Here is a 56041-nt window from a genome sequence, read left to right on the forward strand (position 1 = left end):
CAGCTTGGATAAGCAGAGATAACGCCCGCGCCCTTTGGCCAGGGCGAAGCTGAAGTTCAGCCCGCTGTTGCGCATCAGGTCCGGCAGGTCCTTGTGCACGATCTGTTCCTGCAAAGCGACGGTCGCGGTGGCGATCACCAGGCGCTTGCCTGCCGCCTTCGCTGTAGGAATCGCTGCGAGGCTGTAGGCAACCGTTTTGCCAGTACCGGTACCCGCCTCAACCGCGACCACCGCCGGCTCGCTCTCGCGACGTCCTTCAGCGTCGGTCTTGATGGTGCCGAGCACCTTGGCCACTTCGGCGATCATCAGTCGCTGGCCATAGCGGGCCTTGAGCCCCTTGGCTTCGAGAAAGCGAGTGTAGGCGCCCTGGATCTGGGACTTGAGTTCGGTGCTGAGCATGGGCGCGGAGCTGTATATATTTTCAGTATTTCGATAGGGCGGCTATGATAACGCGCGTTCGCTCAACCGCCACCGGAGATTTGCCCATGACGCCCTTCGCCTTGCTCTACGCACTACACGTACTTGCCGCGACGGTTTGGGTGGGCGGCATGTTCTTCGCCTGGATGGTGTTGCGTCCGGCAGCCGTGGCGATGTTGCAGGCTCCGGAGCGACTGAAGCTGTGGGCTGATGTATTCCGGCGTTTTTTCGTCTGGGTCTGGGTAACGGTGCTGGTTCTGCCGGTAAGCGGAATTGGCATGTGGCACATGCGTTTCGGTGCGCTGGAAAGTGCGCCGCGCTATGTACACATCATGACAGGGCTGTATCTGGTGATGCTGGCGCTATTCCTGCGAATCCAGTTGCTGCAGTTACCGACGCTCAAACGCGCCGTCGCTGGCGAACAATGGCCCGAAGGAGGCGCAGTGCTCGGCCAGATTCGCCGACTGGTCGGCATCAACCTGGTGCTGGGCCTGCTGGTGATAGCACTGGCCAGCGCAAGACCACTGTTTTAGCGGACTCTAAACAAAACAGCCGGGCGCGAGGCCCGGCTGGATCACCACCTCAGCCGAATCAAGGACGCGCTTCGACTTCGGCCTCTACGCGACGGTTGATGGCACGACCTTCCTCGGTCGCGTTATCGGCCACCGGACGCGATTCGCCGTAGCCAACCGAATTCACGCGACTACCCTCGACACCGTACTGATTGACCAGCACTTCACGCACAGCTTTCGCGCGGCGCTCGGACAGACGCTGGTTATAGGCATCGGTACCCACCGAGTCGGTGTGACCTTCAAGCACGGTGGTGGTCTGGCGATATTCCTTCATGAAATCGGCCAGGTTCTGGATGTCGCCGTAGCTGTCCTGCTTGACTACATCGCGATCGAAGTCGAACTTGACGTCCAACTCGACGCGAACCGGCTCGGATGCAGGCTCTGGTTCCGGCTGAGACTGAGGCATCGGCTCAACCGTTTCGACAACGGCAACGGTTTCCTCCTCCATGCCGTTGGCCCAACAATAGGCCGCTGCGACGCCACCACCGATCAGCGCACCCCAACCGGCATAGGAGCTGCTCTCGATAGCCCCAAGCGCGGCACCGGTCACGCCACCTACGGCCGCACATGTCGGCCAGTCCTGTTTCTGCACGCCTGCACAACCGGCCAGGAACGTGGTCATGACAATAACGGGTACTGCTGTCCGTAATGTACTCATCGATCAAAACCTCCAGTGTGGACATTCAGCCAGAACCGCCGCGTACGGGAGTCCGGGTGGCTCCGGTTACTTTCAGACTAGGCCGACAAACGGCACCGCGCTAGTCTTCACCTTTGAAACGAGGATTCTCGATTGACTGAAAACCCTGTATCGCATACGCCACAGCAAGCGCTTGCGGCGATGCTCGATCACTATGCCCCGGCGCGCCTGTTACACGTGGGGCGCAGCGATCAACCCGCTCTGGCTGCCTACGCCGAATGTCATCCGGAGTGTCAACTCGAGCGCGCCGATGTTGCTCCGCTGCCCGAAGAGCTGGCAAAGCAGCGCTATGACCTGGCGTTGTTCGCCGATTGCCTGGAACATCTGCCAAAACGCAGCGGCCTGGAGCTGCTCGGCAGTGTCCGCAACCTGAACGCCAGCCGCATGGCCGTACTCGTCGATCTCGAAGCCTGCGAATGGCAGACCACCGATTTCTATGCCTTGGCGCTGCAGGTCAGCGACCGCTTCCAGCGCGACGGACAGACCTTGACGCTCTTCACCTACGACCTGCTCCAATACAAGCAGGTTCCAGACTGGCTGAACGCCAGGTTCTGGGCGAACCCAGAAATGTTCGGCAAATACTGGTGGTGACATGAGCGATCAGCAACAACTCGACTCTAACTGCCCGTGCGGCAGCGGCAATGCGTTTAATCAATGCTGCGGCCACTATCATGCAGGCACCCCCGCGCCGAGCGCCGAGCTACTGATGCGCTCCCGTTACAGCGCCTATGTGCTGGGGCTGGTTGATTATCTGCAGGCAACCACGCTGCCGGCACAGCAGGCGGCGCTGGATCTGGAGGGGATACGACGCTGGAGCCTGGACAGCACGTGGCTGGGGCTGGAGGTGGAAGACAGCGTGGTACTTGGCGGCAAGCCCGAGCATGCGCTGGTGACATTCACCGCGCGCTGGCACGATCAAGACGGCGAACATGCCCATCAGGAGCGCTCGGCTTTCGTTCAATGCAACGGCAAATGGTACTTCATTGATCCAACGGTACCGTTGAAGGCGGGACGCAACGACCCCTGCCCCTGTGGCAGCGGTGCGAAGTTCAAGAAGTGCTGTGCCGCCTATGTCTGATCCCTGCCAAGTCGCCGCGACTAGCGCCGCGGCGACCGAGGAGCATCACTTCTCGACGAAGGCGCGCTCGATCAGGTAATGGCCTGGATCGCCCATGCGCGGCGAGACGCTCAAGCCGAAGCTGTTCAGCACCTGGCTGGTTTCGTCCAGCATGCTGGGGCTGCCGCAGATCATTGCCCGATCATCCTGCGGATTGATCGGTGGAAGTCCGATATCGCTGAACAGCTTGCCGCTTCGCATCAGTTCGGTCAGGCGACCCTGGTTCTCGAATGCCTCGCGGGTGACCGTGGGGTAATAGATCAGCTTTTCCTTTACCGCTTCACCGAAGAATTCGTTCTGCGGCAAGTGCTCGGTGATGAACTCGCGATAGGCGACTTCGTTGACGTAGCGAACCCCATGCACCAGCACGACCTTTTCGAATCGCTCATAGGTTTCCGGATCCTGGATGACACTCATGAACGGCGCCAGCCCAGTGCCTGTGCTTAGCAGATAGAGGTGCTTACCCGGCAGCAGATCGTCGAGCACCAGAGTTCCGGTCGGTTTGCGGCTGACCATGATCTGGTCGCCTTCCTGCAGATGCTGCAGCCGTGACGTCAGCGGACCGTTCTGCACCTTGATGCTGAAGAACTCCAGGTACTCTTCGTAGTTCGGACTGGCGATACTGTAGGCGCGCATCAGCGGACGACCCTCGACTTCCAGGCCGATCATGACGAACTGGCCGTTCTCGAAGCGCAGCCCTGCATTACGGGTAGTCTTGAAGCTGAACAGCGTGTCGTTCCAGTGATGCACACTGAGAACGCGCTCAACGTTCAGGTTACTCATGTTGCGAATTCCTCGTGGTGTCGCGACGGGCGTCGTTACGTGGCGTCAGTCTAGCGATAGCTTTAATATTCCTTAAATGGATAATAAAGATATCGGTTATCGGTTATATAGATATGCATTTCACGCTCCGTCAAATCGAAGTTTTCGCCGCCGTCGCCAGACAGGAAAGCGTGTCTCGCGCTGCCGAAAGCCTTTCCTTGTCGCAGTCGGCAACCAGCACATCGCTGGCCGAGCTGGAACGGCAGTCGGGCTGTCAACTGTTCGACCGGGCCGGCAAGCGGCTCTGCCTGAATGCACTCGGACAACAGCTGCTGCCGCAGGCCGTCGCCCTGCTCGATCAGGCACGCGCCATCGAGGATCTGCTGAATGGCAAGAGCGGCTTTGGCTCACTGGCGGTGGGTGCGACGCTGACCATCGGCAACTACCTTGCGACCCTGCTGATCGGCAGCTTCATGCAGCGCCATCCGGAGTGCCGGGTGAAACTGCACGTGCAGAACACGGCGAACATCGTGCACCAGATTGCGCAACACGAACTTGATCTGGGTTTGATCGAGGGCGAGTGTCAGCATCCGGATCTGGAGGTCCAGCCATGGATCGAGGACGAGCTGGTAGTGTTCTGTGCGCCCCAGCATCCGTTGGCCGGCCGAGAGCTGGTGGATCTGGAGGAGTTGACGTCCGAAGCCTGGATACTCCGGGAAAAAGGCTCGGGCACCCGCTTGACGTTCGAGCAGGCCGTGCGTCATCGACCGGGCAAACTGAATGTGCGACTGGAGCTGGAGCATACTGAAGCGATCAAACGCGCCGTGGAATCGGGGCTTGGTATCGGCTGCATCTCTCGGCTGGCTCTGCGCGACGCGTTCCGCCGCGGTAGCCTGGTCCCGCTGGCGACGCCAGAGCTGGACCTGCGACGCCAGTTCTACTTCATCTGGCACTCGCAGAAATACCAGACCGCAGCCATGCTCGAATTCGTCGAGCAGTGCCGCGCGATGACGTCAGGTGTCCGCCGCAGCGATGAGATCAACCTGCCGCCGATCGCCTGAACACTGCAGCAAACGCGGCCGGCATCAGCTGGTGGGGATGGAGCCCATTTGCTGTAGCAGCAAGGCGGCCTGGGTTCGTGTACGCACGCCAAGCTTGCGGAAAATCGCGGTCACATGGGCCTTGATGGTCGCTTCGGACACATTGAGTTCATAAGCGATCTGCTTGTTCAGCAGGCCATCACAAACCATCGTCAACACACGGAACTGCTGCGGTGTCAGGCTGGCAAGCCCCGCGCTAGCTGCCTTGGCCTCATCGCTGACGTTCGCCACGTCCTGAATGTTGCTCGGCCACCAGACGTCGCCATCCAGCACCGCGCGCACCGCCTCCTGGATGGTTTCCAGAGAGCTGGACTTGGGAATGAAGCCGCTGGCACCAAACTCGCGGGAGCGCGCAACAACCGCCGCGTCTTCCTGCGCCGAGATCATCACCACCGGCAGATGCGGATATTGCCCGCGGAGCAGCACCAGACCGGAAAAGCCATAAGCGCCCGGCATGTTCAGATCCAGCAGGACCAAGTCCCAATCGGCGCCCTGGTTCAGAAAGGTTTCCAGTTCGGCGATGCTGGCCGCCTCCACCAGACGTACGTTTTCCCCCAGCCCCATGGTGAGCGCCTGCTGAAGCGCACTGCGGAACAGCGGATGATCATCGGCAATGATTATTTCGTAAGCAGCCATTGGCAGACCTGTAGTTTTTATTGGCGCTTTTCATCGGCTTGAGCAGCCGATGCCGACATGATGACGGCAGAACCCCTAGAAATTGCTTCGGGGATGGTCCGATGTGGATATTTCAGCCGGCTGAAACCGAATATCGGCCGCCTGCTACAACAAATCAAGCGGCGCAAGCATGCCCACCGATGAATAAGTGGTCAAGCGCGGCGCTTTATAGCAAAGTTTGCGACTTTTCCCGAACGAGCTGAAACATGCGCAGCCAAGCCCTCCGCGCCGACTTCCTGATGCTGATCACCGCCATGATCTGGGGCACTGCCTTTGTGGCCCAGCGCATCGGCATGGACAACATCGGTCCGTTTCTTTTCACCGGCCTGCGTTTTGCGCTCGGTGCCCTCGCGCTGCTGCCACTGGTGATCTATCAGGGCCGCACCAAGGCTCGCCACGAACCGTTCCTGCAGCGCGGCCTGCTTCTGGGTGGCTTGAGCATGGGCCTTGCGCTGACGCTGGGCATCAACCTGCAGCAGGTCGGCCTGCTGTTCACCAGCGTGACCAATTCCGGCTTCATTACCGGCCTTTATGTGATCGTGGTACCTCTGCTGGGCCTCGCCATCGGCCACAAGACCGGCTTCGGCACCTGGCTCGGCGCATTCCTCGCCGTCGCGGGCATGGCAATGTTGAGCATCGGCGAAGATTTCACCGTAGCCTCGGGCGACTGGATTCAGCTAGCCGGCGCGTTCGTCTGGGGCGTGCACGTGCTGCTGGTGAGTTTCTTCGTCAGCCGCCACGACGCTATTCGGCTGGCCTTTCTGCAGTTCGCCACCTGCGCCGTGGTGAGCCTGTTGCTGGCCCTGGTCTTCGAGGAGATCAATCCGTCCAGCATCTGGCTCGCAGGCCCAGCGCTCATCTACGGCGGTCTGTTTGCGGTTGCGGTCGGCTATACGCTGCAAGTCGTGGCGCAGAAGCACGCCATTGCATCCCACGCGGCAATCATTCTGTCGCTGGAGGCCGTATTCGCCGCCATCGCCGGCGCGCTGTTCCTCGAGGAAAGCCTGACGCTGCGCGGTTACATGGGCTGCGTACTGATGTTCATCGGCATGCTGGCGGCGCAACTTTGGCCACGCAAGCCGGAAGTATCTACGACCAGCGCTGCCGTCAAGGTCTGAGGTGCAAGCGCATCAGGGCGCGGGCTTCAATGCCAGATGTGCCGGATTTTGCAGATCCGGTTGGCGATGGTACTTGGCCCCCAGATAGTGCTCGGTAAACACATCGAGCCAGGCATCCAGGGTATTTGCCGCGGCCGAATCGCCTGCCAGATCCAGGCAGAGAGCGGCGACCTCGGCGGTGCACAGGTGGTCACTGCGGGTCGAACGGCGCAGCCGGTAGCGTGATAACGCCTCAGGTTGCAGGCTTAGCACCGGCAACCCATCCAGATAAGGACTCTTGCGAAACATCTTGCGCGCCTCGGTCCAGGTCGCATCGAGCAGGATGAAGAGCGGACGCTTGTCGGACTGTCGCTCGACCTGACCGACAACCCGATGCGCCTCGGCATATTCTCCGGGAAAGATCACCAGCGGCTGCCATTGCGGATCGGCCAGGAGAGCCAGCAGTCGCGGATCGACACCCGTACGCTGCCAGGTGAAGGCGAACGTGTCGGGAACGACATCGGCGATCAGCCAACCCGTGTTGCTCGGTTTCAACGGCTCGATATCGTGCATCAACAGGCAGACGCCGCAATCGCTATGGATTTTCGGCAGCCACGCACAGAGACAGTGACTGAACGGCACACGGCAACGCGCGCAACGCGGAGCACGCGAGCCACGCGCAACGAAAGGCTTGAGGCTTTTAGCCAGGCGCTCGTCGCGCAGACGGGCTACGGCATGGGGCATGGGTTGGGCTCGACGGCTGACGATCAGGCGCGGCAGTCTACAGCGGCCACGCCCCTGCCGGGCAATACCGGTAACTGAACCGCACCACAGCCAGCCGGTCGAAATAGCGCAGTCATAAGGAGACCGCCATGTACCGTCTGACTACCCTGCTCGCTCTGAGCCTCGCCTTACCCGTTGCCCACGCCGCCTCGCTGCAAGAACAGCAGCTGAGCCAGTTGCTCGACCAGGTTGCCCGTGAAAGCAGCGTCGGCACACCCCGCGCGATCAACGAAGACATCCTCGACCAGGGTTACACCGTGGAAAACAACCAGCTGGTCAACCACCTCAGCGTTCAGCCGCGGCATGCAGCGCAGATGAGGGATAACCCGGCCGACGTGCGCAGCCAGCTTGCGATCAGCGTCTGCGGCAATGAGGGGCTACGCAAGCTGATGAGCCAAGGTGCCGTGCTGCGCTACGACTTCAGCGAATATCAGAGCAACAAGCCCATTGCCAGCGAGCGCTACAAGGCGTCCGACTGCGGTCTGTAGCACCGCAACGGCCAGCGGGAGCGGCCTACTGGCCGCACTCCCGCCGCGCCTTTTCTGTCAGGCGTCGCCCCGCAATATCTGCGGATCGCCCTTGCCGGCCACCGCCGCAGCTTCATCCCGCGTGAGTAGCGCTGTGCGTGGAACATTGCGCAACCGCGCGCAGGCGGCCAGCACATTGGCCCAACTGGCACGGTTGGCGAACTGCATACCGAACTCGTCCAATGTACCGCCACGGTTGCGATAGCCAAGTGCCGAGCATTTGCGTGCATCGGGCAGGATCGGCCAGAGATGACCGCGAGCCACTTCCGGGCGCATATGGGTCAGCAGCACACGCATCTCCATTTCGTCGGGGAACAGACGCTCCGCCACTCCGTCGCTGGCGCGCGCCTCGACTTCCCAATGATCGCGAGGCCCCCGGAACCGACCCGGCTCCTGCAGATAAACCAGGCGATAGGCACATTCGGCCTCCTTCAGACGCTTGGCGGCACGGAGCATTTCACCCAGCTGATAACTGCCGTTGGCGATCAACAGCAACGGCTCACTGCCCGGCTGCTCCTCGACCACGATGGCCCCGTCACGTGCCAGCTGTTCGGACTGCGCACGATCGAAGTAGCACGGCCGATCACGCTTGGGCATGACCAGGCAAGCCAATTCGCCACGCGCCTGATAGATCGCCGGCAGCAAGGCCAGGGCGCTGTTGTGGTCGGCAGGAAACAGCACCCGCACCATGTCGTTCATCTCACCGAGCAGCGCCTCGCAGAATGTGGTGTCCTGGTGGGACTGCTGGTTCTTGCCGTTCTCCCAGGTATGCGATGTCGCGATCAGCGGCCAGCCGAGCCAGCCCGCCGGCCGGCCGATTTCTTTCTGCTGACGGGAGAAGATGATGCTCTGTCGCACCACACCAAGCATCTTCACGCAGAAGGCTTCGTAGCTGGCCACCAGATTCAATCCGCCCTGATTGGCCAGGCACGCTGAAACCACAGCCTCCTCGTTGAGCGCGGTGATGATCGCCCCGTCTATCGCTTCGAGTTCGCTTTCCGGCTCGATCACCCGGTGCTTGAGCGCTTTCAGCACCCCACCCAGGCGGTTGCTCGCCAGCTCGTCCGGGTTACCGACGCGCGGCCGCAAGGAGGGGTTGGCCGCAGTCAGCTCGACGAAGAAACGATCCACTGCAGCCATCGGTGAACAGGCGTCGTCGCGGTAATTCAGCTTTGGCATGACCGGTGCCGGTGGCCGACGCAACGCCAGCGGGTTGTCGCGCTCCAGCACACGCCCCTGGCGGTTGCGTTCGAACAGTTCCAGTGCGGCCGCCAGCTCCGCCTGCGAAACGAACAACCGTGCCGCATGCTCATTGAACAGATCACGCGACTCTTCATCCTGGCTCGGGTTGCCCGGCAGCGGCAGGTTGTGTGCGGCGTTGCGGCCGGCACCATAGAAGCCGAAGCCCTTTACCGTTTCGGCAATACCGTACGGCATCGGCAGCGGGTAGTTGAGGATGCCGCGAGCCTTTTCCTCCACCCGACGTTCCAGGCGCAGTTCCATCTCCCAAAGGGTCGCAACGAATGCCGCGGGGTCGCGCCCATCGAAGGGCATCGGATCGAAACCGCACTGGCTCAGATGCTGGCGGAAATCGGCAAGCCCCTGCTCGGTGCCCAGCGCGGTGCGCTGTTCGATCCGCCGCCCATTGGCGATCATTACCGGCAACGCCACACCACAATCTTCGGCACGCCACCAGCGCGGTATCCAGTCACTGCCGCGTTGTTCTTCCGCCGCACCATCGGAAAGGAAGGCCACCAGCGTCTCGCCGGGCAGCGGCATATGCGCATATTGCAGCTCGGCAAAGCCCAGATAGCCGCCCTCGGCAATCCCGCCAGCGGTATGCGGATTGACGTGGCTACCCAGTGGCGCGAGCGGGCTGCCATCGGCCGCCTGGTGGTAGCCGTAGAAATCCTGCAGCAGGCGATTCATGCCCGCCTCGCCGCCGCCATAGGCCTGCGCCTGTTCCGGGTGCAGGTTGCCAGTCAGTAGATTGAGGGCATCGACGGCGGCCACGCAGTGGCCCTGCCCCATCAGCCAGGCTCGGGTACGGCCGGTCAATGCATTTAGCGCTAGATAGCCCGCATAGGCCGGCACCATGTTGAGTGCTCCGCCGGTATGCCCCTCAGGGCTGCGTTTGAAATCGTCGACGGTTAGCGGCGTGCCATCCAGATGCACATGCTGCGCATAGGTCATGTGCACGACCAGCCAGAGGCCGGCGCTGGCGACGCGGTCGACCGCCTGCAGCAGGCGATAGACGCTGGCCAGATCCGCTTGGTGTCCCGCCTGCACCAGCTGATGGGCCAGACGGAATACTGCCGCCTGGGTCTCCAGCCCATGCTCGAACGGGCCAAAACCGCCGCGCCAGGCGGCAAATTCCGGTTCGGCTTGTGCGTGTTGATCCAGCTCGACGAGGCTGGGCAGTAGCTGACTCATGGGATCACTCCGTTGGTAAGCGGGTTGTGCTGTAGTCTAGGCAGGGCTCGTTTCGCTATCTCTGATATGTATCAAGTCACCAGGGCAGCCGAGCGGGCAATGTGGACATCATCGTACAGACAGGAAGGCAACATGGCTTTGCTCAGTTTTCTCGGCGCCATTCAGCAGGTAACCGGCTCCTGCTATCTCATTGAGACCCACGACGGCATCAGGGTTCTGCTTGAATGCGGCATGCATCAAGGTCGCCGAGAGGAAGAAAGCGACAATCGCGCAGCGTTCGCCTTCGACCCCACAACGCTCGATGCGGTCGTGCTGTCCCACGCCCACATCGACCATAGCGGCCTGCTGCCACGCCTGGTTGCCCTCGGCTATCGCGGCCCGGTGCATTGCACCGACGCCACCGCCGAGCTGCTGGAGCTGATGCTGCTGGACTCGGCGCAGATTCAGGAAAAGGATGCCGAATGGGAAAACAAGTGGCGCGCACGCATCGGCAAACCGATGATCCAGCCGCTGTATACCCGTGTCGATGCCGAACGCATGCTGAGCCAGCGCGAGCCACACGCGTACGGCGAGACCTTCGAGGTTGCCCAAGGCGTCGTCGTGACCTTCCATGACGCAGGCCATATCCTCGGCTCTTCCATTGTGCAGATGGACGTCAGCGACCACGGCAGAACGCGTCGCCTTGTTTTCTCCGGCGACCTCGGCAACGCCTGCTCGCCGCTGATGCATCCGCCAACCGTGCTCAAGGAAGCCGACGTTGTGCTGATGGAGTCCACTTACGGTGATCGCGACCACCGCAGCCACGAAGACACCGTCGAAGAGCTGGCCGGCATTCTGCAACAAGCGCACCGCGATGGCGGCAATGTGCTGATGCCATCCTTCGCCGTCGGGCGCACCCAGGACCTGATCTACTATCTCGGGCGTTTCTATCGTGAAGGCCGCCTGCCGCAGCAAGCGGTGTTTCTCGACAGTCCGATGGCCATTGGCGCCAATGCCATCTATTCGCACTACAAAGACCAGCTGGACCTCAACGGCATCGACGCGGCCCTTAGCGGGACCAGCGGCAAGCTGTACGCCGAGCGCTGGCTGCCAATCCTCAAGCCCACACCGACTCCTGAAGAGTCGATGGCCATCAACCGCTTCAAGAGCGGTGTGATCATCATCGCTGGCAGTGGCATGTGTACCGGCGGACGCATCCTGCATCACTTCAAGCACAACCTCTGGCGCGAGGAATGCCACCTGGTGATCCCGGGCTTCCAGGCCCGTGGCACCCTCGGCCGCGCCATCGTTGACGGCGCCGGCAGCGTCAAGCTGCTGCACCAGCGCATCGCCGTGAACGCGAAGATCCATACGCTTGGCGGCTTCTCCGCCCACGCCGGGCAATCGCAGCTGATCGACTGGGTCAGCAACTTCGAAAACCGCCCGGAGCTCTATCTGGTCCACGGTGAGCTGGAGAAGATGCAGGTACTGCAGCAGGCCATACGCGATCGCCTGAACTGGGAAGCGCGGATACCCGAGCCGGGTGATCGAATCGCGCTCTGAAGGAGCGGGCCGAAGCCTCTGCGGTTTCGGCCCGGCAGCAGCTCAGCTTGAGCCGGCAGACGGTAGCCTATAGCCTGAGCGCGACGCCCATACATGGAGAAGTTGTATGTCTTTCGATACGGACGACTACCTGTCGCGACACTTCAAGACCAGCGGCGCCGAACTGGAAAGCAAGATCGACGAACTGGTTGCCATGGTGGTTTCCGAAACCAGCCCCAATCTGCCGCTTTACCGGGAAATGCTGGTGACCGTCACCCGCATGGCGCAAGCCGACCGCAGTCGCTGGGATGCCAAGATCCTGCTACAGACCATGCGCGAAATGGAGCATGCCTTCAGCCGCCTCGACCAGTTCAAGCGGCGGCGCAAGGTCACCGTGTTCGGCTCCGCCCGCACACCGGTCGAGCACCCGCTGTATGCGCTGGCCCGACAGCTGGGCGCCACCCTCGCCCACTACAACTTCATGGTCATTACCGGTGCCGGTGGCGGAATCATGGCCGCCGCACATGAAGGCGCAGGACGTGACAACAGCCTCGGCTTGAACATCACGCTGCCGTTCGAGCAACACCCGAACCCGACCGTGGGCGGTACCGACAATCTGCTGTCATTCCACTTCTTCTTCGTGCGCAAGCTGTTCTTCATCAAGGAGGCGGACGCGCTGGTGCTCTGCCCCGGCGGCTTCGGCACACTGGACGAAGCGCTGGAAGTGCTGACGCTGATCCAGACCGGCAAGAGCCCCTTGGTTCCAGTCGTATTGCTCGACGAACCCGGCGGTACCTACTGGAAGGACGCGCTGCAATTCATGCGCGGCCAGCTGGAGGAGAACCGCTACATTCTGCCCAGCGACATGCGCCTGATGCGCCTGGTCGACGATGCGGACGAAGCTGCGAGGGAGATTGCCAATTTCTATCGCAACTTCCACTCGAGTCGCTGGCTGAAGGACCGCTTCGTCCTGCGCATGAACCACCCGCTCAACCAGCAGGCGATGGAATACCTGAACGACGAGTTCACCGATCTCTGCGTGAAAGGCGAGTTCGAGCAACAGAACTGCTGCGAATCGGAACTGGACGAGCCGGAGCTGCAGCGCCTGCCGCGCTTGAGTTTCGTCTTCAACGGCCGCAATCACGGGCGTTTGCGGGAGCTGACCGATTTCGTCAACGAGCCGGCCAACTGGGCAGCACCGCTGGCAACCGAAGATTGACGCAGTCAGCGCAGCGACGGGCTACGGGAGCAGCAGCCCGGCGCATAAATACCTAAGCCGCCGGAACAGCTCTAGCAACCAGGCCGCTCGTTTGCACCACTTCAATCAGCCGAACTACCGCCACGCAACAATCGGCTGATCAGCTCCAGCGGATAACCGCGATAGCTGAGAAAACGCCCCTGCTTGGCCCGCTCCCTGGCATCAGCTGGCAACTGACCAAACTTGCGCTGCCAGAGCTCATGCAGCTGTTCGCTCCAGTCGAAGCCACTGTCTCGCAGAGCCTGTTCGACATCCGCCCGGGGCAGTCCGCGCTGGGACAACTCTTCGCGAATGCGCAACGGCCCGTAGCCGGCATTGGCCCGGCTTCTGACAAAGCTTTCGAGGTATCGGGATTCGGATAACAGGCCCTGCTCGCAGAGGCGATCCAGGGCCTGTTCGATCAGATCAGGCGGGGCGCCACGTTGGCGCAACTTGCGGGCCAGCTCGACGCGCCCATGTTCGCGCCGAGCCAGTAGATCCATGGCTACCCGCCGCACCGCGACAGGAGTATCGAGCACGGCTGGCATGGATCAGAGGTCGGCGTCAGCCAGATCTTCGCTGACTACGTTCGCCTTGCTACCGCCCGAGACCACGAGCAGCTTGTCGCGGATCTGCTGCTCGATCTCGCGGCCGATTTCCGGATTGTCTTCCAGGAACTTGGCGGCGTTGGCCTTGCCCTGGCCGATCTTGTTGCCCTTGTAGGCGTACCAGGCACCAGACTTCTCGACCAGACCCTGCTGCACACCAAGGTCGATGACTTCGCCACTGCGGTAGATGCCCTTGCCGTAGAGAATCTGGAATTCGGCCTGGCGGAACGGTGGGGCAACCTTGTTCTTCACGACCTTGACGCGGGTTTCACTACCGACCACTTCGTCGCCTTCCTTCACCGCGCCGGTACGGCGGATATCCAGACGGACCGACGCGTAGAACTTGAGCGCGTTACCACCGGTGGTGGTTTCCGGGCTGCCGAACATCACGCCGATCTTCATGCGGATCTGGTTGATGAAGATAACCAGGCAGTTGGCGTTCTTGATGTTACCGGTGATCTTGCGCAGCGCCTGGGACATCAGACGAGCCTGCAGGCCGACGTGCGTATCGCCCATCTCGCCTTCGATTTCGGCCTTGGGTACCAGCGCCGCCACGGAGTCGACGATGATCACGTCGACCGCGTTGGAGCGGACCAGCATGTCGGTGATTTCCAGTGCCTGCTCGCCGGTGTCCGGCTGCGAAACCAGCAGGTCGTCGACATTCACGCCCAGCTTGCCGGCATAGTCCGGGTCCAGCGCGTGCTCGGCATCGACGAAGGCACAGGTAGCGCCCATCTTCTGCGCTTCGGCGATCACCGACAGAGTCAGGGTGGTTTTACCGGACGATTCCGGACCGTAGATCTCGACGATACGACCCTTCGGCAGGCCGCCGATGCCAAGCGCGATGTCCAGGCCCAGCGAGCCGGTAGAGATGGCCGGAATGGCCTGGCGATCGTGATCGCCCATGCGCATCACTGCACCCTTGCCGAACTGCTTTTCGATCTGGCCCAGGGCTGCAGCCAAGGCGCGCTTCTTGTTCTCGTCCATCAAATCCTCACTTGATCAAGAGGGCCGGAGGCCACAACAACTGTATAAGTAGACAGTATTAGAACATAGGCAATTTTACTCGCCTAGCCCCGAACCGGTTTTTCTCCGACCGCCAGGGCGATCAACCCTTGCAGCGCGGCCGCTACCGTCTGCTCGCGCACGGCCTGACGATCACCGCTGAACAGATGCCGCTGTGCATGTACCTGGTTGCCATCGGCCCAGGCGATCCAGACGGTGCCCACCGGCTTCTCGGCCGTACCGCCGCTCGGTCCGGCAACGCCGCTGACCGCCACCGCAAAGCGCGCGCCACTGTTCTGCCGGGCCCCATGCACCATGGCCTGGACGACCTCGGCACTGACGGCACCGACCTGCTCGAACAACTCCGCAGGCACACCAAGCTGGCGGGTCTTCTGCGCATTGGAATAGGTGATGTAGCCCGCCTCGAACCAGGCCGAGCTGCCGGCGATACGAGTGATGGCCTCGGCGATACCGCCACCGGTGCAGGACTCTGCCGTGGTGACCTGGGCGCCGAGGCGCTGCAGCTCCTCGCCCAGACGCGCGGCCAGTTCAGTGAGATTCATCAGCGCCTCGCGCAATCCTGAAAGTGGCCAATACCCTACACCAGCAGTTCGTGGAGTCCAGCCCGCCTCGACCACGACTGGCCGGGCGGTACCTCATCCGACTCAGGCGTCCTGGCGAACCGGCAAAACGATGCCCTCACCCCTCCGTCGTCCGCGGCGACTCACAACCGCGTCGCCATAACGCTGAATGGGATCGGCGAGGGTTCGCTTAACGAAGAACCCGAACAACGTCAGCAGAATCAGCATCGCCGCGATATAAAGCGGGCCCGGAACCGCCAGATCGCCAGCGCCGAAACCCAACAGTTCGACGATGGCGAACACCGATGGATGCGAGAGAAAGATGATGTATCCGACGCCGCCAAGCGGCGCCAGCCAGCGCAGCCGGTTGCCACTGATGCGCGTGGCGCCAAGAAAGAGCGCAACGCCCACGCCGTAGCTGACGAAGTAGCGGTACCAGGATTCGCCGAAACCCGTATCGCGCGAATAAGCGAGCACGCAGATCGGCAGCAGGAACAGATAGAACAGTCCGACCGCGATACGCGCGTAGTGCCCGGTATCGGTCGCCCGACCGTTGTCCGTCGCCTTCCACAAAGCACCGAGAAAACACACGCTCAGCATCAGCGGCAAAGCCACCGGCAGCTTGATTTCCAGCTTGTAGCGCAGAAAGGCCAGTGACAGCGTGAACAGATACTGCACGAGCAGAAACAGCAGATCCCGTTTTGCCGAACCACCGAGGCGCAGCGCGAAGAGCAGGATGCAGAGAACGTAGAAGGTGAGCTCGATCTGCAGCGTCCAGTACAGGCCAATCACATTCTCGACGAGCACGAAGCCTTGCAGCATCGTCGCATTGATGGCGATCACCGCCGGGCTGAACACCTTGGCTGGATCGTCCCAGGGGAACATGACGCCGAGAAACAGCGACAACCAGTACAACGGAAACAGCCTGAAGAAACGCTGGTAGACGAATGCTGCGATAGGCCGCTCGTATCGGCCACGACTCTTGTAAAGCGCTGCCACGACGAAATAGCCGCTCAGTGCGAACAACACCAGCACGCTGGTCTTGCCGACATCCAGCACCGCCTTGCTGAGAAGAAACAGCAGGCCGGTCATCTCGTCGAAATGGCCGTCACGCTTCATTTTTGCAATCAGATGGGAATAGGCGACGCACAATGCCGCAACGCCGCGCAGGGCATCGAGTCCGAGTAGTCGGGACATGTCTGCTGCTCACTTTGGACTTGGTGGAGAGTTGCCAGAGTTACTGCAGGGAACTGACGCGAGGAGGTCATGCACGCAAGCACTCGCTGTTCGCCAGCGGTTGCCGGAACGCGAACGATGCGAGGCAGAAACGACGATCAGGCAAGCTACCGCAACAGGCATCGAGGGCCTGAACAGTCGCAAGATCGGATGGCATCGAAAGGTACAACAGAGGCCGCGCACGCGGCGCACCGACAACCGATCGACGGGGCAGAGTTATCGGCAGCGGCGACCGACCTGTCAACGCTTTCGTCCCGCGGCCCGACAGATGACATGCCTTGGTGGATGTCGATCAAGACGCTTGCCGGTCCATTCCCTGCCGCGCAATGCGGCCCGTGGTAACCTTGCCGGCTTTCCGCGGGAATCCCTCTTCCCAACCAAGTGGCAACACAACGCCACCACTGGGACGCATGATCCGGGTTCCCTCGCCCTACAACGAGCCGCGCCGCAACCGATGACCAAACCCAACGCCGACCTCTCCGCCCATACGCCCATGATGCAGCAGTATTGGAAGCTCAAGCGCGAGCATCCGGACCAGCTGATGTTCTACCGCATGGGCGACTTCTACGAGCTGTTCTACGACGACGCCAAGAAAGCCGCCGCGCTGCTCGACATCACCCTGACTGCGCGCGGTCAGTCGGCGGGTACGGCGATTCCCATGGCCGGTATTCCTTTCCATTCCGCCGAAGGCTATCTGGCGCGACTGGTCAAGCTTGGCGAATCGGTGGTGATCTGCGAGCAGATCGGCGACCCGGCCACCAGCAAAGGCCCGGTGGAGCGTCAGGTGGTACGCATCATCACGCCGGGCACGGTGAGCGACGAGGCGCTGCTCGACGAGCGCCGCGACAACCTGCTGGCGGCGGTGGTCGGCGACGAGAAGCTGTTCGGCCTGTCGGTGCTGGATATCGCCAGCGGCCGCTTCAGTGTGCAGGAACTCAAGGGCTGGGAAACCCTGCTTGCGGAACTTGAGCGCCTGAGCCCGGCTGAACTGCTGATCCCCGACGACTGGCCGCAGGGCCTACCGCTGGAGAAACGCCGCGGCGTGCGCCGCCGTGCACCCTGGGATTTCGATCGTGATTCGGCATTCAAGAGCCTCTGCCAGCAGTTCTCCACCCAGGACCTCAAGGGCTTCGGCTGCGAGAACCTGACCCTGGCCATCGGTGCCGCCGGCTGCCTGCTCGCCTACGCCAAGGAAACCCAGCGCACCGCCCTGCCCCACCTGCGCAGCCTGCGCCACGAGCGCCTCGACGACACGGTGATCCTCGATGGCGCCAGCCGGCGCAACCTGGAGCTGGACGTCAACCTCGCCGGCGGCCGCGAGAACACCCTGCAATCGGTCATGGACCGCTGCCAGACCGCCATGGGCTCGCGCCTGCTGACCCGCTGGCTGAATCGTCCGCTGCGCAACCGCGAGATCCTCGAAGCACGCCAGGATTCGATCACCTGCCTGCTCGAGCACTACCGCTTCGAGCAGCTGCAGCCGCAGCTCAAGGACATCGGCGACTTGGAACGCATCCTCGCCCGCATCGGTCTGCGCAACGCCCGCCCGCGCGATCTGGCGCGCCTGCGCGACGCCCTGGCCGCGTTACCGCAGCTGCAGGCCGGCATGCAGGACCTGGTGGCGCCGCATCTGCTCGAGCTGGCGACCAGCATCAGCACCTACCCGGAGCTGGCGGAACTGCTGGCCCGCGCCATCATCGACAACCCGCCAGCGGTGATTCGCGACGGCGGCGTACTGAAGACCGGCTACGACCCCGAGCTGGACGAGCTGCAGTCGCTCTCCGAGAACGCCGGCCAGTACCTGATGGATCTGGAGACCCGCGAGAAGGCGCGCACCGGGCTGGCCAACCTCAAGGTCGGTTACAACCGCGTGCACGGCTACTTCATCGAGCTGCCGAGCAAGCAGGCCGAATCCGCGCCGGCCGACTACATCCGCCGGCAGACACTCAAGGGCGCCGAACGCTTCATCACACCTGAGCTCAAGGAATTCGAAGACAAGGCACTGTCGGCCAAGAGCCGCGCCCTGGCGCGCGAGAAGCTGCTCTATGACGAGCTGCTGGAAATGCTCATCGGTCATTTGGCACCACTGCAGGAAAGCGCCGCTGCGCTGGCCGAGCTGGACGTGCTGAGCAACCTCGCCGAGCGTGCGCTGAACCTTGACCTCAATCGTCCGCGCTTCGTCGAGCAGCCGTGCATGCGCATCGAGCAGGGTCGCCATCCGGTGGTCGAGCAGGTGCTTGAGACGCCTTTCGTGGCCAACGACCTGGGCCTCGACGACGCCACGCGCATGCTGGTCATCACCGGACCGAACATGGGCGGTAAATCCACCTACATGCGCCAGACCGCGCTGATCGTGCTGCTGGCACAGATCGGCAGCTTCGTTCCGGCAGCCGCCTGCGAGCTGTCGCTGGTGGACCGCATCTTCACCCGCATCGGCTCTTCGGACGATCTGGCCGGCGGGCGCTCCACCTTCATGGTGGAGATGAGTGAAACCGCCAACATCCTGCACAACGCCAGCGATCGCAGCCTGGTGCTGATGGACGAAGTCGGTCGCGGCACCAGTACCTTCGATGGCCTCTCGCTGGCCTGGGCGGCTGCCGAGCACCTGGCCAAGCTGCGCGCGTTCACGCTGTTCGCCACCCACTACTTCGAGCTGACGGTGCTGCCGGAAAGCGAGCCGGTGGTGGCCAACGTCCACCTTTCCGCTACCGAGCACAACGAGCGCATCGTCTTCCTGCACCATGTACTGCCGGGGCCGGCGAGCCAGAGCTACGGCCTGGCGGTTGCACAGCTGGCCGGCGTGCCGGGCGAAGTCATCCAGCGCGCGCGCGACCATCTGTCGCGCCTGGAAACCACCAGCCTGGCGCACGAAGCGCCGAGAATAGCGCCCGGCCAGCCGGCACCACCAATGCAGAGCGACCTGTTCGCCAGCCTGCCGCACCCGGTGCTCGAGGAATTGGGACGGATCAATCCCGATGATGTGACGCCGCGCCAGGCGCTGGACCTGCTATACAGCTTGAAATCACGCATTTGATACGCCGCGAAAGCTGCTAGAATCGCGCGCATTTTTTTGATAAGCGGCATTTGCCTGTGCCGCCTACTCGCAGGGGCGTCACCGTAACGCCTACCTGACACGCCTGAGGAGATAGCTAGACATGACCTTCGTCGTCACCGACAACTGCATCAAGTGCAAATACACCGATTGCGTGGAAGTCTGCCCGGTGGACTGCTTCTACGAAGGCCCGAACTTTCTGGTGATTCACCCGGACGAGTGCATCGACTGCGCACTGTGCGAGCCGGAGTGCCCGGCTCAGGCGATCTTCTCCGAAGACGAGGTACCGGAAGATCAGCAGGAGTTCATCGAACTCAACGCCGATCTGGCGGAAGTCTGGCCGAACATCACCGAGAAGAAAGACGCTCTGGCCGATGCCGAAGAGTGGGATGGCGTGAAGGACAAGCTGCAGTATCTGGAGCGCTGATACCTAGCGATTTCGGATAAAAAAATGCCCGCAGCGATGCGGGCATTTTTATTCGTGCTGCGAGTCGGCAGCGACAGGTCAGGCCTTGTCGATGCCCTTTTTCAGGGTGTCTTTCACATCACCCTTGACCTGCTGGGCCTCGCCCTTCACTTCCTGGCGCTGGCCTTCGCCTTTCAGACGCTGGTTGTCGGTGGCTTCGCCCACACCCTGCTTGATCTTGCCGACGGCTTCGTTGGTGTTGCCCTTGATCTTGTCTTCTGTACTGCTCATGGCAGATTCCCCATTCTCATTAGTGACATAGGGTGGACCCGCCACATGCAGCGATAGTTTCGCCCCGGCCATCGGACCAGAGCGGCTCAGGCCTGGCGCGACGGCATCAACCGATGCAGCAGTGGCCTGCCAGCCAGGTGCAGGAACACCGGTGCGCCAGCGATGAGATAGAAGTAGTAGGTCACGAAGCGCCAGATGACGATCGCCGCCGCAGTAGTCGATTTGCCCACCATCGGCGTCAGCAGCGCGGCCGACGCCAGTTCGGCACTGCCCGCCCCACCCGGCAACAAGCTGAGCTGACCGGCGGTCAGCGCCAGCAGTTGCACCAGGAAGGTCCAGGCCCAGGCCAGTTCGCTGCCTAGCCCCTGCAGGGTCAGGTAGAGCACGCTGAAGCGCAGCAGCCAGTGCAGCGTGGTCAGCCCGAAGACCGCGAGCAGCACGCGTCGCGGCAAGCGAAAGCAGTCGACCAGCGCGTTGCGGAAGCTCAGTACCTTTCGCGCCCAGCGCCGTTTGCGCGCCTGCTTCATGCCCAGCCGGGTCACCAGCCAGCCATTGAGCAGGAACACCTGGCGATGAAAGCGCCCGAGCAGCGCCAGCAACACCATCACCCCGATCAGCAGCGCTACGCTGAAGCCCAGCAGGTTGGCGATGTGTGCGTTGAGCGCGTGGGTCAGTGCATAGATCAGCACACCGACCAGTGCGCAGGCGAAGAACAGCAGATCGGTCAACTGCTCGACCGCGTATGTCGCCGTACCCTTCGCAGGCGCGACGCCTTGGCGCATGAGCAGCGCCATCAGAGTCAGCGGACCGCCCGCGCCGCCCGGCGTTGCGCAAATCGCGAATTCGGTTGCCACCACGATACCGAAGGCACGCCGCTGGCCCAGCTGACGGCGCCCCAGCAGCAGACGCAGGCGCAGCGCATTGAGGTTCCAGCCCAGCAGCACCATGCCCAACATTACTGCCAGCAGGCTGCCGGGAAAATTGCGCAGACGCTCGAACAGCCCGGTGCCGCCAAGCAGCAGCGGCACCAGCGCTGCACCGAGCAGAGCGCCTGCCAATATCCACCAGCGGCGAGTCATGCCACAGCGCTCGATGAGCGGTACCGTCGCAGCCAATCGATCTTGGTCAGCGGCCGCCGTCCGTCCCGCAGCAGACGCTGCAGTACCTCGAGCCAATAGCGTCGGGAAAATTCATGGCGCATATCCACCGGATGCAACCCCAGCCGTAGCAACGGTGCCTTCCGGCTCTGCCGTAGCTGCCGTTCACTGACCAGCCAGGACACACCGCGACGCACAGAGCTGCGAGCGCTCCATACCAGCCCTGGCGCGACGATCGGCGAAAAGTCCGGCAGCAGGTAAAGATGGCCCGGGTCGCTGGTATAGCTCAGCCCGCTGCCCGCCAATGCGCGCCGCGTGCCCTCACTCATCAGCCAGGCCGGCGCGACGAAGCCGTGCAACGGCCAGCCATGACGGCTGAACAGCTCCAACCCCAGCGCCAGCCGCTCGCCGGCCGCTTGCTGGTCGAGGCCATAGAATTCGCCCTCATGGGTATAGACCCGGCGCATGAACCAGTCCTTCGGCGTCTTCGGCGCAGGCTCGAGATCGGCGTGGTAGCAACCGTGCAACACCAGCTCATCGCCGCGCTGCACGCGCTCGTCCAGCACACGGCGGAAATCCGGCTGCTGTTCCAGCGGATTGCGCTGGTGAAAATCCGGTACCACCAACCAGGTGATCGGTACGCCGCCAATAGAATCGACCGCCTCGACGAAAGGCTGGTAATCAGGCCAGGTTTCCGCGGCCACATCGTGCAGCACCAGTGTCAGAGCCGCCTCAGCCATGTACGGCGACCGGCAGTTCGACGGTACCGAGCACGGCGTGGTAATGGGCCAGCAAACCAGCCACGACGGCATCCCAGGCATGATGCGCTTCGACATGCTGACGCGCCTGCTGCCCGAGCAAGCGCGGATCGTCTTCGAACAGCTCGCGCACGGTATGCGCCATGGCCTTCGCGTCCAGCGGCCGGCACAGGCGTCCGCTGTAGAACGGCACCAGCTCCGGTAAAGCACCGGCCCGCGCCGCTACCACCGGAATGCCACAGGCCATGGCTTCAAGCGCAACCAGGCCGAAGGTCTCCTGATTGCCGGCGTGCAGCAGCACATCGCTACTCGCCACGTAACGCGCCACTTCACTGGCGCAGCAGAAGCGGTCGATTACCGTGACGTTGTCCGGCACCCGCTGCGGCATGCTCGAACCCACCAGCAACAGGTGGTATGGCTTGCCGAGCTGGCGCGCGGTGTCCAGCAGGATATGCAGGTTCTTCTCCCGCGAGCCGCGCCCGGCAAAGATCATCAGCCGCGTGTCGTCGGCCAGGCCCAGTTCGTGACGCAGGTCGGGATCCCGTCGCTCGGGGCAGAAGGTATCCAGATCTACCCCCAGGGGCTGCACAAAGACATTTTTCACGCCGAGGTGCATGAGCTTGTCGGCCATCACTTCACTGGGTGCCAATACCCGGTCGAAGCTGCCGTACAGCTTCGAGACGTAGCCGTTGAGGTTGGTACCCAGCCAATTGCCGATGCGGTTGCTGACCAGCAGCGGAAGGTCGGAATGATAGAAACCGATGACCGGAATATTAAGCCGACGACCCGCATCCAGTGCCGCCCATGCGGTCATGTACGGATCGCCGACCTCGATCAGATCAGGGCGCAGTGAACGCAGCAGATTGCGCCAGGGCGCGCGGCGGATCGGAAAGCGGTAGCCCTTGCCGAAGGGCAGTATGGGTGCCGGTACTTCGTAAAGCCCGTCGTTGTGGCTGTAATCGCCGCCCGGCACCAGGATGCTGTGGCGTACCCCCGAGTACAGCTGCAGCCGGCGATGCTTCGCCTCGAGGTAGGTGCGCACGCCACCGCTGGCAGGCGCGTAGAACATGGTCATATCCGCGATATGCAAGGTACTTCTCCGTCCGGTCCGTAGCAGAACACCGGTCTTTGCCGGACATGCACACGTTGAGCGGCATGCTCCGCAATCCCTGCGGAATAATTCTGTAATGAAATAGATGACCGTTACGTAGAAGGGTTGTTCGCCGCCAAGCGCCGGACGGCACCTCAGCTGTCCAGCTGTTTATCGCCCTCGTCCTTACCCTCGACCGAGGCGTGCTCGATCACCGCATTGAGCTCGGCGCCGAACAGCAGTACCGCTGCGGAAATGTACAGGTACAACAGCAGCACGATGATGGCGCCGATGCTGCCGTAGGTGGCGTTGTAATCGGCGAAGTTCTGTACGTAGATGCCAAAAGCGATCGAGGCGAGTATCCATACCAGCACCGCCAGCACGGAGCCCGGCGTGATGAAGCGGAAATCCTGCTCCACATCGGGCGTCACGTAGTACAGCAGTGCCACCACCAGCATCAGCGTCAGCACGACCACCGGCCAGCGTGCCCAGGTCCACAGCACCACCACCATATCGCGCATGCCCACCTGCCCGGCCAGCCACTCGATGGCCTGCGGCCCGACGATCATCAACCCCGCCGTCAGCAGCAGCAGAACCGCAATACCAACGGTATAGGCCAGCGAAAGCATGATCAGCTTCCAGCTCGGGCGACCCTCCTCCACGTCGTAGGCCCGGTTCATCGCATTCATCAGCGAGCGGAAACCGACGGACGCCGTCCACAACGCCACGAGAATACCGAAGGACAATAAGCCGGCCTGCTGCTCCTGCAGCTGCTCGATGACCGGGTCGATCTGCTCCATCGCTATCGGCGGCAATGCCAACGACGCCTGCATGCGCAACCAGTCGAAAAAGTTCTGCAGATCGAGGAAGCCCAGCAACGCGATGAGAAACACCAGAAACGGAAACATCGCAAACAGCCCGCGATAGGCCAGCGCCGACGCATAGGTTGACATGTCGTCGCTGCTGAATTCCTTGAAGGTACGCTTGAGCAAGGTAAAGGCCCCGATACCGCGGGTGTCCAGCATGGCCATTGATATTCCCCCAATCAGTTAAGTGCGCCGTCTAGAAAATGGGACGACCGCTCTGCTGGAGAGTTCGCTGCTAGTCGCTTGCGAGCGCCCGAGATCTGGGAACGTTTTCAATGAGCACCCTGTCACATAAAGGCAGATTGACATCAGCCCAATCCGGCCTGAGTCGCTCGACGAGCGAGGGCCATTATCCGCAGAGGACGACAGGATGTTTTCCAGCTATCTCTATGAAGCCGCACTCATCTATGGCCTGGTCTTCACTTCGGTGGGGTTCGTGCTGGGCATGTTCTACAACAACCGCAAGGTCTTCCAACTGGAAGACAAGGTGCAGCGGCTAAAGCGCACCGTGCGGCACCTGCAGCGCAAGGTCGAACCGCCTGCCGCCGCGTCGAGAAGCGTTCAGCGCGCGCGCAGCAGCGCAGGGTTGAGCAGCGTCCGCTGAGCGGACTCGCCACAGTCGGGCGAACACGCCAGCAGCTCGTTCGCGCTCAACCTTCAGAGCCTTGAAAAATGCCGGGAACTTTCCCGACCGACGGAAATGGGCTGCAGGCCGCGTCCGCCGGGACTCTTTTGACCTGCGACAATAAAGCGCTCGGCGGCGCAACGAAAATTGAAACTTTTTTTTACACCTTCCCGTCCGACGCATAGGAGCTCAGGGGAAGGCGGTCAAGATGGCCGTAATCCGAGCGGGCACCCACTGATGGACCGAGGATGTCGCAACGCCGACCAGGATGGATTGTCGGTCGCGTGGCGCTAGGACTTTATGGATGACTCGCCCCGCCTTGAAGGCGGCCTGAGCAGCGATGCACGTACGCTGAGCAGGGATAGGGAAGATGCTTTTCAATTCAGTGGAATTCATCGCCGGCTTTCTACCGGTGGTGTTGATTGGATTCTTCGTGCTGACCGGATCGGGCCAACAACGGCTCGCGGTGATCTGGCTGACCGTCGTCTCGTTGGTCTTTTACGGCTGGTGGAACCCGGTCTATGTACCGTTGCTGGTCGGCAGCATGCTGGTCAACTATCTGCTCGGTGGCTACCTGCGCCGGCACCCCTCACGTCTGCTGCTCGGGCTGGCGGTCGCGGCCAACGTGCTGCTGCTGGTCTACTACAAGTACACCGGCTTTCTGCTCGGCACGCTGGATGCGGCGCTGGATCTCGGTTGGCGGGTGGAAGACATCATCCTGCCGCTGGCGATCTCCTTCTTCACCTTCCAGCAAATCGCCTATCTGGTCGATGCCCATGATGGCGTGGTGGAAGAGCACGACTTCACCAACTACTGCCTGTTCATCAGCTTCTTTCCACAATTGATCGCCGGGCCGATCACCCATCACGGTGAGATGCTCGCGCAGTTCCGTGACCGCGACAGCTTCCGCGCGCGCATCGACAACCTGTCGCTGGGAGCGACGGTGTTTCTGCTCGGTCTGTTCAAGAAGGTAGTGATCGCCGATACCCTCGCGCTGAAGGCCACGCCGGTCTTCAGCCTGGCTGCCGACGGCACCATCCCGGCGTTCTACGATGCCTGGACCGGCGCGCTGACCTACACACTGCAGATCTACTTCGACTTCTCCGGCTACAGCGACATGGCCATCGGCCTCGCGCTGCTGTTCGGCATCAGCCTGCCGGCCAACTTCAACAGCCCGTTCAAGGCGCGCAACGTCATCGACTACTGGTCGCGCTGGCACATGACGCTGACGCGTTTTCTCACCGCCTACCTCTACAACCCCATCGTGCTGCGCGTGACCCGCGCGCGCATGGCGGCCGGCAAGCCGCAGCCGCGACGAGGCAAGATGACCGTCGGCACCTTCTTCGCACTGGTCGCCTACCCCACCGTGTTCACCATGTTCATCTCCGGCATCTGGCACGGCGCCGGCTGGCATTTCGTCGCCTTCGGCCTGCTACACGGCGTCTATCTGGTGGTCGCCCACGGCTGGCGCGCCTGGAAGGCGCGTCAGGGCTGGAAGCTGGACAGCGACATCTGGTGGCACAAGGCGGCGGCCGTCTCCCTGACATTTGGCTGCGTGGTGGTGGCGATGGTGTTCTTCCGCGCCAGCGACGTGCCGACCGCCATGGCGATCCTCGCCGGCATGCTCGGCCTGAGCCCGATCAGCACGGCGATGGATCGCTCCGACTTCGTCTATATCGCCGCATTGCTGGTGTTCGTCTGGGGCATGCCGAACGTGCAGCAGTGGATGGGCCACTTCCGTACCGCACTCAACTTCCAGGCTCAGCCGCACTGGACCGAACGATTGCTGCCAGTCAGCGCCTGGCGGCCGACGGCAATCCACGGTCTGGCGGTCGGCGTACTCGGCTTCTTCGCCCTGGCGATCGCCTTTTCCATGGCGCCGACCGAGTTCCTCTACTTCCAGTTCTGACCACGACAAGGAGTCACAGGCATGGCACAACTCCCCTGGCTGCCGACGCACATGGATCTCTCCGCCGCGATTGGCCAAGCCAAACGTATCGATGACCCGTTGCAACGGCTACACGAAGCCGCCCGGCTGGCCACCTTTCAACGGGATTTCACCCTGACCGCACGGCTGGACAAGCTGGCCGCCACCGGTATCGAACAGCATGCCGCGGCGGCACGACTGACGCCACTGCGGGTGGCACTGCTGTCCTCGCATACGGTCGACCACCTGCTGCCGGCGATTCGAGTGGCCGGGCTGCAGCGGCGCCTGGCGCTGTCGCTGCATGTGGCGCCCTACGGCATGTACCGCCAAGCACTACTGGCCGATGATCCGGAGCTGAACGCCTTCGCCCCGCAACTGGTGCTGCTGGCGCTGGACGCCCATGACGCGCCACTGCAACTGCCCTTGCAGGCCGGCCAGGCGGAGGTGGATGCCGCCGTGGCGGAGCGCGTCGATGAGCTGCGCCTGCTCTGGCGCCGGGCCCGCGAGCGCTATGCCGCGCAGGTCGTGCAGCAAACTCTGGTGCCGGTCGCACCGCCCTTGTTCGGCTCTTACGAAGCACTGGTGCCGGCATCGCCACGGGCAGTTATCGAACGCCTGAACGCCGCGATCCGCGCCGCCGCCCGCGAGGATGGCGTGCTGCTGCTCGACCTGGCCTGGCACGCAGCCGCTTATGGCGACGGCCTGGCCGAACCGGTGCGCTGGCACCAGGCCAAGCAGCTGGTCAGCCCGACCCTGGCACCGCTGTATGGCGAGCATCTAGCGCGGATCGCGGCGGCCACTGCCGGGTTGTCGCGCAAATGTCTGGTGCTCGATCTGGATAACACGCTCTGGGGCGGCGTGATCGGTGATGACGGCATCGACGGTATCCAGCTCGGCCAGGGCAGCGCCAGTGGCGAAGCCTTTCTGGCGCTGCAACGCTACGCTGCCCAGCTGGCGCGCCGCGGGGTGATCCTCGCGGTGTGCAGCAAGAACGACCTGCACGTCGCCGAGGCCGCATTCGCGCACCCGGAAATGGCGCTCGAGCGCAGCGATATCGCGGCTTTCGTCGCCAACTGGGAAGACAAGGCCGGCAACCTGCGGCGCATCGCGAGCATGCTCGATATCGGCCTGGACAGCTTGGTGTTCGTCGACGACAACCCCGCCGAGCGCGACATCGTGCGCCGCGAGCTGCCGCAAGTCGCCGTACCGGAACTACCCGACGATGTCGCCGATTACCCCGCGCGCATCGCCGCGGCGGGCTATTTCGAGGCTGTGTCCTTTACCTCGGACGATGCCGAGCGCGGCCGCAGCTATGCGCTGAATGCCGAACGCAAAGCCGCGCTGAACCAGGCCACGGACATGGACGGCTACCTGCGCGGGCTGCAGATGGTCCTGCGCGTCAGCCGCATCGGCGCCGCCGAGCTGGCGCGCGCCACCCAGCTGATCAACAAGACCAACCAGTTCAACCTGACCACCCGCCGCTATACCGAAGCCGAGGTCGAGCGCATGGCCAGCGATCCGCGAACCATCGCCCTGGCCCCGCGACTCGAGGACAAGTTCGGCGACAACGGCCTGATCAGCGTGGTGCTGGCCCGTCCCGATGACGCACTGCAAGCCGATGAGCTGCTGATCGACAGCTGGCTGATGAGCTGCCGCGTGCTGGGTCGTCAGGTCGAGGCGGCGGTGCTGGAGCTACTGGCCGATGCGGCAGCGGCTGCCGGCTGGGGCGTCCTGGTCGGCGAATACCGCCCCACCGAACGCAATGGCATGGTCGCCGAGCACTATCCGCGGCTGGGTTTCCAACAGCGCCCCGCCCCTGCCCACGCCATCACCGATGCAAGTTTCTGGCGCTACGAGCTGGCCTCGCGCGCTCCCATCCACCACCACATCCAGGTGCAAGCATGAACGAAAAGGAAATTCTCCAGGCGCTGACCCAAGTCTTCCACGACGTGTTCGACGATGACGATATCGTCCTCACGCCCGAAACCACCGCCGACGACATCGATGGCTGGGACAGCCAGACCCATGTCCTGCTGATCGTGGCTGCCGAACAACGCTTCGGCATCAAATTCCGCACCGCCGAACTGGAGTCGCTGAAGAACGTGGGTCACTTCGCCCAGCTTATTCAGACCAAGCTCGGAGGGCGGTAAGCAATGGCCAGATCCGTTGACACCTGTCCGGACGAGGCAGAGCAGCGGCCGGTGCGTGCCGGTTACCTCCTGGGCATGTTCGCCGGCCTTATCGGGATGCTCGGCGGCTTTGCCGCCCTGCTCGCCTGGCTCAATCACACCGACAATCTGCCGCCGCCGGCCTTCTCTAACAGCCTGTGTGTGGACGAAAAGCTGCACTTTCTGCGGCACAACCCCATCGACGACCCGAACCTGCTGGTCATTGGTTCCTCGGTCGCCTGGCGCCACGTCGATGGTGATGTGCTGGTCAAACAGGCGCCGGGCGTGCGGCCGCTCAACGGCGCGTTCTGTGGCCTGCACGCGAACCAATCGACCTATGTCGCCGACTGGCTGCTGGACCGCGAGCCGACCATTCGCCAGGTGGTGATGATCGTCGATCCGCTGGACTTCGCCGGCTGCTGGAAGGCCCCGGATGCGGTGTTCGACCGCGAACACGCCGACCAGTACGTCTACCAGCAGGCTTCACGCTGGGGTTACTACATGCGCTTCTTCTCGCCGCGTTCGCTGTTGCGCAATGCGAAGACGGTCAAGGCGCAACGGGCCAACGAGATCGAATGGGATCCGCTGGTGTTCACCCGCCACGGCGACGGGCCGCTGGAACCCCGCGGTGATCGAGGCCTGTTCTATGGCAAGCCCGACCCGCTGGATAACAGCTGCTTCGCTGCGCTGGGCAAGCTGTCCGACCGCCTGCAGGCGGAGCAACGCCAGCTGCTCGTCGTATCCACACCGCTGCATCCGCAGTGGAAGGCCAAGGTCGACGCCGACGGCAGCTTCCTCGCCCGTTTCGACGAGAAGCTGACGGCTGCAATCGCCGGCGATGGCGGCGCGCAATATTGGAACGCCGATCGCGAATGGGTCGCTCCACCAGCGGCCTTCGTCGACGCCATCCACCTGCGCTGGTCGGCGGTAGAGCGCTTTTCCGAAGCGCTTGCCAAGCAACTGCGTGAGTCAGAACAGGCTAGGCTTGGCGAATCGGTATTGGCCGGTAGCAGCACATTCGGCGCGCCATAGGGTTCAAGCGAACCGCCATGCGAGGTCAAGGTCCGAGAAAGAACATACAAACAAGAACGTAAGCCAGGAGTCTGACCATGCATTCTCGTTCTTTGCTGTGCTCGTGCCTGCTCGCCGCAACCATCGCCGCCCCTGCCGTCGGCCATGCCGACATCCTTTCGCTGAAGGTGGAGAACGACATCATCGCCAGGGGCAGCGATGGTCATTACAGCAATGGGCTGGAGGTGATCTGGGGCTTCGAACCGGACGACCAGAGCTGGACGCGACGCTTCGCCGATCTGCTGCCCGGCTGGTCGGGCGCCGCGATCGATAACGTCGCCTACCGCTTCGGTCATCAGATCTACACGCCGGAGGAAATCGAAACCCGAAATCTGATCGAAGACGACCGCCCTTACGCCGGTCTGCTGTTTGCCGGCATGTCGATGTTCTCCGACACCCAGCACGACGGCTGGCGGGGCGCCCAGAGTCTGCACCTGGACGTCGGCATCGTCGGCCCGGCAGCCGGAGGCAAGCGCCTGCAGCGCGCCGTGCACAAGGTCACCAACAGCGACGAACCGAATGGTTGGGACAACCAGCTGGAAAACGAACCCTTCGTCAACCTGGGCTACCAGCACCGCTGGTGGCTGCAGAAGCGTCTCGCTGGGCTGGAACTGGAATACGGCCCGAGCGTGGGCTTCGCCCTCGGCAATCTCTACCGCTATGGCTCGGCCGGGCTGGGCCTGCGCCTGGGGCAGAACCTGCAACGCAGCTTCAGCATCCCGGCGGTGACGCCGGCGCAGAGCGGCAGCCAGTTCTTCCGACCGGGTGGCGACTTCGCCTGGTACGGCTTCGCCAATCTGGAGGGCCGCTACATGGCGCACAACATGCTGCTGGACGGCAACACCTTCGAGGACAGCCACTCGGTTGACCGCCGCGAGTGGGTCGGCGATGCCAAGGTCGGAGTGGCACTGACCTGGAGCCGCTGGCAGCTGGCATTCGCCAATGTCTGGCGCACCCGCGAATTCCAGGGCCAGCAGGAACACGACCAGTTCGGCTCGATCACCCTATCCACCGCGCTCTGACGCCCTGACGGCGGGCGTTCGCGCCCGCCGTTCAGTTGCGCGAGATGCCGTGCTTGCGCAGCTTGCGGTAGAGCGTGTTGCGACTGATCCCCAGCTCTTCGGCAACCCGACTGACCTGCCAGTGCCGCTCCCGTAACACGCTCAGCAAAGCCTCGCGTTCGGCCGACTGCAGCGGATCGCGCATTGCATCCGCCTCGCCGATCTCGGCCGGCAGCACAGCCAATACCTCATCGACGGCGATGCGCCCCTGCTCGCTCAGCGCCACCAACGTGCGCAGCAGGTTGCGCATCTGCCGCACGTTGCCCGGCCACCGGTAAGCGAGCAATGCCTGCCGCGCGGCCGGGTCGAGGCTGATCGATTCGCCCTGGGCTTCTTCGGCCAGCAGATGGTCGAGCAGTTCCGCCTTGTCGCTGCGCTCGCGCAGCGGCGGCAACGCGACCATCAGCCCGCCGAGGCGGTAATACAGATCTTCACGGAAGGCACCGCCGGCAACCAGCGCGCGCAGGTCATGATGGCTGGCGCTGATCAGGCGGATATTCAGTTCGGCCGGCGCGGCAGCCCCCAACGGGGTCACCTTGCGCTCCTCCAGCACCCGCAGCAAGCGCGTCTGCAGCGCCAGCGGCATGTCGCCGATCTCGTCGAGAAAGAGGATGCCGCCATTGGCCTGCTCCAGCTTGCCGACCATGCCCTCGCGACGCGCGCCGGTGAAGCTGCCGCCGCGATAGCCGAACAGTTCACTTTCGATCAGCGTCTCGGGAATCGCCGCGCAGTTGAGTGCCACGAACGGCCGGCCGGCGCGGCTGCTGGCGCGATGCAACGCACTGGCGAAGGCTTCCTTGCCGGTGCCGGTTTCGCCTTGCAGCAGCACCGGCACGTCCCGCTCGAGCACCTTCAGCGCGCGGCTGAAATCCGTGCGCATCGACGGATCGAGCAGGCACAGACCGCCCACCTGCGCCGCCGCTTCTTTTGGCGGCGCGACCACCACACGCATCTGCGGTCCGCGCAACTGGCAGTACAACCTTTGGCCGTCGTGGGTATGCAGTGGCCAGCAGGTACCGGGCTGCGGCCTGGCGCGCTGCAGCAACTGCTCCAGACGCACATCGAGAATGGTTTCCAGAGGTTGGCCCAATAGCGCTTCGCGGCCACTGGCGAGCAGGTTCAGTGCGGTTTCGTTGATGGTCGTGATGCGCCCGTCGCCATCGAACGCCAGCAAGCCTTCGCTGAGCAGGCCGATGTATTCGGGCTGGGCATGGAAGCGCAGCAGGTAGTCGCCCTCGCAATGCTGCAGAAAGAAACAGCTCTCGATGAGCTTGGCCGACAGATTGGTCAGCGCCATGGTGTGAAAACGCCGCTGGCGCGACAGGTCCTCACGTGCCGACGACACATTGAGCACGGCGAGCAAACCGCCTTCGGCATCGAACACGGGGCTCGCCGAACAGGTCAGTGCTGCGTGCCGGCCACGGAAGTGCTCGTCACGCCGAATCGTCAGCGCCTGGCGCTCCAGCAGGCACAGACCGACGCCATTGGTGCCCTCGGTCGCCTCGTTCCACACGGCACCGAGCCAGAGCCCGGCGCGCTGAAATTCCGCGCGTTCGGCCTGATCCGCCACGCTGTCGATCACCACGCCGCTGGCGTCGGTCAGCAACACCGCGTGGCCGCTGCTGCCCAGCTGCTGGTGCAGGCTGTTCATCTGCCAGTGGGCAACGGCGATAACCCGGTCCAGCCGATCGCGATGTTCATTGAGCCGCGGCCGCTCGATCACGCAGGGCGCGCGCGGGCTGGTGGGGTCGAGCTGATGCTGTTCCAGGCAGCGGCGCCAGGAACGCGCGATGGCGGGATCGGCAGCCGGGCCCTGGCTGGCTGCGGTGCCTTCACCGAAGCTGAGGACCTGATGCGCATGCTGACTCAGACGAGAGGTCATTCTTGTTGTTCTCCGCGATGTTTCGAGGCGGGTTCGCGCCCCAGCATAGGCCAAACGCCGGGCCGCCGCACGCTGTGCCATTACTGGTACAGAGTGTCACCCCGGCCGTGCAGTGATGACACGGCGCCGCCTCGACCGGCCAGTCCAGATACGACTCCAGGCCAGCCACGACGCGGCCCAGCGCTTGCTGGCCCGCCGCTTGCTCTGCTGCAAGCACGGTATCCCCGTGAATAACAACAATGACCAGGAGAACCACCATGCGTCCCAGCAACGACGTCCCCTTCGATCTGAAAACCGATAACGGCAGCGACCCCGGCGGCGACAGCCAGGCCACTGCTACCCGCTCGCCCACCGAACAACTGGCCGCCTGGGTCGAACGCCTCGGCCAGCGCCTGGCCCAACGCGATATCGACGGAGCCCTGGAGCTGTTCGTCGACGACTGCCACTGGCGCGACCTGGTGCTGTTCAGCTGGAACCTGATCACCCTCGAAGGCAAGGCCGACATTCGCGACATGCTGGAAAGCCGCCTGGAAGCCACCCGGCCGGACAACTGGAAGCTCGAAGGCGAAGCAAGCCTGACCGACGGCGTGCTCGAAGGCTGGATCAGCCTGGAAACCGACGTCGCCCGCGGCAAGGGTTATGTGCGTCTGAAGGACGGCCTGTGCTGGACGCTGCTGACCACCATGCGCGAGCTGAAGGGGCACGAGGAACCGCTCGGACGCCGCCGGCCACTGGGCGCCGAACACGGCCACGGCCTGGCCGACAAGCGCAACTGGCTGGAAAAACGCCGCGACGAGGAAGCCGCGCTGGGCATCACGGAACAGCCCTACTGCCTGGTCATCGGCGGCGGCCAGGGCGGCCTCGGCCTCGGCGCACGGCTCAAGCGCCTCGGCGTGCCGACGCTGATCGTCGACAAGGCCGAGCGCCCCGGCGATCAATGGCGCGGACGCTACAAATCGCTGTGCCTGCACGACCCGGTCTGGTACGACCACATGCCCTACCTGCCCTTCCCCGACCATTGGCCGATCTTCACACCCAAGGACCAGATCGGCGACTGGCTGGAGATGTACGCCAAGGTCATGGAGCTGAACTACTGGGCGAAAACCGAATGCGTGAAGGCCAGCTTCGACGAAGCCGAGGGCCGCTGGACGGTCGAGGTGCTGCGCGACGGCAAACCGATGACGCTCAAGCCCGCGCAGCTGATCCTCGCCACCGGCATGTCCGGTGTGCCCAACGTGCCGGTCTATCCGGGTGCGGAAACCTTTGCCGGCCAGCAGCACCATTCCAGCCAGCATCCCGGCGGCGGCGCCTGGCGCGGCAAACGCGCGGTGGTCATCGGTGCCAACAACTCGGCCCACGATATCTGTGCGGACCTGGTGGAGAACGGCGCGGACGTCACCATGGTGCAGCGCTCCAGCACCCATATCGTGCGTTCCGACACGCTGATGGACGTGGTGTTCGGCCCGCTCTATTCCGAGGATGCCGTCGAAAGCGGGCTGACCACCGAAAAGGCCGACATGCTGTTCGCTTCGATCCCCTACAAGGTGCTGCCGCAGTTCCATCGCCAGGCCTTCGAGCAGGTCAAGGAGCGCGACAAGGCCTTCTACGATCGCCTGGCTGCAGCGGGATTCATGCTCGACTTCGGCGATGACGAATCCGGCCTGTTCCTCAAGTATGTGCGCCGCGGATCGGGCTACTACATCGACGTCGGCGCCTGCGAGCTGATTGCCAACGGCACCATCAAGCTGAAAAGCGGGCCGGGCCTCGGCGTCGATCACATCGAGGCGGACGCCGTGGTACTCAACGATGGCAGCCGCCTGCCGGCCGACCTGATCGTCTACGCCACCGGCTACGGCTCGATGAACGGCTGGGCGGCGCGGCTGATCTCCCAGGAGGTCGCGGACAAGGTCGGGCGCTGCTGGGGGCTCGGTTCCGGCACCACCAAGGACCCGGGCCCGTACGAAGGCGAACTGCGCAACATGTGGAAGCCCACCCAGCAGCAGAACCTGTGGTTCCACGGTGGCAACCTGCACCAGTCGCGGCACTATTCGTTGTACCTGGCACTGCAACTGAAGGCGCGCTTCGAGGGGCTGGATACCTCGGTCTACAAGCTTGCGCCGAGCTATCACCGGGGCTGACACCTCACCTTGAACAACAGGCCCGCAATTGCGGGCCTGTTTCGTGTAGCCAAGCACCATCCCGCATGGCACGCCGGGGGCTGGCACCCGGCATGCCATGCCCGGCGCCAGGCTGCGTCCCACTCTGCCGTGAACCGTCGCGCATGGCGGCATGGTGCCTGTATCATTGCCAGCCTGTGGCTTCGGCGCATGCGAAGTCTGACCACGAACTCCATTGGCCCACGCCAAGCACCGATTGGAGACTGGAAGCTTCATGTCCCGGCTGGATCTACAGAAACTCACGCTGTTGCTGGCACTGGTCGCCGGCCTGCTGACCTTCGGCAACAGCTTTTTTGCAGGCTACAGCTCGCAGCGCGACCAGCTGTTCGAACAGACGCTTGAAGCGAACCGCTCCTACGCCCGCAAGCTCGCCGACACCACTGACCAGTTCTTCCTCAACAGCCGCCGTGAGCTCGCCTACGCCGCCCAGACCCTGTCGACCCGCTTCGACGACCCGGCCGCACGGGACAACGAGACCGAGCGGCTCAAGCTCAAGAGCGATCAGTTCAGCAGGGCGATCATCGTCAGCGCGGCCGGTGAGATCGTTTCCACCTCGCCGGAAAGTACCGACCTGCTCGGTCTCAAGGTCAACAGCATCGGTGCCAACCGCGCGCTGAAGGAGCGCATACCGCTGACCAGCGATCCCTACGCCGCCACCGACGGCACCTACCTGATCGCGGTGACCCACCCCATCTTCGCCGCCGACGGCCGTTACCTCGGCTTTATCAGCGCCTCGCTGTTCCTGCGCGAGCGCAATGCCCTGCACGGCCTGCTCGGCGTGCACTACTACCGCGACGGTTCCTACCTGTATGTGGTCGACACCCAGGGCAGGCTGATCTTCCACGAGGACGGCAAGCGCGTCGGCCAGAACGTATCGAGCAATCCGGTGGTCCAGCAGGTGCTGTCCGGCAGGGAAGGCAGCCAGCGCGTCATCAATACCCTTGGCGTGGACATGCTCGCCGGCTTCGCACCCATGCAGAGCACCGGCTGGGGCATCGTTGCTCAGCGTCCCACCGCGGCGATCACGGCGAAGCTCGAACAGCTGGCGCGGACCACGCTGCTCAATGCGGTGCCATTCACGCTGATATCGCTCGCGGTGTTCTGGTGGCTCTCCCGGCTGATCTCCCGGCCCATTCGCGCCCTGGCCGACACCGCCGAGCACTGGGGCGCACCGGAAGCGGCCAGTCGCATTTCGAAGGTCAACTCCTGGTATTTCGAAGTCTCGCGATTGAAGGTCGCGATGCTTGCCGGCGTGTCCCTGCTGCAGCAGAAGATGGGCGCGCTGGAGGCGGCGTCCATGACCGACCCGCTGACCGGCCTGCGCAACCGCCGCGGCCTCGAACTGGCGCTCAAGCAGTTCGACCTGCTCGATCAGCGCTACGCGGCGGTAACGCTAGACATTGATCACTTCAAGCAGGTCAACGACCAGCACGGCCATGACGTCGGTGATGCGGTGCTGCGTTTCCTCGCCGAGATCATGAAGGAATGCTCGCGCCCCACCGACGTGCTCTGCCGCATGGGTGGCGAAGAGTTCCTCATGCTGCTGCCTGAAACCGGCGCCAGCGGCGCCAGCATCGCCGCCGAAAGGCTGCTCGCCCGCCTGCGGCAGACGCCGAGCCCGACCGGCACGCCAATTACGGCCTCCATCGGCATCGCCTGCAGCGACCGCTACCCCTCTCCCGACGCGACGTTCAAGGCGGCAGACGAGGCGCTGTATCAGGCGAAGCGGGCCGGTCGCGACCGCGTCGTCTTCGCCTCCAGCTGAACACCGCAGCCGCCAGATCTGCAGCCGGAACTGCTCGGCGGTCAGGCTCCAGGGCTCAGGCTCTGAAGGGGCTCCCGCTCCGCCGCACGCTCGATTGGCCTGCTCCGGCCAAGCGCCGTCGGCAGCTGGCGCCGCGCACAGAAGTTGCGATTATCTTCTATTTGATAATAGTTTTCGTTGAGATTAGGATGCCCGCCCTCGCTCCCTTCCCTCAAGGATTACTCGATGCGGCGCCTTCTCCTCCCGATGCTCGCGGTTCCCGTCCTCACCTGCCCCGCCATGGCTTCGGCCAACGACGAACCGCCCGCAGAACCGCTGGCACTGGAGGAGATGCAGGTCACCGCCTCGGCCGAGCGCGCCGACGGCCCGGTGCAGGGTTATCGTGCGACCCGCGCAGCCAGCGCGACGCGCACCGACACCGCGATCCACGAGACCCCGCAATCGATCAGCGTTGTGCCGGCGCAGGTGGTCGAAGACATCGGCGCAACGCGCCTTGAAGACGCGCTCGATTACGCCGGTGGCGTGGAGCGCGGCAACAACTTCGGCGGTCAGGGCCTGACCGAATTCCTCGTGCGCGGCTTCAGCACCCAGGAGTTCTACCGCAACGGCTTCGCGGTGAACCGCGGCTATCCCAACATGCCCGACGCCAACACCCTGGAGCGCATCGAAGTGCTGCGCGGCCCGGCCTCGATGCTCTACGGACGCGGCGATCCGGGCGGCACCTTCAACATCGTCAGCAAGCAGCCGCAGGCGGAGCGGCGCACGGTGCTCGGCAGCCAGGTGAACACCGACGGCCTGCGTCGCGGCACCCTGGACACCACCGGCGCACTGGACGAGAGCGCCGCCTTTACCTATCGCCTCAACCTGGTTGCCGAAGGCAGCGACAGCTTCCGCGACCACGTCGAAAGCGAGCGCTACAACATCGCGCCAGTGCTGCGCTGGCAGCTCAGCGATGACACCGCGCTGATCCTCGAGGGCGATTATCTGCACAACCGTCACCCCATGGATCGCGGCCTACCGCGTTACCACAACCAGGCCGGCAACCTGCCGCGCGATCGCTTCCTCGGGGAAGAAAGCGCCGGCAAGCTGACCAACCAGAACGCCACCACGCAACTGCGCCTGGAGCACCAGCTGGACAGCCAGTGGATGCTGCGCGGCGGCATCCAGTACCTTGACGGCAGCCTGGACGGCGGCGCGGTGGAGAACAATGGCCTCCCAACCACCGCTGTCTCCGCCGATGGTCGCACCGTAGGCCGTAACTACAGCGAGCGCTGGCTGAACTGGAATGACCTGGCAGTGCAGGCCAACCTGGAAGGTCACTTCGACGCCGCGGGATTGGCGCACACGCTGCTGCTCGGGGTTGAGTTCGATGAATACAACTACGATTCGCTGATCCGGCGCTCCGGCGGCTCGACCACCGACTTCCCCATCGATCTTTACGATCCGGTCTACGGCCAGCCGCTGCCGGCACTGACCCGAACCACCACCTACGACGACGAGAACCTGAAGTCCTACGCGTTCTTCCTGCAGGACCAGATCGCCCTCACCGAGCGCCTGAAGGCCCAGATCGGTGCCCGTCTTGAGCGCTTCGAGCAGACCTATGTAGACAAGCGGCCCGGTGAGAAAGACTGGGATCAAGCGCACAACGCCGTATCTCCTCGTTTCGGGCTGATCTACGACCTAACTGAAGCGCTGGCCGTCTATGCCAACACCTCACGCTCGTTCAAACCCAACCCAGGTGCCGACCGTAGCAGTCAGGCGTTCGATCCCGAAAAAGGCGTCGCCCACGAAATCGGTATCAAGTACGACCTGCCGGAGCGCGACCTCAGCGTTACCGCGGCGCTGTTCCACATCACCAAGGAAAACGTGCTTACCGATGACCCCGCCAACACAGGCGCTCAATCCTTCAAGGTCGCCGCCGGCGAAGCGCGCAGCCGCGGCTTCGACATCAGCGTGGCGGGCAACATCACCCCGCAATGGCGCGTGATCGGCGGCTACGCCTACGTCGATGCCGAAGTCACCGAAAGCACCAGCCCATCGATGCCGGTCGGCACACGCCTGGCCAACGTGCCACGCCACAGCTTCAACCTGCTGGACACCTATGAATTCGACGAAGGCCCGTTGGCCGGGCTCGGCGTCGGCATGGGCGTCAAGTACGTCGGCGAGCGCAAGGGCAGCACCTCCAACAGCGCGTTCGACATGGGCGCCTACACCACCGTCGATCTGCTCGCCTACTACCCGCTGACCGAGCGGGTTCGCCTGAACCTGAACCTCAACAACCTGTTCGACGAAGAGTACGAAGAGCGCGCCTGGGGCAACATCTGGGCCTACCCAGGCGAACCTCGTACGCTGCAGGCGGGTATCTCAGTCACTCTGTAACGAAAACGGGGCGCAGCCCGTGCGGCTGCGCCCCGGTCATGTGCCGATTCCGGCATCCAATCTCTCACATCGCAGGCAGCCCACTTGCTGGGCAGTGCCAACTTGCCGCCGATACCCGCCCCCAAAGCGCCACGCGCTTTCTTCCGTGTTGTCGGAATCGCCAGCTGCCGACCAGCCTGTCAGCTGTCCGGGCGAACCAACGCGGCAATGTCACTCATGACATCCGCCCATTCCCCTTCATCGATGTCCATCAAGCGAAAAAAGCGCAGGGTGAAAATTCCCTCGGTAGCGAAGAACGCCAGCCGAGCGCGACGCCCTTCCTCGGTTGAAGTGTCGAGTCCGGCGAGACGCTCCTGATACCAGGCCTGGGTCGATAGCAGATGCTCGGGCGTTTGCAGCAAAGCGGCCATCAGACTTGCCGCCTTGGCGTGGGACGCGGTATCCGAGGTACGAGTCGCCTCCACATGGGCACGCACCGCGGTCAGCGGATCGGGCTGGTCGCCGGCGATGCGCTGGAACTGCTCCGTATAACCCTTACCCCAACGCTCGAACATGGCGTTGATCAGGTCATCCTTGCTGCCGAAGCTGTACTGCACCCCACCCTTGGTAATGCCGGCGGCCTTGGCCACCGCATCGATCGTCAGCGCTGCAGCGCCCTGTCGATTGACGATCCCTTCGGCCACGTCCAGCAGCGCATCGCGATCGATCGTTCTCTTCCTTCCCATAAGCGCCCCTTTCAATTAAATACGTATGTATTTATATTTTGCCGCAACGTTCATATTCAGCCAACAGCGATGCACATCCAGACCGAGGCTCGCCCGTGAAATCGTCTCTTCGCTGGCTGGTGCTGGGCATACTGTCCAGCGCCCTCCTGCTGATCGTCATCGACATGACGGTGATCTACCTGGCTCTGCCCAGCCTGACCTACGAGCTGCGTGCTTCCGCCACCGAAAAGCTGTGGATCGTGAACGCCTATGCCCTCACCGTTGCGGGCCTGCTGCCCGGTATGGGCGCGCTGGGCGATCGTTTCGGTCACAAGCGGATGTTCATCTCCGGTCTTGTGGTGTTCGGCTGGGCATCCCTCGGCGCGGCGTTCTCACCGACGCCCGAGATACTGATTGCCGCCCGTGTTGCGTTAGCCGTAGGCGCGGCCATGATGATGCCCGCAACCCTGGCGATCATCCGTCACGTGTTCGAAGACACGCGCGAACGCGCCCTGGCGTTCGGCATCTGGGCCGCTATCGCTTCGGGTGGCGCGGCGTTCGGTCCGGTGGTCGGCGGCGTGCTGCTGGAACATTTCTGGTGGGGTTCGGTGTTCATCATCAACGTACCCATCGTCCTGCTCGCACTGGTACTCGCGGTGATCTGGGTGCCGTCCAGACCCGGCAACCCGCAACGGCCTTTCGACCTGCTCGCTTCGCTGTGGGTCATGGGCGCGCTGGTTGGGCTGACGCTGGCAATCAAGGAGGCCGGCAAGGCGGACCCTTCCCTGCTGCAAGCCAGCGTGGCGGCATGCACAGCGGTCGTTTGCGCCCTGGCCTTCCTGCGCCGTCAGCGCCAGACCGCCGTACCGATGATCGATTTCACGCTATTCCGCGATCGAAGCTTCTCGGCAGGCGTGATCACTGCGTCGGTTGCCTCCGCCGCCTTGATGGGCATGGAGCTAGTGGTCAGCCAGCGGCTGCAGCTGGTGGTTGGCCTGTCGCCGCTGCAGGCTGGCCTGACCATTCTGCCGATTCCGCTCGGCGCCTTTATCGTAGGACCGCTTGCTGGGCTGGCGCTGCCGCGTATCGGCGCGGAGCGGATCCTCAGTACCTCACTGGCCCTGTCGGCAGCCGGCGCCCTGCTCTATTTGCTGGGCTACGCGGGCGAGCAATGGCTGCAGATCCTATCGTTCAGCCTGCTCGGGTTTGGTGTCGGCGCGGCGATGACCGCCGCCTCCAGCGCCATGCTGCTGCAAGCCCCAGCGGATCGAGCGGGCATGGCCGCATCGATTGAAGAAGTGTCGTACGAGCTCGGGGGTGCGCTAGGCATCGCCATCCTCGGCAGCCTGATGTCCGCGGTTTACGCTGCAGCCATCGTCACGCCGGGCACGATGGCGCTCCCCGACCTGGCACTCGACAGCCTCGATGGCGCCCTGATCGCCGCAGAAGCGTTGCCCGAAGCCATCGCGGCCCCGCTGATCAGCCTGGCAAAAGGTGCGTTCGACAACGCCTTTGCCGCAGTGATGATCGCAGTCGTCGCCCTGCTGGGTTTCACCTCGGTCGGCATCGCCATGTGCACCCGCAAGACGCGCTAACGTCCGCTCCGATTGCCGGAAACAAAAAAGGCCCGCATAGCTGCGGGCCTTTGATTTCATTGGTGCCGGAGACAGGAGTCGAACCTGCGACCTTCGCATTACGAATAAGCGCCACTTCCCTCGGCAGAAGCTGGAAGTCAGTAAAATCGGGACCTCCAGCGTATCTAACATGCCATTTAGTGTGGCTGATGCCAGACTTTGGCCTATTCTGGGACATCTGTGTGTTGGGCCATGAGGATTCTACTGGTGAGCATGCACAACCCTCCCCATCCTGGTGAGTTCATCACCAACATCTACCTGGAACCTAACGGTATCAGCGGTCGCGAGCTGGCGGAAAAGCTAGGTGTTGCCCCCTCTACCCTGAGCCGCGTCTTGAATGGCACCAGTCGCGTTACGCCGGAAATGGCATTGCGCCTGTCCGTAGCGCTTGGCCGCTCGCCTGAAAGCTGGCTGGCCATGCAGGATGCCTACGATCTTCGGGTTGCTCGCCAGCATGTTGGCAAACAAGCGATGCTGGAGCTCGCTGACGATGCGTACCTCGCCGAGGTTGTGCGCGCACGATGCGACGAGCCCACTGTACGACTTGATATTGATAGCCTCATCGCGCAAGCAGAAAGAACTAACTAACCAAAAACCGCTCTTCCCAGCCCCTGCCTCCCTTCATATCAGAGTGCACTCAGTCTATGTCTGCACTATCTCCATTATCGGCCAACTGAAGACTCATAAGCGCTTCAATACTGTAGTGACTTTGACATCCACATACAGACTCGATAAAGGACGAAACAAGATTTGCGCGATTGATAACAAAGCTAATTTCATCCTGCCTCTCAGCATCAAATACGCAATCATTACTTAACAATTGCTTTTCGAGCTCAACTCCAATCTCACTCGAGCCATTACGCTGGACATCTATAACAACGGAGATATTTTTATCAGCAATGTTATCCGGAGATATCCGACCGAATATCCTACTATCTTTAGCACCAATCAAGTCGAGTGGTATTGGCCGTCCTGATATGGCGGTACCACCGCTTACGGAAAGCAGGAGCAAAGCAAATGTTGTGCTACTAGCATTTTTCAAGTTAAATTTATCGAACAATAACCTGCTTATATCTATTTCGACTTGCACATAAAGGCTTACACGCGAGCCTGAGGCGAATTCGCGCACAACATTAAGATCCCTTGATATTTGACCAGTGCTAGCCCCACCAAAATACAGTGTAGCGGATGTATACCAAAACCATGAAAGCACCGCCTTTGATTGCTCATCGGAAAGCCCGCCAGACACTCTAAAAATCTCAACCAAGTAGGTCAGGAACAACCCATACGGTAGATAAGACGCGTCTCTTATTGGCAAATTGTTCATTATCCAAGACGCCGCACTAATAAATGCAGCACAGCTTTTTGACGCAGCCTCTTTTAACTCAACAGGGCTTAAGTTCCTCAGACGCTGTATATCTTCTTTATTAATCCCGAGATTTGCAGACGCTGCTATTGATCGGAGTATCATTTGTTCCGATATACCGCCAAAGCCAAGGGCAGTACAAGCTGCTTTTGTTTCCTCGATCTCGGCAGATAAATCGAACCCGTTACTCCATGTTGCGGCCATCATCAAATCAACAATTGTAAGCTTTCTGCCAGTACTATTTATTCGCTCAAATATGGGAGCAACTTCTTCGATTGACATATCCCCAATCTTAACAACCGCCACCTTGTAATCCTTCACCGAGCGAAGCAAGCGCTCTGCCCGATCAGTATAAATAACTTTATTTGGATGGTGCTCGTACTTCATGCATTGAAATATAAAGTCCCTAGTACTCATCAACTTATTTAATGGGAAAAGAGTAAGTTGATCATTTTCCCTAGGGTAGACGAAGCTTTCCGTCTCCAAGTCAAAATGGATATTCCAAATACTGCTTGCTGGCCCTCCCTCCCAAAAAATCGCACCACATAAAGTGGTGAGTCGTTGCTGGCCATCCAATAAGTAGTTTGTTGGGTAAACTGTATGTTCGTCATTCACCTGTAGCCCTGCAATGTCTCGCTCGCTCTTCAGCCGCTGCGAACTATTCCAAAGCAAAATACTGCCAATCGGATAGCCCTTATAAATACTATCCAATAACTTGAGCATATCGGCACGTTTCCATACAAAAGACCTCTGGAAACTAGGAAGCTTTATATCACCAGACTTAACCAAAAGAGCAAGCTCTTCTAAACGCAGCACTTCGGGCTTTGGGTCTCTTTTAGACATGTTGCTTGCCCCCATTATTTAAGTCGAAAATATCCAGGTGCTTAGGGTGAAGAACCGTTCTCGGACTTAAATTTTGCAAGACATCAAATTCCTTTAAAAGCCTTCCCATCTTTGGATGCCCCAGCTCCATCCCTTCCCTACCTGGAAGGCTGATCAGGGTAAGTGAGTTATAGAACAACCCAACAAGTTCGGGCTCAGAAAGTTGAGACCTTAAAATCTTTGCATATCTCTGCTTCTCACCTTCGTCTATCAGGTCCGACTCCTTGATAAACCGCAAAGCATGATACAAATTCCTAAAATAGTGCGAGTAATTATCGATATGCTGCTCGGCTGCAAGGGCATATGCTCTTCTGATTTTCTCCTCATGGTGCGCTAAGGTATCATCTAAGTAGTTATCGCAGCATGCAGTTCCACGCTCCAGGGCAGTTTCAAGATTGGAAATATCCGCAGCTTGCAGTCGTGACTTCATCGAATCAGGTATAGACCGCAGATCTCGTATTATGCGAATCTCTTCCCTGCTAAATTTATTAAGCGCACAAAAAGCAGGAAAGTCTGTATCGGACAGTATAATTCTTTCATGGAACGCCCTAAAAGCGTGCCTGCCATTATGCTGAAGATCTGATAGCTTCGACGTTATATCGCTATGCAACTTTATGAGCTCAAAAAAAGTACCATCAAAGCGGTTTTTATTTGCACCCTTTAATTGCTCCTCCAGCATACTTTTGGTTTGGCGTATTTCCCTACTTTGAAGAAATATTGTGAAAATTATTCCTGCAAATGCGCACCCTGCAAATAGAGCATTTATAGCACCGAACTTATCACCAAACTGACCTCGCACAGCATTTACATCTTGGGCACTATTTATGTCTGGATTACTATCTATCCAACTCCAGCCATAACGCCAAACAAAAAACACCATAAGCAGTATTAAAATGAGCAGCAACACGTCTAAAAACACTCCCCCATTCATCCTTAGAGGTAGCGTTTTGACTTTGCTTAGAGTCATTTTTGAATCCTTATCATGAGAACTCTTTAGATTTTTATGGTTGTGAACCATCGCCGAGCCGCTTCCGCTGTTATTTGCTGCCCGCGTTTTGTTCTGCCAACTTTAGGTCCGCTTCGGCGTAGGCCGGGCTGATCTGGCCCGACTCAGGCGCGATCTTTCCGCTTACCAGCCAAAGGGCATATTCAGGCGTGATCGCCAAGATGCCCTCGATGTCATCCTCGTTGACCCGTCGCTTGCCTCCCCTCAAGGCATACCACTTCTCGCGATCGATCCCGGTCAGCTCCTCGAGCTTCTTGGCCGTCAACGCCTTGGCATCCCAGATGGCTATAAGCCTGTCTCTTATCATTCTTAATTCGTCTAATAGATTGGTAAATAGTGCTACTAACTATCTGCCACTGCCGATATATTCGCATCATGTGATTAGCAATAGATACTAATCACTAAACACCCATTAACCACAGTTTATGAGCATTTCAGAGGCAGGGATAGGCGATGAGTACACAGCATCTGGACCAACCACCTTTCGACGTGAGCTTCGATCTGGACGGCAGACGAGTGATCTACCTCGACTGCCGTAACGCGCTCACCTGCAGCAAGGAAACATACGCTGCCATGAACGGCGTTTCGGTAGACACCGTGATTGCCTGGATGCAGAGCGGAACCATTCCCAGCGTGAAGATGGGCCGCCCTCGCCTAGTCAACCTCGCCCAAATCCGCGCCGATCTGGCCCAGGGCAAAACCGTCTTCGTGCCGGGGGATTACAAAGATGAGTAAGCCGAACGCGGACCAAACTGGCAGCAACGTTGTGCCCCTGGGCGCGGCCATCAGCAACCTGTGCAGCATCGTAACCTTCGCCTCGGCCAGCGGCATTCCGGTGGAGGAAGTCACCGAGTGGGTAGCGAACGGCACGCTCCCCAGCGTCACCTTCTCGGACTTCCGCATGGTGAACGTGGGCAAGCTGCGGGCGGACCTGCTGAGCGGAAAGGAGAGCTTCGCCGCGGGAGATTACAGCCATGATTAGCCAGCACGCTGTTGTGGATGCCTCCACCGCCCAGGGCTACATCGGCCAGACCGTTCTGGTTGAGCTGCACTGGGATGATGAGCCGGAATCCTACTGGTACTGCCTGCATATCGTCGGCATGGTGGTGCCGATGGAAGGCGTGTACGACCACGGGTATTTCCTGACCTTTGATCTCAACGCGCAGGAGTCCCACCCCAACGAAGTGTTCTTCTCGGACATTCGCACGATCAGGGCGATGCGGCACCGCGACCGGCATGGTTCCGGCAACGTACTGGGCCGTATCGCCCTTCCCAACTCTGCAAGGTCAAGGGCCGCGCTCCCGGCTCGTCGGAACAGCTTCACCGTTCCGGCGAACGGAAGCACGGGCGCAGCGCACCCTTGACCCTGCACGACCATGAACAGCCTATCGCTGGGAGTGTGGGGTAGCTTTTCCACCCCACACTCCCGAGCCCTCGGCGGCAAGAGCGGGATGACAAGGGCAGCGCCCTTGGTGTTCGTTCTCCAGCGCCGCGCCGATCTCCGCGTCCCGCACCCCTCTTTCGGTCTGGCCTGCCTTGCGCTCTGCATCGCCTGGGCTACCACGCCGCCGCCAAACCGCCCTCACCTGCCCGCCCTCACCCAGGAGCAACCCTGCCTGGATGACCCGACCGAACTGTTCGACTCGATTACTGGATTGAAGCTCTCTGGCGCGCGCACGGCTGCACAGCTCTACGCCGAGCGTAGCGAGCGCGTCGCCTGTGCCGGCGTGCGCGCGCCGCCCGGCTGACGTCCCTGTAACACGTCAGATAACCAGTTGTGGGTTCAGTGGCAAAAGCTCAATAAAGGTAAAACCGATGCAAGTTAAAGATTTCATCCGCGTTGACCGAACCACCGGCGAGGAAAGCAGCACCGGCCGGCTGTTCTTGGACATTGGCTATACGGGCTTCAAGGACCTGTCAGGCGTTCGCCTGTTGCGCTGCGGCGTCGATACGGTCCGCCAGCTGTACCGCGGGCTGATTCGCCCCGAGATCATGGCGCTGTTCGAGAAGCCGGGCGCGATGGTGGAGTTCGCCGGGCAAATCTGGCACTCGGGCCGTGTGGGCCGCGACTCAGGCTACCAGTACAAGCTGCAGAACGCAGACCTGGGCTTCATCCTGCTCATCAAAAACTTCAACGCCAAGCTGGAGCACATCGGGCCGCACCTGAAGATCGAGGTATCACCGCACGCCATCGACGAGCTGTCGCCGGAACGGCTGCAAGAGCGGATGGACTACTTCGCCGCTGCCGTGATGACCAACCGCGAACGCAACCAGTGTGCCGTCCACCTCGCCCTGGACCTGCAAGGCTGGAAACCTCCGGTCGATCTGGTGGCACGTCTGCATTGCCGGGCCAGGACGCACCGGGACATATCGGGCATCAGCCAGGTCGAGTGGGCCACCAAGTCCAGCGTCTACGGTCGCGGGGAAACGTCGATGTTCGGCTCGGCCAGTGGCGTTCAGCTCTGCATCTACAACAAGACCGAACAGGCCCGCGCAACGGACAAGCTCGACTTCTGGGAAAGCGTCTGGCGGCGTCGGGATTCGTTCGATGCGGCTGATCCGGACAACTACGATCCAGCCCAGGACGTGTGGCGGGTGGAGCTGCGCTATCACCATTCGGTGATCCAGCAATTCGCCAGCGGCTCGATTGACGTGAAGACCGGGGAAGCCATCGACACGGACTCCTTCGCCGCCTTCTCGGCCCATCTGGACGGCCTGTGGCGATACGGCCTGCGCCAGTTCAAGCTCATTGCTCGCCCTGGTTACTACGAGCCGATCTGGACACTGATGCGCGATGACGTGCGGGTAGATGTGGCCGTGGATTCGCTGGTCGATGACACCGAATACAAGCGGTACTACAAGACCTCTCGAGGCTTCTCAGGCAAGAACGTGGAACTGTTCCTGGGAAACTTCGTAAGCCTGCTGGCAAGGGAGCGGGTGGGCGCAAAAAAGGCGTTTGAGACGCTGCAGCAATGGGACTGTTGGCCGGTGATCCGTGACCACTACGCCGCCAAGGAAATGACCGAGCGTGACCTGTACAAGCACATCAAGGCACTGCTCGAGGAGCGCCACGTTCGCTGGGGGCGTGCTGTTTGATCACCAAGGGACCAACCGGCTGGGACGTGGATTTCTGGCTGGATAGAACAGCCGGCATCCGTAAGCGCAAGCGTGGCTTCCGCACCAAGAGCGAGGCTGAACGCTGGGTGGTCGATATGCGCCGGGAGTACAGCCACCGTGGCCGCGATCCGGGCGAACGCCTCGCCGATCTGGTGCAGGTCTGGTACGAACTGCATGGCGCCACGCTCAAAGATCAGAAGCGCTACGGGCGCACCCTGGCGATAGTCGATGCCCTGGGCAACCCGATTGCCTCCAGCTTCACCGCTCTGGACTTCAGCCGCTACCGGGCCGAAAGGCTCAAGAGCTGCACTCCGGCAACGGTGAACCATGAACACCGCTACCTGAAAGCCGTGTTCAACGAGCTGATCCGCCTGGGCGTCTGGCATGAAGCCAACCCGGTCGCCAAGCTGCGGCAACTGCGGGTCGATGAAACCGAGCTGACCTATCTCACCCTGGACGAATGCCGGTTGGTGCTGGATGAATGCGCCGCGTCGACCAACAGCCACACCCTGCCCGTAGCCAAGCTCTGTCTGGCTACCGGTGCTCGATGGGATGAAGCGGAGTCGATCACCCGTAACCAGCTGCTGAACGGGCAAGTTCGCTTCGCCAGGACGAAGAATGGCCGCGTGCGGACCATCCCCGTGCCGGATGATCTGGTGAAGCTGATGCTTGAGCGTGGCTACCCAGGATCGGGGCGGCTGTTCAGCTCCTGTCGATCGGCGTTCCGCAAAGCCTACGAACGCACCGGCCTGCACACACCCGGCCAGCTGACCCACATCCTGCGGCACACCTTCGCCAGCCACTACATGATGCAGGGCGGCAACATCCTCACGCTGCAACGAATCCTGGGTCACGGCGATATCAAGATGACGATGCGGTACTCGCATCTGGCGCCGGATCACTTCGCGACTGTTCTCAGTCATTCGCCATTGGCGTTGCTCGGCCAGAAGGACCAGCAAGACGCTGCGAATTAGCATCCGCTATTCCGCTATAATGACCCGCACACCGCGAACGAGGTTTTTGCTATGCCCGATCTGACCTTGGAAGAGAAGAAGGCCTACTACGCGAAGGTCCGCCAATCGAACTATGCCGCCAGCCTGCGCCTGGAAGGCTTCAATACCACACCAGCTGACGCTAAACGCGAACTCCCAACTCGCGAAGCTGCCCTGAGAGCCTTGCGCGCTCGGCAGGCCTGATGCTCGATAAGTACGGTGTCGGTCAGGATCCTCTCTGCTATCCAGGCACCACGGTTCTACGCAACCGCCTAGACCTGACCGATGACCAAGCGCTTCACGCTGCTGAGCGGACGCTTTCCGAAATCGCTGCAGGCTCCATTGACTTCGCCCTGCCTCCCTACGATCTCACCTATCTGCAACGGATCCACCGCACTCTCTTCGAAGATGTTTACGAATGGGCGGGAGAACTACGTACCGTGGACATATCGAAGGGCGGTACGCACTTCTGCAACGTCACCCGAATTGAACCGGAGGCTAAGAAGCTCTTCAGACAATTGGAGGCGGCCAACTGGTATGAAGGGATGTCACGGCAACAGTTGGTTTCCGCCGTCGCTGAACTCTATGGCGACTTGAATATGGTCCACCCTTTCCGGGAAGGAAACGGACGCGCGCAGCGGATCCTGTTTGATCACATCATTGTGAACGCCGGCTACGAGATCAGCTGGTGGCAGGTCGATGAGGGCGAGTGGATCCAAGCAAATATCGACGCGGTAACCTGTGACTATCAGACGATGACCAATATCTTCCAGCGCTGTATCGGTCAAGCGATCCGCTAGCGGGACAAGAAAGGGACACTTGTGAGACACCGGCCCAAAAACAAAAGGGCTAGCCGAAGCTAACCCTTTGATTTCATTGGTGCCGGAGACAGGAGTCGAACCTGCGACCTTCGCATTACGAATGCGCTGCTCTACCTACTGAGCTACACCGGCGCCGGTGGCGGATTATCGGGGGTTATGCGGTTGGACTCAAGACCGTGCGCTCCCGCCGAGACGGCAATCCGCCGCTCATGCCTGATGCCAGTCAGTGCGGCCGCGAAGCCGGTTGGCCATGGTCGCGTTCGAGGTCGTGCTTGACCTGGCTGGCCAATTGCTCGCCCTCGGCGCTGACCATTTCGTAACCTTCGCGGGCCTTGGCCTTGAGCTTGCCGGTCAGCTCGTCGCTTTTCTGTCCCATCAGTTCGTCTTCGCGACGGGTTGGCGGGACGGATGCGGCGAGCAGAGCACCCAGGGCGATGCCCATCGCTCCCAGGGCCAGTGGTTGCTCATTGAGCAGCTGCGAAAAGCCGCCACGAGCGCGATCGGCGGTGTGTCGCAGGCTCTCAGCGGCGTGCCGGCCAGAGTCGCTGACCCGATGGCGGGCGTTGCCCAGGGTACTGGAGGCATCGTGGCTCATCTGCGCTGCCTTGTCCTTGAGCCCGGTGCCCTGCTGCTTGAGGCCGGAGGCCTTGGCCGACAGCTTCTCCGTCATGGACGGACCAGTGGATGCGGTACTGGCGCTGTAGTCCGGACGACGATTCTGCCCGGCCATCAGCCAGACCAGCCCGATGGAGGTCAGCAGGGTCGGCACCGGATTGGCCTTCACCGTATCGGTAAGGTTGTGCAGGAACTCGCCACCACCACCTTTGGCATAGCCCAGCGCCGTATCGATCATCTGCCCGGGCGACAGCTTGCTCTCCAGTGCATGGACGATGTTGCCGATCTCGGCACGCTGCTGGTCGATCTCACGCTCCAGGGTGCTCGGGTCCTTCTGCGCTTCTAGGTCTACCTGATTATGCGTACTCATGCGTGCCCCCTGACGGCTTCTTTATCCTTCTGCAGCGAATGGATGGTGCGGTCGGGTTTGAACGAAGAGGCTTCGAACTTCTTCTTGCCCGCCGAAACCATGATCATCCCGATGACCACCACGACGACGCCTACGATCAAGGCGGCGAGCCACAGCTCCATCATCGTGGCGAGGAAGTAAACGGCCGACATAAGCAGAACAATGAAGCCCGCCAGCAGCACCGCACCACCGGTGGCGACGCTTGCCGCACCGGCTTTGGTAGCGCGGAGCGATTCGCTCAGTTCGGCTTTTGCCAATGCCAGTTCTTTGGTGAAAAGAGACGGCACTTCCCGGGTCAGCTGCCGTAGCAACCCGCCGACGGAGCTGTCCTGTTCGGGATTTACCGGTTCATAAGGCGTGTTGAGGTTACGTTGCTCGTTCATCGATTTAGCCCTCCGGTTGTGCCCTTGCCATTGGTGCCGATGCCGTTGCTGCTGCCGGTGGTGGACGACATGTTCGCGTTGCTGACACTACCGACCGTGCTGCCAGACGTGCCGCTGGAAACACGCGAATCGATTTCAGCCTGGCTGGGCATAGTCTCGGCGGTCACATCAGCCGGGACACCCAGCGGCGACGTGGGATGGGGTCGACTGGCGTCGGAATGACCGTAATCGGTCGTAGGTTCGCGAGCGCCGGCGGTGTCGGCACGATGGCTCGACGCGCGGGCGAATCGGGTCAGCCCGAAGCCGAGCGCCACGCTACCGGCGATGAACAGCGCGGGATTGTTGCGCGCAAGCCGATTGACCTCGCCTACCAGCTCGTCGACGCTTTTGCCGCGCAGGTTGTCAGCCAGGTTCACCATGCTTTGCGCGACGTCAGAGACGTAGCTGGAAAGCCCGGTGCTGTCCTGGTTCTCCAGCTCTGCTGCTGCAGCCTTGGCGCTCTGGGCGACTTTCTCAAGCTCGTCCGCCGCTGTGCCACGGTAGCTGTCCAGCTGCGCCTTGCCCTGATTCTTGACCTGCTCACCGGCGTCGCGCGCCTTGGCTTTGATGTCTTCGGTGCTGGGTGCGGAACCGGAAGTAGAGCTACCGGTGGCGCCCATCTGGGTGGATGGCTGGCCGGACGGAGAGCCCGTCAGCGGGGAGTCGGTTCTGGCTTGGCCGCCGTAACCTGTGATCTCTTCATCGGGTGTCGTCATTTTGTCCACCTTTTATAGGTTCATAGGATTTGGCCGGATGACCACGGTCCGTGAAGCACAGCAATGCGGGGTTGCCGCGGCCGTGCAGTTTCAGTGCGCACACTAATGGTGACCGGACCCCCAAAATCGAGTTCCGTGATTCTCGCCAGGTGGTCGCGCGCATTGGCGCCAGGTTTGCCCGACCGCTTTGGGCGAGACGGCCAAACCGCCTACAGCACTCGCTGATAGCGATGTGCCCGCGATTAGCGCGCAAGCTGCACGCCGCGTGGGCTGCACGCCAGACGACTTCAAACAAGCGAAACGGCGGAGGTTGCGGGCTGTTTGACTAATCGGTCAGCCAGGAGAGCAATAGCGCATCCTTGGCAAGCCGACGAGCTGCACCGCGCTTGGCAAGCAGAACGCAAAAACGGGCCCGAAGGCCCGTTCCTGTTTTGCTGGGTAGTCCTTACAGCGGACCGATGCTGGTGCAGCTATGTGCAGTCTTGGCGTGCTTTTGCAGTACCGGCAGCTGCGGGCGGTGCTTGCCACTGGTGACGTCCAGCGACAGTGCGTACTCACCCCACCAGGGACCTGCTGCCCAGTAGGTGCTGGGGATGCAGTTCTGACGCAGGTAGGTCATCAGGTTGTCAGTGGCGACGATGGCCGACGGCGAGAAGTCTGGGACGCCGTGCTCACCGATGTAACCGCGCAGCTTGTTCTGCTTCAGCCATTCAACGAAGGGCTTGACGCGATTGACACCAATCATCGGATCGAACTGCTCGGTCTTGTCGAAGTAGTTACCCGAGAAGTCCTTGTCGACATACATGTGCGCTTCGTACACCAGGTTGTTCTTCGGATCGCGCATCCACGGATTGGTGATCAGCTGGGTGTTGTAGTACGGCCAGTGGAAGGCACTCGACCAACGATCACCCGCTACGTAGATCCAGCGCTTGGAGTCAACAGTACGGATTGCCTGTGCAGCAGCCAGGGCAGCCTGAGGCCAGAGCCCGTTGGTGGAGTGCGGCTCGTTCATCAGGCCGTAGCCTTCGACCGCCGGATGGCTGACCACTTCCTGCACGATCTGCTTCCACACCGCGGCGAAGGAGCTGATGGGTACCTCATTGGAGCCGATCAACTTGCCGAAGTAACGGTAGTAGTTGTGCAGGTCCAGAATCACCTTGACGTTGTGCTTCTGGGCAAAGTCCAGCGACTGCTTCAGGCGCGCCAGCTCTACCGTGTTGAGCGGAGTGCCCAGCTTGGGCTGGATGCGCTCCCAGAGGAACGGCAGGCGAACCAGCGGCATGCCCAGGTCGGCGTACTTCTTGTAGTACGACTCGGCCGGATAGGTGTAGTTGGTGCCATGGGTGCCCGGAACTACCGAGGGACCAAAACCAGCACCGGAGAGGTTGACGCCGACCAGCAGTGGTTTGCCATTGGTGGTGTCCGGGGCTGAAGGCGCCGGAGCCGGTGTCACGGTGGTTGGAGGGGTTGTCACCGACGGCGCGGAAGGCGCGCTGCTGGCCGACTCGCTAATCACGGAAACGGTCTTTGGATAACCAACCGTGGAACCGTTGATGGCAGCTCCTTCGAGGAACACGCTCATGTTGCTGCCGACCTGCTGGGCGCGCAGGACCTTGCGCACCTGACCATCAGCGAGCCTTACCGAAGCACCCGCCTTGAACGCTGCGATGTTGGCACTGCTGGCCTGGATCGAGAAACCCGGAGAAGTGCGGTACACGCCGTTCAGCCAGTCGGTGTTCGTGAAGCTGTTCAGATTGCTGGTGGCGACCACTGAAGGCGCTGGAGCAGTGGGCGCAGGAGCGGTCGCGGTAGTAGTAGCCAGCGACAACTTGTTCGGTGCACCGACCACACTTCCATTCACCGCAGCGCCATCGAGATAGACGCTCATATTGGCGCCCGCTACTTGCACCTGGGTAACTTTGCGAACCTGACCATCGGCCAGTTTTACCGAAGCACCCACCTTGAATGCATTCTTGTTGGCGTCATTGGCTGGAATGGAGAAACCGGGCGACTTGCGCCATACCCCATTGAGCCAGTCAGTATTGGTAAACGCATTAATACTGGTGGAATGCGCAGCGACCGTTGCCGGTGCAGTCAGCGTAGGTGTGGAAGTAGCCGGAGCGGAAGTCGCTGTACCTACGGTACTGACCATCTGCGGAGCACCAACCTTGTTACCGTCCAGCTTGGCGCCTTCGAGGAAGATGCTCATGTTGCTGCCGACGATCTGCTGACGGCTGATCGTGCGAACCTGGCCGTCAGCCAGCTTCACCGAAGCACCCGCCTTGAATGCGGCCTGGTTGGCAGCGCTGGCCGGAATGGAGAACCCGGCGCCCGTGCGCCATATACCATTGAGCCAATCGGTATTGGTAAAGGCGTTGACCTTCGTCGAGACGGAGGCAGCTGCGACAGTGGTCGAAGCAGCAGCGTAAGGAACCGTTACAACGGTGACGCCGCCCATGAGGGCAGCCATGGCGATGGAAGCGACGAGTGCCTTGCGGGCACCGGAAAACAGGTTGGTGGACATTGAGTCTCTCCGGAACTTACTACTTCAAAGGCGGAGCCTTTAAAAAGTGACGGGAGGTCGATAAGTCGTGGGCGATGCTTTGAAAGGAAGCCGCGTTGTCACAACAAACGAACCGTTCTACAAGAAATTTTCCGCCGTCCACCCCCTGAACAAACCGGTAAATCGTCTTGCGTGGCGGCTTTATAATAGGTTCTAAAAAATAATGGAAATCCATGTGGCGTAAAACTATCGCCAATAAGCCGCCATATATTCGTCACCGATATTAAGTTGCCATTATATAAATAGGTGCAGATATCGATCTGATATCACGCTTAGCCCCCTTGCTAGAGGAACTTGTCGCTCTGGCTGCGACGGTTTTTTGAATCCGTCAACTTTCGAGCGGCATTAAATCCTATGATTTTCGCCCGACGAACGGCGCAACTTATTTGCTTAAGTAAGACGGTATTAATCCCGGACGAACCCTAAAAGCCGGGCAACCGTTGGCGCGCTTATGGGGTCAAAAAAGCAAGGTCCAACAGACGCAAACGGAGGTAGCGATGAGCCATAAATTCAAAGTCGGCGATCACGTGAGCTGGAACTCGGAAGCGGGACGGGTTCGCGGTCGCATTACTCGCGTTCACACGGCCGACACCGAGTTCATGGGCCGGACCCGGCGTGCCAGCCCGGATGCACCGCAGTACGAGATCAAGAGCGACAAGACCGATCACGTGGCGATGCATAAAGAGTCGGCGCTGACCAAGCTGGACTGACTCATGACTGACGCACTGACCGTCTGGACGATAGGCCATTCGAACCGCTCGCTGGACGCGTTCGTCGAGCTGCTGCAGCTGCACGGCATCGAAGCCATTGCCGATGTGCGCCGCTTTCCGGGCTCGCGGCGGCTGCCGCAATTCGGCGGCGAAGCGCTGCGTGGCGCATTAAGTGAAAAAGGCATCGGCTATGCCTGGCTCGAGGAGCTCGGTGGTCGCCGGCGACCTCTGAAGGATTCGCCCAACCTTGCATGGCGCAACAGCTCGTTCCGCGGCTACGCCGATCACCTGCAGAGCGCCGAGTTCGACCGAGGTTTGCATTGCCTGCTGGAGATGGCGGCGCGACAGCGTACGGCAATGATGTGCGCCGAGGTGCTCTGGTGGCGCTGCCATCGCTCGCTGGTGTCCGATGTGCTGAAAACCCGCGGCATCGAAGTGCTGCACATCCAGGATGACAAGCCGCCCGCGGCCCATCCGTTCACCGCCCCTGCCAGGCTGGTCGACGGCCACCTGAGCTATGCGGCGGGGCAAGGCGAGCCTCTGCGAAAGGAAGCTGGAAGCCGGCAGATCGATCTCGATCTGTAACGGCGTGCGCTGCGTGCGGGGGCGGCCATTGCAGCCGCCCTGCTTGGTTTAGCTGCGCTCGATTCGATCTGGATGGATGACGATACGGCCCTGTTTGTACAGGCCGCCGATGGCCTTCTTGAAGTTGCCCTTGCTCACGCCGAAACGGCGTGCGATTTCCTCTGCCGGGCTTTTGTCGCTGACATCCAGTGAACCCTGATTCTCCTCCAGCTTCTGCAGGATCAGCGCCTGCAGGGCATCGGTCGCCTCGCTGCCGACCGGTTGCAGGCTCAGGCTGATCTTGCCGTCTGCACGCAGCTCCTTGATATAGCCACGCTCGCGCATGCCGCCGCGGAGGAATTTGAACGCCTCGTTCTTGTGAATCAGGCCCCAATGCTGGCCGCTGATGATGGCCTTGAAGCCCAGGTCGGTCGCCTCGACGATCAGCAGGTCCACCGCCTCGCCCACCTTGTAATTGGCCGGGGTCTTTTCCAGATAGCGATCCAGGCGTGCGGTGGCGGTGATGCGTCGGGTGCG

The 56041-nt window shown here is 61.6% G+C and carries 55 protein-coding genes, 1 tRNA gene and 1 pseudogene (2 of these 57 cut by a window edge); 31 read left to right on the forward strand and 26 right to left on the reverse strand.

The features are described from left to right. A protein-coding gene (gene dinG, locus PSEST_RS13900) for an ATP-dependent DNA helicase DinG (RefSeq protein WP_015277611.1) crosses the window boundary here: on the reverse strand, positions 1-399 show its 5' portion. The gene continues 1746 nt to the left of window position 1, outside the view; 399 of the gene's 2145 nt are visible here — the first part of the coding sequence; the start codon lies at positions 397-399; its stop codon lies off the left edge, out of view. Between the two features lie 86 nt (positions 400-485). On the opposite strand from dinG, the gene PSEST_RS13905 reads away from it, so the two are divergent. Continuing rightward, positions 486-950 (forward strand): CopD family protein, encoded by a 465-nt coding sequence (locus tag PSEST_RS13905; RefSeq protein ID WP_015277612.1) that lies wholly within the window; start codon positions 486-488, stop codon positions 948-950. Between the two features lie 58 nt (positions 951-1008). Here the strand turns inward: PSEST_RS13905 and PSEST_RS22490 are convergent, their stop codons facing one another. Then, a complete protein-coding gene (locus PSEST_RS22490; RefSeq protein ID WP_041756697.1) occupies positions 1009-1611 on the reverse strand; it encodes an OmpA family protein in 603 nt (200 codons plus the stop codon). A 168-nt stretch (positions 1612-1779) separates the two neighbouring features. Between PSEST_RS22490 and PSEST_RS13915 the strand changes: the two genes are divergently transcribed. Together PSEST_RS13915 and PSEST_RS13920 are read left to right on the forward strand one after the other, a co-directional pair. Beyond that, the gene (locus PSEST_RS13915) at positions 1780-2277 is read left to right on the forward strand and encodes a DUF6231 family protein (protein WP_015277614.1); all 498 of its coding nucleotides are present in this window, start codon (positions 1780-1782) and stop codon (positions 2275-2277) included. A gap of 1 nt (position 2278) precedes the next feature. Further along, complete coding sequence (locus PSEST_RS13920) at positions 2279-2764, forward strand: YchJ family protein (RefSeq protein ID WP_015277615.1); 486 nt, start codon at positions 2279-2281, stop codon at positions 2762-2764. 45 nt (positions 2765-2809) lie between these two features. Here PSEST_RS13920 and fpr read toward each other — a convergent pair whose 3' ends face one another. Beyond that, positions 2810-3586: a ferredoxin-NADP reductase gene (gene fpr / locus PSEST_RS13925; RefSeq protein WP_015277616.1), complete on the reverse strand. Its 777-nt coding sequence runs from the start codon at positions 3584-3586 to the stop codon at positions 2810-2812. 113 nt (positions 3587-3699) lie between these two features. Between fpr and PSEST_RS13930 the strand changes: the two genes are divergently transcribed. Continuing rightward, entirely contained in the window at positions 3700-4626 is a 927-nt protein-coding gene (locus PSEST_RS13930) for a LysR family transcriptional regulator (RefSeq protein WP_015277617.1), read from the forward strand. A 24-nt stretch (positions 4627-4650) separates the two neighbouring features. Here the strand turns inward: PSEST_RS13930 and erdR are convergent, their stop codons facing one another. Then, positions 4651-5301, reverse strand: a complete 651-nt coding sequence (gene erdR / locus PSEST_RS13935) for a response regulator transcription factor ErdR (protein ID WP_015277618.1) — start codon at positions 5299-5301, stop codon at positions 4651-4653. Between the two features lie 245 nt (positions 5302-5546). Here erdR and PSEST_RS13940 point away from each other — a divergent pair, with 245 nt between their 5' ends. After that, complete coding sequence (locus tag PSEST_RS13940; protein ID WP_015277619.1) at positions 5547-6458, forward strand: DMT family transporter; 912 nt, start codon at positions 5547-5549, stop codon at positions 6456-6458. A gap of 12 nt (positions 6459-6470) precedes the next feature. On the opposite strand, the gene PSEST_RS13945 is transcribed toward PSEST_RS13940, so the two are convergent. Next, entirely contained in the window at positions 6471-7181 is a 711-nt protein-coding gene (locus PSEST_RS13945; RefSeq protein ID WP_015277620.1) for a tRNA-uridine aminocarboxypropyltransferase, read from the reverse strand. Between the two features lie 128 nt (positions 7182-7309). Here PSEST_RS13945 and PSEST_RS13950 point away from each other — a divergent pair, with 128 nt between their 5' ends. Further along, positions 7310-7708 (forward strand): PA3611 family quorum-sensing-regulated virulence factor, encoded by a 399-nt coding sequence (locus tag PSEST_RS13950; RefSeq protein ID WP_015277621.1) that lies wholly within the window; start codon positions 7310-7312, stop codon positions 7706-7708. Between the two features lie 57 nt (positions 7709-7765). Here PSEST_RS13950 and PSEST_RS13955 read toward each other — a convergent pair whose 3' ends face one another. Beyond that, positions 7766-10180 carry a phosphoketolase gene (locus PSEST_RS13955; protein WP_015277622.1) on the reverse strand — a complete coding sequence of 805 codons (2415 nt, stop codon included), beginning with the start codon at positions 10178-10180 and terminating at the stop codon, positions 7766-7768. 132 nt (positions 10181-10312) lie between these two features. Between PSEST_RS13955 and PSEST_RS13960 the strand changes: the two genes are divergently transcribed. Continuing rightward, positions 10313-11722 (forward strand): MBL fold metallo-hydrolase RNA specificity domain-containing protein, encoded by a 1410-nt coding sequence (locus PSEST_RS13960; RefSeq protein ID WP_015277623.1) that lies wholly within the window; start codon positions 10313-10315, stop codon positions 11720-11722. A 106-nt stretch (positions 11723-11828) separates the two neighbouring features. Further along, complete coding sequence (locus tag PSEST_RS13965; RefSeq protein ID WP_015277624.1) at positions 11829-12920, forward strand: TIGR00730 family Rossman fold protein; 1092 nt, start codon at positions 11829-11831, stop codon at positions 12918-12920. Between the two features lie 101 nt (positions 12921-13021). Here the strand turns inward: PSEST_RS13965 and recX are convergent, their stop codons facing one another. From recX to PSEST_RS13985, 4 genes are all read right to left on the reverse strand, one after another. Further along, on the reverse strand, positions 13022-13486 hold the full coding sequence (gene recX / locus PSEST_RS13970; RefSeq protein ID WP_015277625.1) for a recombination regulator RecX: 465 nt from the start codon (positions 13484-13486) through the stop codon (positions 13022-13024). 3 nt (positions 13487-13489) lie between these two features. Continuing rightward, positions 13490-14533, reverse strand: a complete 1044-nt coding sequence (gene recA, locus PSEST_RS13975) for a recombinase RecA (protein ID WP_015277626.1) — start codon at positions 14531-14533, stop codon at positions 13490-13492. 83 nt (positions 14534-14616) lie between these two features. Further along, the gene (locus PSEST_RS13980) at positions 14617-15114 is read right to left on the reverse strand and encodes a CinA family protein (protein ID WP_015277627.1); all 498 of its coding nucleotides are present in this window, start codon (positions 15112-15114) and stop codon (positions 14617-14619) included. A 102-nt stretch (positions 15115-15216) separates the two neighbouring features. Beyond that, positions 15217-16329, reverse strand: a complete 1113-nt coding sequence (locus PSEST_RS13985) for an acyltransferase family protein (RefSeq protein WP_015277628.1) — start codon at positions 16327-16329, stop codon at positions 15217-15219. A gap of 493 nt (positions 16330-16822) precedes the next feature. On the opposite strand from PSEST_RS13985, the gene mutS reads away from it, so the two are divergent. Together mutS and fdxA are read left to right on the forward strand one after the other, a co-directional pair. After that, positions 16823-19402 (forward strand): DNA mismatch repair protein MutS, encoded by a 2580-nt coding sequence (gene mutS, locus PSEST_RS13990; protein ID WP_015277629.1) that lies wholly within the window; start codon positions 16823-16825, stop codon positions 19400-19402. A gap of 121 nt (positions 19403-19523) precedes the next feature. Next, complete coding sequence (fdxA, locus tag PSEST_RS13995) at positions 19524-19847, forward strand: ferredoxin FdxA (protein ID WP_003285709.1); 324 nt, start codon at positions 19524-19526, stop codon at positions 19845-19847. Positions 19848-19925: 78 nt separating this feature from the next. Here the strand turns inward: fdxA and PSEST_RS14000 are convergent, their stop codons facing one another. The 5 genes from PSEST_RS14000 to PSEST_RS14020 all read right to left on the reverse strand — a co-directional run bounded on the left by PSEST_RS14000 (position 19926) and on the right by PSEST_RS14020 (position 24093). After that, a complete protein-coding gene (locus tag PSEST_RS14000) occupies positions 19926-20117 on the reverse strand; it encodes a CsbD family protein (protein ID WP_015277630.1) in 192 nt (63 codons plus the stop codon). An 86-nt stretch (positions 20118-20203) separates the two neighbouring features. Beyond that, positions 20204-21196, reverse strand: a complete 993-nt coding sequence (locus tag PSEST_RS14005) for a lysylphosphatidylglycerol synthase transmembrane domain-containing protein (protein ID WP_015277631.1) — start codon at positions 21194-21196, stop codon at positions 20204-20206. Then, positions 21193-21954 carry a DUF2334 domain-containing protein gene (locus tag PSEST_RS14010; RefSeq protein ID WP_015277632.1) on the reverse strand — a complete coding sequence of 254 codons (762 nt, stop codon included), beginning with the start codon at positions 21952-21954 and terminating at the stop codon, positions 21193-21195. Before PSEST_RS14010 ends, PSEST_RS14005 begins: the two co-directional genes overlap by 4 nt. Then, entirely contained in the window at positions 21947-23062 is a 1116-nt protein-coding gene (locus PSEST_RS14015; protein WP_015277633.1) for a glycosyltransferase family 4 protein, read from the reverse strand. Before PSEST_RS14015 ends, PSEST_RS14010 begins: the two co-directional genes overlap by 8 nt. Before the next feature lie 155 nt (positions 23063-23217). Continuing rightward, positions 23218-24093, reverse strand: coding sequence for a YihY/virulence factor BrkB family protein (locus PSEST_RS14020; RefSeq protein ID WP_015277634.1), 876 nt, complete (start codon positions 24091-24093; stop codon positions 23218-23220). 205 nt (positions 24094-24298) lie between these two features. Here PSEST_RS14020 and PSEST_RS14025 point away from each other — a divergent pair, with 205 nt between their 5' ends. The 6 genes from PSEST_RS14025 to PSEST_RS14050 all read left to right on the forward strand — a co-directional run bounded on the left by PSEST_RS14025 (position 24299) and on the right by PSEST_RS14050 (position 30741). Then, a complete protein-coding gene (locus PSEST_RS14025; RefSeq protein WP_015277635.1) occupies positions 24299-24532 on the forward strand; it encodes a hypothetical protein in 234 nt (77 codons plus the stop codon). Between the two features lie 391 nt (positions 24533-24923). Then, positions 24924-26462, forward strand: a complete 1539-nt coding sequence (locus tag PSEST_RS14030) for an MBOAT family O-acyltransferase (protein ID WP_015277636.1) — start codon at positions 24924-24926, stop codon at positions 26460-26462. A gap of 21 nt (positions 26463-26483) precedes the next feature. Continuing rightward, positions 26484-28385: an HAD-IIIC family phosphatase gene (locus tag PSEST_RS14035; RefSeq protein ID WP_015277637.1), complete on the forward strand. Its 1902-nt coding sequence runs from the start codon at positions 26484-26486 to the stop codon at positions 28383-28385. Next, positions 28382-28630, forward strand: coding sequence for an acyl carrier protein (locus tag PSEST_RS14040; RefSeq protein WP_015277638.1), 249 nt, complete (start codon positions 28382-28384; stop codon positions 28628-28630). Before PSEST_RS14035 ends, PSEST_RS14040 begins: the two co-directional genes overlap by 4 nt. Before the next feature lie 3 nt (positions 28631-28633). Continuing rightward, a complete protein-coding gene (locus tag PSEST_RS14045; protein WP_015277639.1) occupies positions 28634-29680 on the forward strand; it encodes a hypothetical protein in 1047 nt (348 codons plus the stop codon). Positions 29681-29757: 77 nt separating this feature from the next. Next, positions 29758-30741 carry a lipid A deacylase LpxR family protein gene (locus tag PSEST_RS14050; protein ID WP_015277640.1) on the forward strand — a complete coding sequence of 328 codons (984 nt, stop codon included), beginning with the start codon at positions 29758-29760 and terminating at the stop codon, positions 30739-30741. A gap of 31 nt (positions 30742-30772) precedes the next feature. Here PSEST_RS14050 and PSEST_RS14055 read toward each other — a convergent pair whose 3' ends face one another. Beyond that, positions 30773-32662, reverse strand: coding sequence for a sigma-54-dependent Fis family transcriptional regulator (locus PSEST_RS14055; RefSeq protein WP_015277641.1), 1890 nt, complete (start codon positions 32660-32662; stop codon positions 30773-30775). A gap of 257 nt (positions 32663-32919) precedes the next feature. On the opposite strand from PSEST_RS14055, the gene PSEST_RS14060 reads away from it, so the two are divergent. From PSEST_RS14060 to PSEST_RS14070, 3 genes are all read left to right on the forward strand, one after another. Continuing rightward, the gene (locus PSEST_RS14060; protein ID WP_015277642.1) at positions 32920-34800 is read left to right on the forward strand and encodes an NAD(P)/FAD-dependent oxidoreductase; all 1881 of its coding nucleotides are present in this window, start codon (positions 32920-32922) and stop codon (positions 34798-34800) included. 253 nt (positions 34801-35053) lie between these two features. After that, positions 35054-36604 (forward strand): sensor domain-containing diguanylate cyclase, encoded by a 1551-nt coding sequence (locus PSEST_RS14065; protein ID WP_015277643.1) that lies wholly within the window; start codon positions 35054-35056, stop codon positions 36602-36604. 225 nt (positions 36605-36829) lie between these two features. Then, positions 36830-38983 (forward strand): TonB-dependent siderophore receptor, encoded by a 2154-nt coding sequence (locus tag PSEST_RS14070; RefSeq protein WP_015277644.1) that lies wholly within the window; start codon positions 36830-36832, stop codon positions 38981-38983. A 179-nt stretch (positions 38984-39162) separates the two neighbouring features. Here PSEST_RS14070 and PSEST_RS14075 read toward each other — a convergent pair whose 3' ends face one another. Continuing rightward, positions 39163-39708, reverse strand: coding sequence for a TetR/AcrR family transcriptional regulator (locus tag PSEST_RS14075; protein WP_015277645.1), 546 nt, complete (start codon positions 39706-39708; stop codon positions 39163-39165). A gap of 95 nt (positions 39709-39803) precedes the next feature. Here PSEST_RS14075 and PSEST_RS14080 point away from each other — a divergent pair, with 95 nt between their 5' ends. Continuing rightward, positions 39804-41282 (forward strand): MFS transporter, encoded by a 1479-nt coding sequence (locus tag PSEST_RS14080; protein ID WP_015277646.1) that lies wholly within the window; start codon positions 39804-39806, stop codon positions 41280-41282. 252 nt (positions 41283-41534) lie between these two features. Next, positions 41535-41807 (forward strand): annotated as a pseudogene (locus PSEST_RS14085) (HigA family addiction module antitoxin); the annotation flags it as partial. A 151-nt stretch (positions 41808-41958) separates the two neighbouring features. Here PSEST_RS14085 and PSEST_RS14090 read toward each other — a convergent pair. The 3 genes from PSEST_RS14090 to PSEST_RS14100 all read right to left on the reverse strand — a co-directional run bounded on the left by PSEST_RS14090 (position 41959) and on the right by PSEST_RS14100 (position 44882). Next, a complete protein-coding gene (locus tag PSEST_RS14090) occupies positions 41959-43530 on the reverse strand; it encodes a DUF262 domain-containing protein (RefSeq protein ID WP_015277648.1) in 1572 nt (523 codons plus the stop codon). Continuing rightward, positions 43523-44536 carry a putative phage abortive infection protein gene (locus tag PSEST_RS14095; protein ID WP_015277649.1) on the reverse strand — a complete coding sequence of 338 codons (1014 nt, stop codon included), beginning with the start codon at positions 44534-44536 and terminating at the stop codon, positions 43523-43525. The genes PSEST_RS14090 and PSEST_RS14095 overlap by 8 nt, the downstream gene beginning before the upstream one ends. Positions 44537-44606: 70 nt before the next feature. Continuing rightward, a complete protein-coding gene (locus PSEST_RS14100) occupies positions 44607-44882 on the reverse strand; it encodes a hypothetical protein (protein ID WP_014851980.1) in 276 nt (91 codons plus the stop codon). Positions 44883-45028: 146 nt separating this feature from the next. Between PSEST_RS14100 and PSEST_RS14105 the strand changes: the two genes are divergently transcribed. The 8 genes from PSEST_RS14105 (at position 45029) to PSEST_RS14135 (ending at position 49484) form a co-directional block, all read left to right on the forward strand. Further along, positions 45029-45310 carry a hypothetical protein gene (locus PSEST_RS14105; RefSeq protein WP_015277650.1) on the forward strand — a complete coding sequence of 94 codons (282 nt, stop codon included), beginning with the start codon at positions 45029-45031 and terminating at the stop codon, positions 45308-45310. After that, a complete protein-coding gene (locus tag PSEST_RS14110; RefSeq protein WP_015277651.1) occupies positions 45303-45557 on the forward strand; it encodes a hypothetical protein in 255 nt (84 codons plus the stop codon). Before PSEST_RS14105 ends, PSEST_RS14110 begins: the two co-directional genes overlap by 8 nt. Beyond that, positions 45550-45939 (forward strand): hypothetical protein, encoded by a 390-nt coding sequence (locus tag PSEST_RS14115; protein WP_015277652.1) that lies wholly within the window; start codon positions 45550-45552, stop codon positions 45937-45939. The genes PSEST_RS14110 and PSEST_RS14115 overlap by 8 nt, the downstream gene beginning before the upstream one ends. Before the next feature lie 87 nt (positions 45940-46026). Continuing rightward, positions 46027-46323, forward strand: a complete 297-nt coding sequence (locus PSEST_RS14120; protein WP_041756702.1) for a hypothetical protein — start codon at positions 46027-46029, stop codon at positions 46321-46323. A 67-nt stretch (positions 46324-46390) separates the two neighbouring features. Beyond that, the gene (locus PSEST_RS14125; protein ID WP_015277654.1) at positions 46391-47671 is read left to right on the forward strand and encodes a hypothetical protein; all 1281 of its coding nucleotides are present in this window, start codon (positions 46391-46393) and stop codon (positions 47669-47671) included. Then, positions 47668-48666 (forward strand): tyrosine-type recombinase/integrase, encoded by a 999-nt coding sequence (locus PSEST_RS14130; RefSeq protein WP_015277655.1) that lies wholly within the window; start codon positions 47668-47670, stop codon positions 48664-48666. Before PSEST_RS14125 ends, PSEST_RS14130 begins: the two co-directional genes overlap by 4 nt. Before the next feature lie 51 nt (positions 48667-48717). After that, a complete protein-coding gene (locus PSEST_RS21840) occupies positions 48718-48888 on the forward strand; it encodes a YhfG family protein (RefSeq protein ID WP_015277656.1) in 171 nt (56 codons plus the stop codon). After that, the gene (locus tag PSEST_RS14135) at positions 48888-49484 is read left to right on the forward strand and encodes a putative adenosine monophosphate-protein transferase Fic (RefSeq protein ID WP_015277657.1); all 597 of its coding nucleotides are present in this window, start codon (positions 48888-48890) and stop codon (positions 49482-49484) included. The genes PSEST_RS21840 and PSEST_RS14135 overlap by 1 nt, the downstream gene beginning before the upstream one ends. A 77-nt stretch (positions 49485-49561) precedes the next feature. Here PSEST_RS14135 and PSEST_RS14140 read toward each other — a convergent pair. The 5 genes from PSEST_RS14140 to PSEST_RS14160 form a co-directional block, all read right to left on the reverse strand. After that, positions 49562-49637, reverse strand: a tRNA-Thr gene (locus PSEST_RS14140). 91 nt (positions 49638-49728) lie between these two features. Next, entirely contained in the window at positions 49729-50490 is a 762-nt protein-coding gene (locus tag PSEST_RS14145) for a DUF3618 domain-containing protein (RefSeq protein WP_015277658.1), read from the reverse strand. Beyond that, positions 50487-50912, reverse strand: coding sequence for a phage holin family protein (locus PSEST_RS14150; protein WP_015277659.1), 426 nt, complete (start codon positions 50910-50912; stop codon positions 50487-50489). The genes PSEST_RS14145 and PSEST_RS14150 overlap by 4 nt, the downstream gene beginning before the upstream one ends. Beyond that, positions 50909-51667: a hypothetical protein gene (locus PSEST_RS14155; RefSeq protein ID WP_015277660.1), complete on the reverse strand. Its 759-nt coding sequence runs from the start codon at positions 51665-51667 to the stop codon at positions 50909-50911. Before PSEST_RS14155 ends, PSEST_RS14150 begins: the two co-directional genes overlap by 4 nt. Positions 51668-52112: 445 nt before the next feature. Beyond that, positions 52113-54191: a glycoside hydrolase family 5 protein gene (locus PSEST_RS14160; RefSeq protein ID WP_015277661.1), complete on the reverse strand. Its 2079-nt coding sequence runs from the start codon at positions 54189-54191 to the stop codon at positions 52113-52115. Positions 54192-54727: 536 nt separating this feature from the next. Here PSEST_RS14160 and PSEST_RS14165 point away from each other — a divergent pair. Together PSEST_RS14165 and PSEST_RS14170 are read left to right on the forward strand one after the other, a co-directional pair. Next, a complete protein-coding gene (locus tag PSEST_RS14165; RefSeq protein WP_015277662.1) occupies positions 54728-54940 on the forward strand; it encodes a DUF2945 domain-containing protein in 213 nt (70 codons plus the stop codon). 3 nt (positions 54941-54943) lie between these two features. Further along, positions 54944-55525: a DUF488 family protein gene (locus tag PSEST_RS14170; RefSeq protein ID WP_015277663.1), complete on the forward strand. Its 582-nt coding sequence runs from the start codon at positions 54944-54946 to the stop codon at positions 55523-55525. Between the two features lie 48 nt (positions 55526-55573). On the opposite strand, the gene PSEST_RS14175 is transcribed toward PSEST_RS14170, so the two are convergent. Continuing rightward, positions 55574-56041 carry the 3' portion of a S1 RNA-binding domain-containing protein gene (locus PSEST_RS14175; protein WP_015277664.1) on the reverse strand. Its footprint extends 369 nt past the window's final position, so only the last 468 of its 837 coding nucleotides appear in the window; its start codon lies beyond the right edge, outside the window — the gene reads right to left on this strand; it ends in the stop codon at positions 55574-55576.

The sequence above is a fragment of the Stutzerimonas stutzeri RCH2 genome, assembly GCF_000327065.1.
Taxonomy (GTDB): Bacteria; Pseudomonadota; Gammaproteobacteria; order Pseudomonadales; family Pseudomonadaceae; genus Stutzerimonas; species Stutzerimonas stutzeri_AE.

What these genes read in the sequence shown, in the direction of transcription:
- PSEST_RS13905 (WP_015277612.1), top strand. Translation starts at nt 486, where the DNA reads ATGACGCCCTTCGCCTTGCTCTACGCACTACACGTACTTGCCGCGACG.
- PSEST_RS22490 (WP_041756697.1), bottom strand. Translation starts at nt 1,611, where the DNA reads ATGACCACGTTCCTGGCCGGTTGTGCAGGCGTGCAGAAACAGGACTGG.
- PSEST_RS13920 (WP_015277615.1), top strand. Translation starts at nt 2,279, where the DNA reads ATGAGCGATCAGCAACAACTCGACTCTAACTGCCCGTGCGGCAGCGGC.
- fpr (WP_015277616.1), bottom strand. Translation starts at nt 3,586, where the DNA reads ATGAGTAACCTGAACGTTGAGCGCGTTCTCAGTGTGCATCACTGGAAC.
- PSEST_RS13930 (WP_015277617.1), top strand. Translation starts at nt 3,700, where the DNA reads ATGCATTTCACGCTCCGTCAAATCGAAGTTTTCGCCGCCGTCGCCAGA.
- erdR (WP_015277618.1), bottom strand. Translation starts at nt 5,301, where the DNA reads ATGGCTGCTTACGAAATAATCATTGCCGATGATCATCCGCTGTTCCGC.
- PSEST_RS13940 (WP_015277619.1), top strand. Translation starts at nt 5,547, where the DNA reads ATGCGCAGCCAAGCCCTCCGCGCCGACTTCCTGATGCTGATCACCGCC.
- PSEST_RS13945 (WP_015277620.1), bottom strand. Translation starts at nt 7,181, where the DNA reads ATGCCCCATGCCGTAGCCCGTCTGCGCGACGAGCGCCTGGCTAAAAGC.
- PSEST_RS13950 (WP_015277621.1), top strand. Translation starts at nt 7,310, where the DNA reads ATGTACCGTCTGACTACCCTGCTCGCTCTGAGCCTCGCCTTACCCGTT.
- PSEST_RS13955 (WP_015277622.1), bottom strand. Translation starts at nt 10,180, where the DNA reads ATGAGTCAGCTACTGCCCAGCCTCGTCGAGCTGGATCAACACGCACAA.
- PSEST_RS13960 (WP_015277623.1), top strand. Translation starts at nt 10,313, where the DNA reads ATGGCTTTGCTCAGTTTTCTCGGCGCCATTCAGCAGGTAACCGGCTCC.
- PSEST_RS13965 (WP_015277624.1), top strand. Translation starts at nt 11,829, where the DNA reads ATGTCTTTCGATACGGACGACTACCTGTCGCGACACTTCAAGACCAGC.
- recX (WP_015277625.1), bottom strand. Translation starts at nt 13,486, where the DNA reads ATGCCAGCCGTGCTCGATACTCCTGTCGCGGTGCGGCGGGTAGCCATG.
- recA (WP_015277626.1), bottom strand. Translation starts at nt 14,533, where the DNA reads ATGGACGAGAACAAGAAGCGCGCCTTGGCTGCAGCCCTGGGCCAGATC.
- PSEST_RS13980 (WP_015277627.1), bottom strand. Translation starts at nt 15,114, where the DNA reads ATGAATCTCACTGAACTGGCCGCGCGTCTGGGCGAGGAGCTGCAGCGC.
- PSEST_RS13985 (WP_015277628.1), bottom strand. Translation starts at nt 16,329, where the DNA reads ATGTCCCGACTACTCGGACTCGATGCCCTGCGCGGCGTTGCGGCATTG.
- mutS (WP_015277629.1), top strand. Translation starts at nt 16,823, where the DNA reads ATGACCAAACCCAACGCCGACCTCTCCGCCCATACGCCCATGATGCAG.
- fdxA (WP_003285709.1), top strand. Translation starts at nt 19,524, where the DNA reads ATGACCTTCGTCGTCACCGACAACTGCATCAAGTGCAAATACACCGAT.
- PSEST_RS14000 (WP_015277630.1), bottom strand. Translation starts at nt 20,117, where the DNA reads ATGAGCAGTACAGAAGACAAGATCAAGGGCAACACCAACGAAGCCGTC.
- PSEST_RS14005 (WP_015277631.1), bottom strand. Translation starts at nt 21,196, where the DNA reads ATGACTCGCCGCTGGTGGATATTGGCAGGCGCTCTGCTCGGTGCAGCG.
- PSEST_RS14010 (WP_015277632.1), bottom strand. Translation starts at nt 21,954, where the DNA reads ATGGCTGAGGCGGCTCTGACACTGGTGCTGCACGATGTGGCCGCGGAA.
- PSEST_RS14020 (WP_015277634.1), bottom strand. Translation starts at nt 24,093, where the DNA reads ATGGCCATGCTGGACACCCGCGGTATCGGGGCCTTTACCTTGCTCAAG.
- PSEST_RS14025 (WP_015277635.1), top strand. Translation starts at nt 24,299, where the DNA reads ATGTTTTCCAGCTATCTCTATGAAGCCGCACTCATCTATGGCCTGGTC.
- PSEST_RS14030 (WP_015277636.1), top strand. Translation starts at nt 24,924, where the DNA reads ATGCTTTTCAATTCAGTGGAATTCATCGCCGGCTTTCTACCGGTGGTG.
- PSEST_RS14035 (WP_015277637.1), top strand. Translation starts at nt 26,484, where the DNA reads ATGGCACAACTCCCCTGGCTGCCGACGCACATGGATCTCTCCGCCGCG.
- PSEST_RS14040 (WP_015277638.1), top strand. Translation starts at nt 28,382, where the DNA reads ATGAACGAAAAGGAAATTCTCCAGGCGCTGACCCAAGTCTTCCACGAC.
- PSEST_RS14045 (WP_015277639.1), top strand. Translation starts at nt 28,634, where the DNA reads ATGGCCAGATCCGTTGACACCTGTCCGGACGAGGCAGAGCAGCGGCCG.
- PSEST_RS14050 (WP_015277640.1), top strand. Translation starts at nt 29,758, where the DNA reads ATGCATTCTCGTTCTTTGCTGTGCTCGTGCCTGCTCGCCGCAACCATC.
- PSEST_RS14055 (WP_015277641.1), bottom strand. Translation starts at nt 32,662, where the DNA reads ATGACCTCTCGTCTGAGTCAGCATGCGCATCAGGTCCTCAGCTTCGGT.
- PSEST_RS14060 (WP_015277642.1), top strand. Translation starts at nt 32,920, where the DNA reads ATGCGTCCCAGCAACGACGTCCCCTTCGATCTGAAAACCGATAACGGC.
- PSEST_RS14065 (WP_015277643.1), top strand. Translation starts at nt 35,054, where the DNA reads ATGTCCCGGCTGGATCTACAGAAACTCACGCTGTTGCTGGCACTGGTC.
- PSEST_RS14070 (WP_015277644.1), top strand. Translation starts at nt 36,830, where the DNA reads ATGCGGCGCCTTCTCCTCCCGATGCTCGCGGTTCCCGTCCTCACCTGC.
- PSEST_RS14075 (WP_015277645.1), bottom strand. Translation starts at nt 39,708, where the DNA reads ATGGGAAGGAAGAGAACGATCGATCGCGATGCGCTGCTGGACGTGGCC.
- PSEST_RS14090 (WP_015277648.1), bottom strand. Translation starts at nt 43,530, where the DNA reads ATGTCTAAAAGAGACCCAAAGCCCGAAGTGCTGCGTTTAGAAGAGCTT.
- PSEST_RS14095 (WP_015277649.1), bottom strand. Translation starts at nt 44,536, where the DNA reads ATGACTCTAAGCAAAGTCAAAACGCTACCTCTAAGGATGAATGGGGGA.
- PSEST_RS14100 (WP_014851980.1), bottom strand. Translation starts at nt 44,882, where the DNA reads ATGATAAGAGACAGGCTTATAGCCATCTGGGATGCCAAGGCGTTGACG.
- PSEST_RS14105 (WP_015277650.1), top strand. Translation starts at nt 45,029, where the DNA reads ATGAGTACACAGCATCTGGACCAACCACCTTTCGACGTGAGCTTCGAT.
- PSEST_RS14110 (WP_015277651.1), top strand. Translation starts at nt 45,303, where the DNA reads ATGAGTAAGCCGAACGCGGACCAAACTGGCAGCAACGTTGTGCCCCTG.
- PSEST_RS14115 (WP_015277652.1), top strand. Translation starts at nt 45,550, where the DNA reads ATGATTAGCCAGCACGCTGTTGTGGATGCCTCCACCGCCCAGGGCTAC.
- PSEST_RS14120 (WP_041756702.1), top strand. Translation starts at nt 46,027, where the DNA reads ATGACAAGGGCAGCGCCCTTGGTGTTCGTTCTCCAGCGCCGCGCCGAT.
- PSEST_RS14125 (WP_015277654.1), top strand. Translation starts at nt 46,391, where the DNA reads ATGCAAGTTAAAGATTTCATCCGCGTTGACCGAACCACCGGCGAGGAA.
- PSEST_RS21840 (WP_015277656.1), top strand. Translation starts at nt 48,718, where the DNA reads ATGCCCGATCTGACCTTGGAAGAGAAGAAGGCCTACTACGCGAAGGTC.
- PSEST_RS14135 (WP_015277657.1), top strand. Translation starts at nt 48,888, where the DNA reads ATGCTCGATAAGTACGGTGTCGGTCAGGATCCTCTCTGCTATCCAGGC.
- PSEST_RS14145 (WP_015277658.1), bottom strand. Translation starts at nt 50,490, where the DNA reads ATGAGTACGCATAATCAGGTAGACCTAGAAGCGCAGAAGGACCCGAGC.
- PSEST_RS14150 (WP_015277659.1), bottom strand. Translation starts at nt 50,912, where the DNA reads ATGAACGAGCAACGTAACCTCAACACGCCTTATGAACCGGTAAATCCC.
- PSEST_RS14155 (WP_015277660.1), bottom strand. Translation starts at nt 51,667, where the DNA reads ATGACGACACCCGATGAAGAGATCACAGGTTACGGCGGCCAAGCCAGA.
- PSEST_RS14160 (WP_015277661.1), bottom strand. Translation starts at nt 54,191, where the DNA reads ATGTCCACCAACCTGTTTTCCGGTGCCCGCAAGGCACTCGTCGCTTCC.
- PSEST_RS14165 (WP_015277662.1), top strand. Translation starts at nt 54,728, where the DNA reads ATGAGCCATAAATTCAAAGTCGGCGATCACGTGAGCTGGAACTCGGAA.
- PSEST_RS14170 (WP_015277663.1), top strand. Translation starts at nt 54,944, where the DNA reads ATGACTGACGCACTGACCGTCTGGACGATAGGCCATTCGAACCGCTCG.